The sequence below is a fragment of the Lactobacillus sp. ESL0246 genome, from assembly GCF_003692965.1.
Lineage (GTDB): Bacteria > Bacillota > Bacilli > Lactobacillales > Lactobacillaceae > Lactobacillus.
Genome location: NZ_REHC01000006.1, coordinates 346,028 through 389,396, shown reverse-complemented (window position 1 = coordinate 389,396; position 43,369 = coordinate 346,028). Strand labels below are relative to the sequence as shown.

The 43,369-nt window shown below is 34.0% G+C and carries 43 protein-coding genes and 1 riboswitch (1 of these 44 only partly in view); of the genes, 5 read left to right on the top strand and 38 right to left on the bottom strand.

Features of this window, described 5'->3' with window-relative positions:
- Positions 1-136: 136 nt before the first annotated feature.
- Genes F5ESL0246_RS03670 through F5ESL0246_RS03655 form a run of 4 tightly spaced genes read right to left on the bottom strand, consistent with a single transcriptional unit; the run spans position 137 to position 2,869 of the window.
- Entirely contained in the window at positions 137-892 is a 756-nt protein-coding gene (locus tag F5ESL0246_RS03670; protein ID WP_122018161.1) for a ribonuclease HII, read from the bottom strand.
- On the bottom strand, positions 889-1,728 hold the full coding sequence (gene ylqF, locus F5ESL0246_RS03665) for a ribosome biogenesis GTPase YlqF (RefSeq protein ID WP_122018160.1): 840 nt from the start codon (positions 1,726-1,728) through the stop codon (positions 889-891). Before ylqF ends, F5ESL0246_RS03670 begins: the two co-directional genes overlap by 4 nt.
- 45 nt (positions 1,729-1,773) lie before the next feature.
- Positions 1,774-2,004, bottom strand: coding sequence for a YozE family protein (locus tag F5ESL0246_RS03660; RefSeq protein WP_122018159.1), 231 nt, complete (start codon positions 2,002-2,004; stop codon positions 1,774-1,776).
- 4 nt (positions 2,005-2,008) lie between these two features.
- Positions 2,009-2,869, bottom strand: a complete 861-nt coding sequence (locus tag F5ESL0246_RS03655; RefSeq protein ID WP_233551582.1) for a DegV family protein — start codon at positions 2,867-2,869, stop codon at positions 2,009-2,011.
- A gap of 120 nt (positions 2,870-2,989) precedes the next feature.
- On the opposite strand from F5ESL0246_RS03655, the gene F5ESL0246_RS03650 reads away from it, so the two are divergent.
- Positions 2,990-3,655 carry a hemolysin III family protein gene (locus F5ESL0246_RS03650; RefSeq protein WP_122018157.1) on the top strand — a complete coding sequence of 222 codons (666 nt, stop codon included), beginning with the start codon at positions 2,990-2,992 and terminating at the stop codon, positions 3,653-3,655.
- Here the strand turns inward: F5ESL0246_RS03650 and F5ESL0246_RS03645 are convergent.
- The gene (locus F5ESL0246_RS03645; RefSeq protein WP_122018156.1) at positions 3,652-4,851 is read right to left on the bottom strand and encodes a CCA tRNA nucleotidyltransferase; all 1,200 of its coding nucleotides are present in this window, start codon (positions 4,849-4,851) and stop codon (positions 3,652-3,654) included. The genes F5ESL0246_RS03650 and F5ESL0246_RS03645 overlap by 4 nt on opposite strands.
- A 621-nt stretch (positions 4,852-5,472) precedes the next feature.
- On the opposite strand from F5ESL0246_RS03645, the gene F5ESL0246_RS08355 reads away from it, so the two are divergent.
- Positions 5,473-5,712: a hypothetical protein gene (locus tag F5ESL0246_RS08355; RefSeq protein WP_233551581.1), complete on the top strand. Its 240-nt coding sequence runs from the start codon at positions 5,473-5,475 to the stop codon at positions 5,710-5,712.
- Positions 5,713-6,297: 585 nt separating this feature from the next.
- On the opposite strand, the gene F5ESL0246_RS03635 is transcribed toward F5ESL0246_RS08355, so the two are convergent.
- The 16 genes from F5ESL0246_RS03635 to F5ESL0246_RS03560 all read right to left on the bottom strand — a co-directional run bounded on the left by F5ESL0246_RS03635 (position 6,298) and on the right by F5ESL0246_RS03560 (position 23,363).
- Positions 6,298-7,554, bottom strand: a complete 1,257-nt coding sequence (locus tag F5ESL0246_RS03635) for a lipopolysaccharide assembly protein LapB (RefSeq protein WP_122018155.1) — start codon at positions 7,552-7,554, stop codon at positions 6,298-6,300.
- Between the two features lie 88 nt (positions 7,555-7,642).
- Positions 7,643-7,918 (bottom strand): HU family DNA-binding protein, encoded by a 276-nt coding sequence (locus F5ESL0246_RS03630; protein WP_122018154.1) that lies wholly within the window; start codon positions 7,916-7,918, stop codon positions 7,643-7,645.
- Positions 7,919-8,103: 185 nt separating this feature from the next.
- Positions 8,104-9,414 carry a ribosome biogenesis GTPase Der gene (gene der, locus F5ESL0246_RS03625; RefSeq protein WP_122018153.1) on the bottom strand — a complete coding sequence of 437 codons (1,311 nt, stop codon included), beginning with the start codon at positions 9,412-9,414 and terminating at the stop codon, positions 8,104-8,106.
- A gap of 67 nt (positions 9,415-9,481) precedes the next feature.
- Positions 9,482-10,687 carry a 30S ribosomal protein S1 gene (gene rpsA / locus F5ESL0246_RS03620; RefSeq protein WP_122018152.1) on the bottom strand — a complete coding sequence of 402 codons (1,206 nt, stop codon included), beginning with the start codon at positions 10,685-10,687 and terminating at the stop codon, positions 9,482-9,484.
- 52 nt (positions 10,688-10,739) lie between these two features.
- The gene (cmk, locus tag F5ESL0246_RS03615; protein WP_122018151.1) at positions 10,740-11,423 is read right to left on the bottom strand and encodes a (d)CMP kinase; all 684 of its coding nucleotides are present in this window, start codon (positions 11,421-11,423) and stop codon (positions 10,740-10,742) included.
- 44 nt (positions 11,424-11,467) lie between these two features.
- Positions 11,468-11,944: a LysM domain-containing protein gene (locus tag F5ESL0246_RS03610; protein ID WP_122018150.1), complete on the bottom strand. Its 477-nt coding sequence runs from the start codon at positions 11,942-11,944 to the stop codon at positions 11,468-11,470.
- Between the two features lie 100 nt (positions 11,945-12,044).
- Positions 12,045-12,731: an ECF transporter S component gene (locus F5ESL0246_RS03605; RefSeq protein WP_199688555.1), complete on the bottom strand. Its 687-nt coding sequence runs from the start codon at positions 12,729-12,731 to the stop codon at positions 12,045-12,047.
- Between the two features lie 92 nt (positions 12,732-12,823).
- A riboswitch (FMN riboswitch) is annotated at positions 12,824-12,939 on the bottom strand.
- 28 nt (positions 12,940-12,967) lie between these two features.
- Positions 12,968-13,687 (bottom strand): pseudouridine synthase, encoded by a 720-nt coding sequence (locus F5ESL0246_RS03600; RefSeq protein WP_122018149.1) that lies wholly within the window; start codon positions 13,685-13,687, stop codon positions 12,968-12,970.
- A complete protein-coding gene (gene scpB, locus F5ESL0246_RS03595) occupies positions 13,687-14,298 on the bottom strand; it encodes an SMC-Scp complex subunit ScpB (RefSeq protein ID WP_122018148.1) in 612 nt (203 codons plus the stop codon). The genes F5ESL0246_RS03600 and scpB overlap by 1 nt, the downstream gene beginning before the upstream one ends.
- Position 14,299: 1 nt before the next feature.
- Positions 14,300-15,025 (bottom strand): ScpA family protein, encoded by a 726-nt coding sequence (locus tag F5ESL0246_RS03590; RefSeq protein WP_122018147.1) that lies wholly within the window; start codon positions 15,023-15,025, stop codon positions 14,300-14,302.
- Between the two features lie 6 nt (positions 15,026-15,031).
- Positions 15,032-15,379 carry a reductase gene (locus F5ESL0246_RS03585; protein WP_122018146.1) on the bottom strand — a complete coding sequence of 116 codons (348 nt, stop codon included), beginning with the start codon at positions 15,377-15,379 and terminating at the stop codon, positions 15,032-15,034.
- A 10-nt stretch (positions 15,380-15,389) separates the two neighbouring features.
- Positions 15,390-16,289: a site-specific tyrosine recombinase XerD gene (xerD, locus tag F5ESL0246_RS03580; protein ID WP_122018145.1), complete on the bottom strand. Its 900-nt coding sequence runs from the start codon at positions 16,287-16,289 to the stop codon at positions 15,390-15,392.
- On the bottom strand, positions 16,282-17,169 hold the full coding sequence (locus tag F5ESL0246_RS03575; protein ID WP_122018144.1) for a S1 RNA-binding domain-containing protein: 888 nt from the start codon (positions 17,167-17,169) through the stop codon (positions 16,282-16,284). Before F5ESL0246_RS03575 ends, xerD begins: the two co-directional genes overlap by 8 nt.
- Positions 17,170-17,338: 169 nt before the next feature.
- Positions 17,339-19,108 (bottom strand): pyruvate kinase, encoded by a 1,770-nt coding sequence (pyk, locus tag F5ESL0246_RS03570; RefSeq protein WP_122018143.1) that lies wholly within the window; start codon positions 19,106-19,108, stop codon positions 17,339-17,341.
- Between the two features lie 24 nt (positions 19,109-19,132).
- On the bottom strand, positions 19,133-20,092 hold the full coding sequence (pfkA, locus tag F5ESL0246_RS03565; protein ID WP_122018142.1) for a 6-phosphofructokinase: 960 nt from the start codon (positions 20,090-20,092) through the stop codon (positions 19,133-19,135).
- A 145-nt stretch (positions 20,093-20,237) separates the two neighbouring features.
- On the bottom strand, positions 20,238-23,363 hold the full coding sequence (locus F5ESL0246_RS03560) for a DNA polymerase III subunit alpha (RefSeq protein ID WP_122018141.1): 3,126 nt from the start codon (positions 23,361-23,363) through the stop codon (positions 20,238-20,240).
- 104 nt (positions 23,364-23,467) lie between these two features.
- On the opposite strand from F5ESL0246_RS03560, the gene F5ESL0246_RS03555 reads away from it, so the two are divergent.
- Positions 23,468-23,674 carry a DUF2929 family protein gene (locus F5ESL0246_RS03555; RefSeq protein ID WP_122018140.1) on the top strand — a complete coding sequence of 69 codons (207 nt, stop codon included), beginning with the start codon at positions 23,468-23,470 and terminating at the stop codon, positions 23,672-23,674.
- A gap of 87 nt (positions 23,675-23,761) precedes the next feature.
- On the opposite strand, the gene F5ESL0246_RS03550 is transcribed toward F5ESL0246_RS03555, so the two are convergent.
- From F5ESL0246_RS03550 to uvrC, 8 genes are all read right to left on the bottom strand, one after another.
- Entirely contained in the window at positions 23,762-25,309 is a 1,548-nt protein-coding gene (locus F5ESL0246_RS03550) for a bifunctional UDP-sugar hydrolase/5'-nucleotidase (RefSeq protein WP_122018139.1), read from the bottom strand.
- Positions 25,310-25,370: 61 nt separating this feature from the next.
- On the bottom strand, positions 25,371-25,562 hold the full coding sequence (rpmF, locus tag F5ESL0246_RS03545) for a 50S ribosomal protein L32 (protein ID WP_122018138.1): 192 nt from the start codon (positions 25,560-25,562) through the stop codon (positions 25,371-25,373).
- 110 nt (positions 25,563-25,672) lie between these two features.
- Positions 25,673-25,894 carry a lipopolysaccharide assembly protein LapA domain-containing protein gene (locus tag F5ESL0246_RS03540; protein WP_122018137.1) on the bottom strand — a complete coding sequence of 74 codons (222 nt, stop codon included), beginning with the start codon at positions 25,892-25,894 and terminating at the stop codon, positions 25,673-25,675.
- A gap of 9 nt (positions 25,895-25,903) precedes the next feature.
- On the bottom strand, positions 25,904-26,698 hold the full coding sequence (locus F5ESL0246_RS03535; protein ID WP_122018136.1) for an SDR family oxidoreductase: 795 nt from the start codon (positions 26,696-26,698) through the stop codon (positions 25,904-25,906).
- A complete protein-coding gene (gene rnz / locus F5ESL0246_RS03530; protein WP_122018135.1) occupies positions 26,691-27,632 on the bottom strand; it encodes a ribonuclease Z in 942 nt (313 codons plus the stop codon). Before rnz ends, F5ESL0246_RS03535 begins: the two co-directional genes overlap by 8 nt.
- A 12-nt stretch (positions 27,633-27,644) precedes the next feature.
- Positions 27,645-29,564, bottom strand: coding sequence for an acyltransferase family protein (locus F5ESL0246_RS03525; protein WP_122018134.1), 1,920 nt, complete (start codon positions 29,562-29,564; stop codon positions 27,645-27,647).
- Between the two features lie 24 nt (positions 29,565-29,588).
- On the bottom strand, positions 29,589-30,896 hold the full coding sequence (gene obgE, locus F5ESL0246_RS03520; protein WP_122018133.1) for a GTPase ObgE: 1,308 nt from the start codon (positions 30,894-30,896) through the stop codon (positions 29,589-29,591).
- A gap of 78 nt (positions 30,897-30,974) precedes the next feature.
- A complete protein-coding gene (gene uvrC, locus F5ESL0246_RS03515) occupies positions 30,975-32,777 on the bottom strand; it encodes an excinuclease ABC subunit UvrC (RefSeq protein ID WP_122018132.1) in 1,803 nt (600 codons plus the stop codon).
- A 175-nt stretch (positions 32,778-32,952) separates the two neighbouring features.
- Between uvrC and F5ESL0246_RS08425 the strand changes: the two genes are divergently transcribed.
- On the top strand, positions 32,953-33,072 hold the full coding sequence (locus F5ESL0246_RS08425) for an SPJ_0845 family protein (RefSeq protein WP_369916844.1): 120 nt from the start codon (positions 32,953-32,955) through the stop codon (positions 33,070-33,072).
- Positions 33,073-33,204: 132 nt separating this feature from the next.
- Here F5ESL0246_RS08425 and yihA read toward each other — a convergent pair whose 3' ends face one another.
- The 7 genes from yihA to rpsO form a co-directional block, all read right to left on the bottom strand.
- The gene (yihA, locus tag F5ESL0246_RS03510; RefSeq protein WP_122018131.1) at positions 33,205-33,789 is read right to left on the bottom strand and encodes a ribosome biogenesis GTP-binding protein YihA/YsxC; all 585 of its coding nucleotides are present in this window, start codon (positions 33,787-33,789) and stop codon (positions 33,205-33,207) included.
- Positions 33,779-35,059 carry an ATP-dependent Clp protease ATP-binding subunit ClpX gene (gene clpX / locus F5ESL0246_RS03505; RefSeq protein ID WP_122018130.1) on the bottom strand — a complete coding sequence of 427 codons (1,281 nt, stop codon included), beginning with the start codon at positions 35,057-35,059 and terminating at the stop codon, positions 33,779-33,781. Before clpX ends, yihA begins: the two co-directional genes overlap by 11 nt.
- Positions 35,060-35,180: 121 nt before the next feature.
- Entirely contained in the window at positions 35,181-36,479 is a 1,299-nt protein-coding gene (gene tig, locus F5ESL0246_RS03500) for a trigger factor (RefSeq protein ID WP_122018129.1), read from the bottom strand.
- Between the two features lie 145 nt (positions 36,480-36,624).
- Positions 36,625-37,815 (bottom strand): elongation factor Tu, encoded by a 1,191-nt coding sequence (gene tuf / locus F5ESL0246_RS03495; RefSeq protein WP_122018128.1) that lies wholly within the window; start codon positions 37,813-37,815, stop codon positions 36,625-36,627.
- Between the two features lie 183 nt (positions 37,816-37,998).
- Positions 37,999-38,832 carry a tetratricopeptide repeat protein gene (locus F5ESL0246_RS03490; protein ID WP_122018127.1) on the bottom strand — a complete coding sequence of 278 codons (834 nt, stop codon included), beginning with the start codon at positions 38,830-38,832 and terminating at the stop codon, positions 37,999-38,001.
- A 2-nt stretch (positions 38,833-38,834) separates the two neighbouring features.
- The gene (locus tag F5ESL0246_RS03485) at positions 38,835-40,616 is read right to left on the bottom strand and encodes a ribonuclease J (RefSeq protein WP_122018126.1); all 1,782 of its coding nucleotides are present in this window, start codon (positions 40,614-40,616) and stop codon (positions 38,835-38,837) included.
- 169 nt (positions 40,617-40,785) lie between these two features.
- Positions 40,786-41,055: a 30S ribosomal protein S15 gene (gene rpsO / locus F5ESL0246_RS03480; RefSeq protein ID WP_122018125.1), complete on the bottom strand. Its 270-nt coding sequence runs from the start codon at positions 41,053-41,055 to the stop codon at positions 40,786-40,788.
- A gap of 201 nt (positions 41,056-41,256) precedes the next feature.
- On the opposite strand from rpsO, the gene rpsT reads away from it, so the two are divergent.
- Positions 41,257-41,508 (top strand): 30S ribosomal protein S20, encoded by a 252-nt coding sequence (gene rpsT, locus F5ESL0246_RS03475; RefSeq protein ID WP_122018124.1) that lies wholly within the window; start codon positions 41,257-41,259, stop codon positions 41,506-41,508.
- A gap of 52 nt (positions 41,509-41,560) precedes the next feature.
- Here the strand turns inward: rpsT and holA are convergent, their stop codons facing one another.
- Both holA and F5ESL0246_RS03465 read right to left on the bottom strand, forming a co-directional pair.
- Positions 41,561-42,547, bottom strand: a complete 987-nt coding sequence (gene holA / locus F5ESL0246_RS03470; RefSeq protein WP_122018123.1) for a DNA polymerase III subunit delta — start codon at positions 42,545-42,547, stop codon at positions 41,561-41,563.
- Positions 42,548-42,755: 208 nt separating this feature from the next.
- Positions 42,756-43,369, bottom strand: the 3' end of a protein-coding gene (locus F5ESL0246_RS03465; protein WP_122018122.1) for a DNA internalization-related competence protein ComEC/Rec2. It continues 1,678 nt past the right edge of the window; only the last 614 of its 2,292 coding nucleotides appear in the window; the start codon falls outside the window, past its right edge; it ends in the stop codon at positions 42,756-42,758.

The window sequence follows — 43,369 nt, the reverse complement described above, 5'->3', positions numbered from 1 at the left end:
TACGGCATTGAGGAATGGTGCAATAACCTGCCGCGCAAAATCTTAGCCTACCACACTCCCGATGAATTATATGAGAAAAGATTAGATTGCATCTATCAAATCAAGTAGGGTGTTCAACTTAAAATTGCAATTTTCGTTATTTAAAAAAGTTATTCACAGGGGCGAAAGTTTTACGATGGATTGGTGTCGGTCCATATTTTTTTAGAGCAGCTATATGTTCCTTAGTACCATACCCCACGTTAAGTTCAAAATGATATTCGGGATAAATTAAGGCATAATCAGCCATTATCCTATCCCGAAAAACCTTAGCAATGATTGAAGCTGCAGCAATGGAATTAGACTTTGCATCTCCTTTTATTAATCGCTTTTGTGGTATATCAATTGGTACCGTCATTGCATCAACAAGAAGAGCATCTGGTTTACAATTAAGACCAGCCACTGCATCAGCCATTGCTAATCGATCTGCCTCATAAATATTGATTTGATCAATTACTTGAGAATCTCTAATCCCAATTGCTACACTAATCGCCTTTTGTAAAATTTTAGGGTAAAGCAGTTCACGTTTTTGTACACTCAATTTTTTAGAGTCATTAACATCAATTATATCAAAATTGGCATCAATTACTACTGCTGCAGTTACAACAGGACCAGCAAGTGGACCGCGACCAACTTCATCAACCCCTGCAACAGTTCGGCCTTTAGCCCAAAATTCTCGTTCATACATAAATCGATTGGCGAAAGCTGCTCGCTTTTCTGCTAATCGTCTTTGACGATTTTGGTAACTTACAACAAGTTTTTGGACGCCAACTCTAGGATCAGATGCTAATTTTGCTAAAGTAGCATCACTAACTTTTTTAGAGGCTAGCAATTGTTTGATTTCATTAATGGTCATATTCGATCCAATGTTATCCTTCCTACTTTACCTTTTCGCAATCTTTGAAGAAGATAAAGAGAAAAGCGATCATAATCATCACGCATCCCATATTGGCTTGTAAGCGCTAACAACAAATCGGTATCATTAATCTTTTCTACTTCTTCTTTAGATGATCGAGCAAACTTAACTAAGCAATTAAAATAATAATCACGTAAAGATCCTAGTAAAAAGAGGGCAACATCATCAGCATTAAAAATACTATCTTTAATTGCACCAAAAGCTGCTAGTTTGTAACCAACCTCTTGATCTTCAAATTTGGGCCACAAAATGCCTGGGGTATCTAAAATTTGAATATTTGCTTGCGCTTTAAGCCATGTCTGTCCCTTAGTTACTCCAGGCTTATCGCCAACAACAGCAACATTATGACCAACCAAGCGGTTAATAATCGTAGATTTACCGCAATTAGGAATCCCCGCTAATGCAATTCTAATTACAGGATTATACGCACCTTTTGCCTCAAGCTTAGTGATTTTTGATTGTGCTGTCTTTTTGATCATTCGAATTAATGCCTGCATATTATTGCTATGAAGTGCATCCATTGCCATAACAACTTTGCCTTTACCAGAAAGCTTTTTCTGCCATAATTTAGTCATTACTGGATCAGCCAAATCTGCTTTATTTAGAATAATTAGATGTGGTTTATTACCCACTAATTCCTCAATCATCGGATTTCTAGAAGACTGAGGAATCCTTGAATCCAAAACTTCTACTATGACATCAATCAAGTCCATCTTGTCTTCAAGCTGATTGCGCGCTTTATTCATATGGCCCGGATACCATTGGATTTTAGTCATTTTTCCTCTTCTTTATACTATAAAAAAGCTCCAAAGAGCTCTTGATTAATACGACATTTTATCACGATACATCTGATAGGCATCATCAAAGATACTCATACTCGATAGATATCCCGCATTTAACTCAAGATAATTAGACAATTTTTCATAATCTTGCTCTTGTTTAGGAAAAGTTTGATCATTTTGAGCATTATTTGCAAACTGTGCAATCTCGCTACTTGAATTATTATTTCGTTGTGTCATCAAATAACGATAAAAACTTTCTCGATATACCACTTAGTTACTCCGTATAATATAAAATTGCATAAGCATCCATCCCTGCATGTGTAGCAATAATTGGACTGGTTTCCCGAACTAAGACATCAATCTGGGAATTAATATCTTTAATTTTTTGAGCAAAGTCAAGTAACTTTTGGGGCACACCATCAATTGAAACATAAGATATGCCAACCTCTTTGATTTTATCCTTGTTTGCCTCAATATCATCTAAAACTCGTTGATCAAATGCCATAGTAAATTTCTTGCCACGCCCCTTTTTAGCGACCTTCAGTTTACCATTAGGCATTTGTAGCTCAATTCTAATATTAAGTAAATTAGCAATTTTACCAGAAATCGGTCCCAGACGTCCGCCTTTAATAACATTTTCTAAATTAACAATCATCATTCGCAAACGTTGTGTCTTCTTTATTTTTTCAAGATGCTCTAAAATTTGATCAACTGATTTTCCCGTTTCAGCATCACGTGCTGCTACCAATGCTTGAAAACCTTCTGCACGATCTGTTAATTCTGAATCCACAATATGAACCATCGCCGTTTTCTTAGCAATTTCAGCTGCTTGTCTGGCGGCATCAACTGTCCCACTTAAGACTTTGGCTAAGAAAATACCAATAACCTCACTACCATCAGCCGTTAAGTCGTTAATTGCATCTACCAGTCGGCCAATGGATGGTTGACTGGTTTTAGGAAGTTCTTCAGCTTCATTCATCTTATCAACAAATTGTTGCCTTGTGATTTCAACTCCATCAAGATATGTTTTTCCACCAACTGTCACTGACAACGGCACAATAGTAATATGATATTTTTCAATTTCTTCTGGTGTTAGCTGCGCAGAAGAATCCGTCAAAATTTTAATTTTCGACAACGTCCTCGCCCTCAATTCTGAATGCTGCTTACATTTATGATAAAATATTATCTGTATCAATTATAAGTTATTATAGCAAAAAAACTAGCAAAAAAAAGAAAGCGAACAAACTGATTCAAAATGAAATTAAAAGAAATTTGGCAAGAACCAAAAGAAAGAGCGAAACGTTACTACATTTTAGATAACATCCTTAGCGCAGTCACACACGGAATTGGTTTTTGTTTAGCGCTTGCTGGCTTTGATTTATTAATTATTAAAGCAGTCTCTACACATAGCACATTGAGAATTGTAACTTTTAGCATTTATGGTATCTGCTTACTTTTGTTATATTTGTTTTCTACTCTTTTCCATAGTTTGATTTTTACTAAAGCCCGTAACATTTTTCAAATCTTTGATCATTCTTCGATTTTTCTATTGATTGCTGGAACATATACACCATATTCACTCGTTGCAATTGGTGGACTTCGAGGTTGGTTAATGTTTAGTTTTGTTTGGTTATTAGCAATTTTTGGAATTCTTTACTATATTTTTAATCGTGGCAGACATGTAATTCTAGACACAATTGTATACGTAGGTATGGGATGGCTAGTCATTTCTGTTGCACATCCATTATATATACGCCTAAGTTCTACTGGATTTTGGTTGCTAGTTAGTGGGGGAATTGCTTATACCGTTGGGGCCTTATTTTACACAATGAAACAAATTCCATACATTCATGTTATTTGGCATCTTTTCGTTATTTTGGGTTCAACTCTAATGTATATTTCAGTACTATTCTATGTCTAATTTAAACTCGTCAGATAAGTTCTAACCGCTTCTTCGGAATTTTCTAAATTACCGTCAATTACCTTATGTTTAATTTCATTTAATACTTCCCCTAGTCTAGGACCAGGCTTAAAGCCTTCTTTAATTAAGAACCTACCATCGACTGCTAACTCAGATGAAGATTTAATAGGTAATGCCATATAGCGATCCACTAAGACCTCAGAGTTTATTGGCTGACCCAAAATGTGAGCAACATCAATTGTATTAAATAGAACATCTTTTCCCGCTTCAAATAATTCAAAATCTGTGGGTGAGTGTTCAGAAATTAGGTCAAATAAAGAAACAATTTTTTCAACTTTAATTGTCATTGCATTAGAATTTTTCCAATTATGCATAAATTTAGATATTTGGTCATTTTGAATTTTTAGTAAAATGATAATAACTCCCCAAAAACTTGTTTCCAAAGTTGGATTAAATTTTAAATTAGGATAAATTGCTAATAAATTTCCTTTTTGCGCCAAGTCGGGAATTGCTTCGTTTAATTCCGTCTCAATAAAGCTTCGAAAAGCTTCTCGAGAATTTTGCCCTAGGCCCATTTTGACAAATTCATCTCGCACTCTTTCTATCGAAATTTTGCTTAAAAGATGATGCAAATCTTTTATTGCTTCTTCTGTACAACTTTCCAAATTGAAATTCAGTTGACTCATAAAACGAACTGCACGCATCATTCTTAAGGCATCTTCATGGAACCTTTCTAACGGATCGCCAACCGCTTTAATTATATGTTTTTGCAAATCGCCTAAGCCATCAAAAAGATCGATAATTTGACCATGAGAATCCATCGCTAATGCATTAATAGTAAAATCACGTCGTTTAAGATCTTCATTCAAATTTTTAACAAATGTTACATGGTCAGGTCTTCGAAAGTCTTGATACCCTGACTCTGTTCTAAAGGTGGTAATTTCATAACCAATGCCATGATAAAGAACAGTAACGGTTCCATGCTGAATACCAGTGTCAATTGTTTTGGAAAAAAGATTTTTTACTTCTTCTGGATAAGCACTGGTTGCAATATCAATATCATGAATGTGTCTTTTGAGTAATAAATCTCTAATTGCTCCTCCCACAAAATATGCTTCAAAACCAGCTGCTTCTAATTTTTCCAGTATTGGTAATGCAGCAATAAATATTGATGGTAAATTATCTATTTTTATCATTTTAATCAACTCATTTGTTTTATAATCACGTTATTTTTGTTATGTTTAAATTATTAAATTTTTAAAGAAAGACCTAAAATTATGCCAAAAATATACTAAAACAACTATTCTTAAACTAGTTATTAATTCTAATAGGGTGCATATTTATGGCTTTAGTTTAGACATAATCTCCGATCCTAGTAAGTCTTGCTGTTAGCGTAAATTCGCTTTTGCTTAGACATTTTTGGGGAGCTAACTTGGTATTATCTTTCCTATATTAAAATATTCCACTAATTATATTAGGCTGTTGGTATATGGATAAAATATCTTTTGCTTATACAGTCTAGGGAATTATGTGACTCCTTTTTTCTCTGATTTTAGTACTCAGTATCTATTATATCTCAATTAAACTTAGAACACGACCATTTTCTTAACACCCTACTAGCCTGGAACGTTGTGGACGTGGACTTGTTTTTCGGTAGACATTACATACTGATCTTATTGCGCGCGTTTTTTAAATGAATTTTGACTTTTCTTTTGGAAAAGTATTGTTATTCTTTCTGTAATGTCATAATTATATTATGTTCGCTATCATATTTAGATATTAAATACATTATGTACATCATTTTTCTCACTTAAGTAATGGATACTGTCCAACAGGAAACGTATTTCGCTAGAGGAATGGTCATTATTTCTGAAAAACATCAGGAAATAGCTAATAAGATTGATTTAAAAATTAATCGTGATTTTACTTACCTAAATGTACACAGTGACTATAGTTTAAAAAAGACCTGTCAATTATTTAATTATCTTGTTGTCTCACCGAGAAAAATTTCAACAGTTAGACAACTAATTGCCGCTGAAGACACCAGGAATTCATAAATGTTTTTGAAGTACATGAGGTTTGGAATAGGACCTTTACATTTAAGCAAAATCAACATCACTTTTTTATTCGTAAATAACAATTTAACAAAAATAACTGTGCACGTCAAAGACTAGCACAGCTATTTTTTTACTTCTATATTTTAGAGAACTATTCAAAGATAAATTGAAAACAATTAAGATTATCTATCAACAATCTTTTGCTCAATATCTGGGTATTCAATTAAAAAATCCCTAAGTAGAGTCCTTTATCAAACTAATTAAAGGAGATTTTTAGCATATTTATTCTTACTCAAAAATCATCATATAAATTTTAAATATATCCATGACATATAAGTAAATATGTTATATCATTCCAAAATTATACTATTAGCCGCAACACAATTTTTTGATATTTTTTATTTATACTCAACGATAAAGCCAAATTAGATCTATAGTAGTAATAACTTTATTCGCTACGAATTAAACATTTCTATTAAAGCTATCACCATTATTTTTAAATTTTATAATACAAATAAAATAATGAAATAGCTATTATTTTGATTAGATACCTGCCCGAAAATTAGTTTCTTTTATTAATTATCATCAATTTTGCAAGTTATCGTACATATCTTGCAGTTCGGAATCTTCTGGTTCTAATTTTAAATACTTTTCTAGTAACTGCTTAACTATGTCATCAGAATGAGCTTCTGTATTAAAAAATCGTATCATTTGCTTTAAGAAGATTGCATTATCTGAAAATTCTGGATACGCTAACCAAAATTCACTTTTCGCCTTTTGCTCTTGCTCTAACCTTTGATAAGATATTGCAAGATTCCAACGAATCTGAGGTTCAATTTCATCTTCATCGAATTTACTGAACAAAGCTAAATTATCCTGATCTTTATTTTCGCGAAGATATAAATTAGATAGTTGTAGCCGTAAATCAATATTATCTGGTAAAAAATTCACACCTTTTATCAATAAATCTTCTGCTGTTTTTAAATCATTGAGTCTAATTGCAGCTAGTGCACCTTTTTCATACAAAACGGCATCCAATTCATTATAAGCGATACCAGCTTGTGCCGAACGTAAAACTTGCTCCGTATCATTTTTATGCTCATAAGCCGAGACTAACAAACGGTATGCATTAGCATAATCTGGACTTTGATCAAGAACTTCATCTAAGTATTTTATTGCCTGATCATCATTTTTAACAGCTAACATCACCAATGCAGCCTGATATTTACTATCAATATCTAAAATATCACCACCATTTTTTTTAATTACTGTAGCAGCTTCTTCATAACGTCCTAATTTTGCTAAAGTTTGGAATAAACGATCACTTAAATTAACTTCACTAAAATTTTTTTGTCGTTTTAATAAATCTTGATATAATTCAAGTGCTTCTTCATATTTTCCATTAAAATAATCGAGTTCTGCAAGACCAAATTTAACAACATCTTCATCAGGTGCCAATTTTAAGGCTTTTTTTAATTTCTGATATGCAGTTTCAAATAGACCATTAGTTTGATAATAGTCTGCCTGAACTAATAAACTATCCAGATATACAGATGAATCTTCAGAAATATTATATAAAAGCGTTAGACCATCATCATCTTTACCATCATTCAATAAAATTTCAGCTAAATAAATTTTAAATAAATCTTCCTTAGGGAAGCGAGCAATTAAACTACGATAAACTTCTTTAGCAGAATCAGTAAACCCTAATCCAGTTAAATTTTCCGCCAATGAAGCTAAAACCTCTGGATCATCATTATCTAATGCTTTTTTTAGTAAGATTTTTTCTTGAGAAAAATCCTGATTTTCAAGTGAATCAAGCATCTGTTTCGAATAAGTCATTTTAAACCTTCATTTAATAAAACAATTTATATTTTAGTTTGGTCAAAAAAAAGGTGGCCATTATTTTTTGCCACCATTTTTTATAAAACTACTTAACAGCGTCTTTAAGTGCTTTCCCCGGTCTAAACGCAGGAACTACACTAGCTGGGATCGCTATTTCATCACCAGTTTGTGGATTTCGACCCTTACGAGCTGCCCGTTTTCTTACTTCAAAAGTACCAAAACCAATTAATTGAACTTTTTCATTTTTAGTAAGATCCTTTTGGATTGAACTGAAAATTGCGTCTACAGTTGCAGCAACCTTTTTCTTAGTTAAACCAGTTTTTGAAGCAATTTCAGTAACTAATACCGCCTTGTTTGCCATCTGGAATTCACCTCCCAAAATAATTTCAAATAAAATATGAAATTATTAATTTATTTCTCAAATAAGAAACAAGGAATAAATGATTATGACCAACCAATATTCCTTGTTTCAAAATATCATAAAAAGCCTTGTACAACAAGCAATTTGACTAAAAAAATCATTTTTTCACATTTGCTAAATACAAACTATTTTCTCTTACGCGGAATAATTTTAAGTGGTGTTCCTATAAAATTGAAATTTTCTCGTAATTGATTAATCAAAAAACGTTGATAAGAAAAATGTAACAATTCAGGGTCATTAACAAAAACAACAAATGTTGGTGGATTAACAGATACTTGTGTCATATAATACAAGCGTAATCGCTTGCCCTTAATCATTGGAGTTGGGGCTAACTTACTTGCCTCAAGAAGAAGATCATTTAACACACTCGACTGAATACGCTGAGTTTGATTTTGATAAACTTCTTTAACAAGTTGTGGGATTTGCTCAAGATTTTGTCCTGTCTTTGCGGAAACAAATAAAATTGGAGCATAATCCAGGTACTGAAATTCTTCACGAATTGTTTGAATAAATTCCTTGCCGCTATTACTATCTTTTTTCGGTAGATCCCACTTATTAACAACGATGATAATGCCGCGTCCTGCTTCATGTGCGTATCCAGCTACATGCTTATCCTGTTCACGAATACCTGTACTTGCATCTAAAACCAGACAAACTACATTTGAATGCTCTACAGCACTTTCTGCACGCATTACCGAATATTTTTCGGTTTTTTCGTAAACTTTACCACGTTTTCTGATACCAGCTGTATCAACGATTCGAAATTTAGTTCCATCTTCACCAACAAAAGGAGTATCGACGGCATCACGTGTTGTCCCCTCTTCATTATTAACAATTACTCGCTTTTCTCCAAGTAATCGATTCACAATTGAGGATTTACCGACATTTGGACGTCCAATCACACTAAAGGAAATTTGTTCTTCATTTTTTTTATCTAAATTAGTCGGTAATTCACTAACAATACGATCCAGCAAATCGCCAATACCCGTGCCGTGAACACTAGAAACAGGTATTGGCGTACCTAATCCCAAGCTGTAAAAGTCGTAAATATCCATTCTTTGCTCAGGATTATCAGCCTTATTAACAGCCAAAATCACTGGCTTTTTAGTTTGATATAGCATATGTGCAATTCTTTCATCTAAATCAGTCAGGTGATTAGTTACACTGGTCAAAATTATAATTACATCAGCTTCTTCAATTGCAATTTCTGCTTGAGCCCGTATCTCATCCTCAATTCGTCCATCTTCCCAGGTGATGCCACCTGTATCAATCAAATCAAATTTATGTCCAAGCCATTCTGCCTGAGCATAATTTCGATCACGAGTAACCCCCGGTTTATCCTCAACAATTGCTAGACGTTCATTGATAATCCGGTTGAAAAGTGTTGATTTACCAACGTTCGGTTGTCCTACAATTGCAACTACAGGTAAAACCATAAATTTTCAGCCTCCCTAAAATATAAAAAAAGCTGACTTATTGGTCAAGCCAGCCTTTTTATTACAATTAATGACGATCTTTTAATTGGTCACCGATAATATCACCTAAAGCAAAGCCACTATCATCGTTGTTCATGTACTTATTGTTCATTGAACCTCTGTTATATGAACTATGCGATTGGGAACCTTCATTATCAGAACTCTTAGGATCAGCCGCTTTCATTGAAAGTGAAATTCGACGCTCACCTGGATCAATACTCAAAACTTTAACTTTAACAGTTTGACCAACTTTCAATACATCACTTGGTTTGTCAACGTGTTTGTATGAAATTTCAGAAACATGAACTAGACCTTGAATGCCATCAGCCACTTCAACAAAAGCTCCGAAGTTAGTTAAAGATTTAACTTCGCCCTCAAAGATGTCACCTTCATGAAGTTCTGCTGTTGCTTGTTCAAATGGGGAAGGTTCAGTTTGCTTAATTGAAAGGGAGATGCGATGTCTATCATCATCAATACCAATTACTTTTACCTTAACATCTTGACCAGATTTTAATACATCACTAGGTTTATCAACGTGCTTATATGAAATTTCAGAAATGTGAACCAAACCGTCAACACCACCTACATCAACAAAAGCACCAAAGTTAGTTAAACGAGAAACCTTACCTTCAACTACGTCACCAACAACTAATTGTGAAGCAACATTTTCAAAGGCTTCTTCGCGCTCTTCTTCGATTAAGTCCTTGTGTGATAAAATTAAGCGATTTTTACTTGGATCAATCTCAGTAATCTTAAGCTTCATTGTTTTACCAATATATGGCTTAAGATCTGAAACATATCGATTTGAAATAAGTGATGCAGGTAAGAAACCTCTCGTTCCTACATCAACTAATAATCCACCACGTACTGATGATGTAATAGTGCCTTCGATTGGAGTACCAGCTTCAAAGTCCTTTTGTAATTCATCGTAGGCTTCTCTTTCCTTTAAACGAGTTACAGAGAAGAAGAATTCACCATTTTCCTTATCGCCGCCAGCTTTTCTTAAAACTAAAGCCTTGAAATTATCACCAGGCTTAACAGCGTCACGAAGGTCGACGTTGCGATCTGAAGTAAATTCACGACGTGGAATAACTCCCTCGACACCAGCATTTACAACACCAACATCGATTTGACCTTCTTCAACGTCTAAAACTTCAACATCTACAATATCTCCGACCTCAACTCCTTGCATTTGCTTTAATGCATCTAAAAATTGATTACTATTTTCTGACATTATTTACCTCCCGATATCATAACCTCATTTTAAATGAAAGTTAGATATTTTTCTACTGTTTTAACACCTTTTTTTGACTTTTTTTAATTTCTGCCAAAATAGAATTAACAACTTCATTAATTGTCATCTTAGTTGTATCAATTTCGACGGCTTCAGAAGCCTTTTTCAATGGTGACACTTCTCGGTGAGAATCTTTGTAATCTCGTGCGACTATATCAGACTCAATTTCTTTTAGTGTTTTTTCACTTTTTATTCCACGTTGTTTTAAATCGAGCATCCTTCTTTGTGCACGAGACCGAGCAGTTGCTACAAGAAATATCTTAACTTGTGCATTAGGAAGAACAGTAGTAGCAATATCCCTTCCATCCATTACAATATCCATTTTTCCGGCCATTTGGCGCTGTAAATCCACCATTTTACTTCGAACACCAGCTAAAGCAGACACTTGAGAAACATTTTTCGAAATTTCAGGAGTCCGAATTTTGCGCGAAACATCCTGACCGCCAACATAAACTTTTTGCTCACCACCAACAGATTTAAGTTCAATTCCACACCGATCAATTGCAACTAAAATTTGATGCTCATCAGCATAATCAATTCCCTCTTCTTGTGCGATCACAGTACAAGCACGATACATCGCACCTGTATCAATGTATATATATCCTAATTTCTGCGCAACAATTTTTGCTACAGTACTTTTACCAGCTGATGCTGGTCCATCAATTGCTATCTGCATTCCAATTAAAAAGGGGCAACATTGTCCCTATCCTTTCTATACCATTACTTTAATATCAAGGTTTGCCCTGCTTCAATTTGTCTATTTTCATCAAGATTATTAAGTGCGACTATATCGCTAACAGTCAAATTAAATTTTTCAGCAATACTAGTCAGCGAATCACCATTTGCTACAATATATTGCTTAGGAACCCTTTCTTGAAATTTATTCTTAGCTGGTTCTTTAGTTTTTGGTTTATTTTGCACCTTAGCGTGCAACTTTACCTTAGATTTAGACTTTGGGATAATCGGTGACTTTTTTACTCTTATTTGCTTTTTACTAGATTTCTTTACTTCAACTGCCTGGTTATCTGTCTTGTTTGCTGAAGCCAAATGATAAACAATAGGTACAAGAGCAACAAGTATGATCATTAAAAATGACATTATTGCTTTCCAGATTTTAGACACAGACTTGTGTGTATTAACTCTAGATTCTGCTGGACGTAAATAATGTCGATATGGTTCTACTGGTTTTTGGTTCATTTTAAAACCCCCTTGCTTAACTTGTATAATTTTAGCATATTTAATATGAAATTTGGATAAAAAAAAACGACCGGATCTGGTCGTTTTATAAAATTAAATTTTATTGATTATTTTTTTTGAAGTATTTACGAACAAAAGGTTTAATAGTCTTCAAAATTGTTTCAAATAGTAAGAAAACAACTACACCATTAATTAATCCTTTTAGTAAGTTAAAAGGTACAATTATGCCAAAAATATAGGCACTCATAGATGGAATATGAAGCAACTGTCCCAAGTAAATCTTCTCGGTAAAATTTAACAAACCGCTGTAACCATTTATTGCTGGCAATTTAGGTACAGCTGTCACTGCATAAAGTGGAGTCAAAACTAGTGCATTAAGTATTGATAAAACGACCGTCATTGCTAAAATTCCTAAAACAATTCCAAGAATCGGCTTAAAATGACGCTTAAAAATATTCGTTTCATCAGCATTAAGATTTTTTGTTGAATAATAAAATGGTAAAGCAAACGAAATAGTCGCTAATAAGGCAGCAATTTGACCGACAATGCTTGGGAGTGCAAATCCTTTATAAATTAGATTAATAATCATTCGAATACACGCAATGAAAATTCCTGGACCTGCACCAAATAGAAAAGTTCCAATTGTAATAATTACATCAGAAAAATCGAATTTCAAAAAACTAGCAACTGGCAATGGAAATGCAATTTCCATTACGACAAACGCTATTGCTCCTAGCAATGCATAGGCAATAATATTAGCTAAATTACTTGAATTTTTTCGTTTCAAAAAACTTACCTCCAAAAGTAATAATAAGTCTGTTGCTTCTAGCAACAGACTTATTTAAAAGTAAGCATAAGATTATCCAAGCTTTTAAGTTAGTCTGCCTTCTTTCATCTAGACTTTAACTATCGGTATTCTTAAAGAATTCCACCACTTACGTGGGTCGTGGACTCACACCACCGGTCGGGATTTACACCCTGCCATGAAGACAACAAACTGATATATTTGATTACAATTACATACTAGTCTAAGCGCTTTAATCTGTCAACCTCAGCATGTGTCAATTCACGATATTTTCCTGAAATAAGCGAGTCTAAGGTTAAAAAAGAGTATTTTTCACGCGAAAGTTTTTTAACTTGATGATTCACTGCTTTAAACATTTTTTTAACTTGATGATAGTGTCCCTCATGAATTGTTAATTGAACAAGTTGAAAATTTTTTTTCCTATCACTGCGAATAATTTTAACTTTTGCCGGTGCAGATTTTTTATGATCAAAAATGACACCGTGAGTTAGTCTGGCTATTTCTTCTGGTAACAATTGTCCGTTAATTTTTGCCAAATAGACTTTGGACACTTGGTTGCGGGGATGCATCAGTAAATTAGCTAGTTCTCCATCATTAGTCATAAGCAACAGACCAGAAGTATCATAATCCAAGCGCCCAACTGGATACAATCGATATGGTAGTTCAGAAAAATAGTCAGCTACGGTTTTTCTTCCCTTATCATCACTAACCGTAGAAACTACACCACGAGGTTTATAAAAAAGAAATGTATGCAAGCTTTCACGCTCAATAGGCTCACCATCAACAGAGATATTACTAAATGTTTCAACTTTTGTACCCAATTTAGTAATTACTTTACCATCAACTGTTACCCTACCCTCTTTAATCATTATTTCTGCTTTGCGACGAGAAGCAATCCCTGCCTCCGCAATTACTTTTTGTAAGCGTTGTAAAACCATTATTTTTCTCCTTCGCGTTGATGTTTGAATAAATTCTTATCTACCTGCCCTTTCGCTGATAACAGATCTATTTCCCCCTCGACATTAATGATGTCATCTTCAAAATCCTCAATTAAAGGCAAATCTGCCAAGCTTTGATAACCGAAATATTGTAAAAAATATTCACTAGTAATATATAAATTCGGATGTCCTGGGACATCTTTTTTACCTTCAATTTTTATCAAACCGCGCCAAAGTAATGTCTGTAGTGCGCCAGAAGAGTTAACTCCTCTTATTGTATCAATCTCAACTCGCGTTATTGGTTGCTTATAAGCAATAATTGAAAGTATCTCCAAAGCTGATTGGCTCAGTGTTTTGGTAAGATTTTTTTGAAAAAAACCGGTCACAATTTCACTAACTTCTGGACGAGTTGTTAATTTATAGCTATGATCAAGATGAACCACTTGCAAACCCGTATCTGCATTTTGCTTAAGTTTTTCCTTTAATTTTTTGCTAAGCTCCCTTAAGACAGAAGAATCAATTTGTAATAATTCACACAAATTATTACTTTCCAATCCGCTATCACCAGCAAGATACAGTAACGCTTCTAACTGCGCCATTTTACTTACCATTTTAACCAATTCTTTCTATTTCCAAATCTCCAAATGCATGTGATTGTCGAACCTTGATTTGTTGCTGTTTACATAGCTCTAATAAAGCCAAAAAAAGACCAATAACATCTGATAAACTGTTCAGTTGGTCACTACATGAAAAAAAGCTAATTGTTTTTTCAGTAGCAAGCTTACACTCTAAAAAATCAGTCATTTCAGTAATTGATGTTTCATTAGATGCAATAGAAACATTATCTAAATGGCTAATTTTTAAACGTTGTAAAACCACAATAAATGTATTGACCAATTGCGAAGAGGTAATTTTGCCCAGCGGCAATGGATCTATCTTTTTAGTTTGTGGCACACTTTCTTCTTTTGCCGCCGTAATTGGAACTTCTTCATTTCTCTTTTTAAAATACAACGAAACTTTTTTGAAAACAGAATATTGCACCAATTGTTGAACTAATTCATCACGTGGATCTTCTTCAAGTTCTTGATTATCAGTAAAATCATTCTTTGGTAATAGGGATTGTGACTTAATCCTTAGTAGCATTGAGGACATTACAAAATATTCACCAGCAACTTTTAAATTCAAGCGCTGCATTTCATGCAAATAAGCTAAGTATTGACTAGTGATTTGCGCAATAGGAATATCATAAATATCAATTTTCTGAGATTTAATTAAGTGAAGAAGTAAATCAAGTGGTCCTTCGAAATTAGGCAATTCTAAAGTTAAATTATTAGTCATATTCTTTCATTTTGTCAAATATTTAATTAAATAAATCCATTCAGGCACAGCTGTAATTTTTTTATTAGGATTACTACTAGCTAACTCTTGAATAGCCCGAGATTCATATTTAGATTGACGATAATCTGGCGCAAGTGAGATATAGCGAATTATAATAAAATGATCATCATTTTGAGTACCGATTACGCCGATAAAATTAGCTTCTTTTTCTCGATATAAATATAGTTGAAACTCTGAGCTAGCCTTGTTCAGTTTAATTTCTTCTTTTAAATTATCAAGATTTTTAAATTCAGGCAAATAGGATAATAATCCCATTGCAACTTTTTCTTGATCTTTTTTACATTCAATTAGCAAAATAAATCACCTATGTTCGCGGATGCGTCCTAGTATAAACTTCTAAGATATGCTTTTGAGTTAAGTTTGTATATATTTGCGTCGTGCTAATATCTGTATGCCCAAGAATTTCTTGCACTACACGTAAATCTGCACCATTTTCAAGTAGATGAGTCGCAAATGTATGGCGTAGTGTATGAGGTGTAACATTTTTAGAAATTCCAGCCAATTGACAATAACGTTTGATAATTTGCCAAACCGCCTGTCTTGTTAGTTGTCCGCCACGATTATTAAGAAAAATATAATCACTATTTTTCCCAACTTTCAGAAGTAATGTATCTCGTACTTTTTGCTGATAGTTTTCAATCCATGAAATTGCTACCGAACTAATTGGAATGAGCCGCTCCTTATTTCCCTTTCCAAATACTTTTAATAATCTCAAATCAGCATGTAAATCATCAAATTTAAGATTAATCAATTCACTTACTCTAATTCCAGTTGCGTACAGTGTCTCAAGTAACGCTCGGTCACGTAATCCCAATTTTGTTTTAATATTGGGTTGAGCCAAAAGATCATTTACTTCTTTAACACTCAAAGCTACAGGTAAAACATGCCGTTTCTTAGGTGAATCAATTTCTTGCATCGGATTAAGTTTCTGAATATTCTGACGTACAAGCCATTGATAAAACTTTCGCAAACTTGAAATCATTCTACTAATTGAAGTGGTCGCTTTTTTTTGATCTTGTAATTCAGCCAAAAAAGCATCAATATCAACAGTTTTAGTTGGCCATGACGTAATATTTTCTTTTTTCAAAAAGGCTAAAAAACTAATTAAATCTTGTCGATATGCCAAAATGGTGTTATCACTTAAACCACGTTCAATTTGACTATAACGTAAATAATCCTCAACTTCTTCTAGTAAATCATTCATTTTCTTTAACTTCAGGATCATTAATCAATGTAATTGACCCGGCATCCTTATCTTCAGTAATATATTTTGCCTTTAGCAAACGACCTATAGCTCGCTTAAATGAGGATTTAGAAATACCAAAATAATTTTTAATTTCTTGCGCATCGGATTTATCATAAAAGGGCAAAGTTTTTGTATTCTTACGGCGTAAACTCATTAAGATCATTTGAGCATCATCATCAATCTCTTCAAAAGCTCGTGGCAAGCTACTTAAATTCAAGCGACCATACTGACTAATACCAATTACTCGCCCCTTAAACTGCTCGCCTAAACGGAGTGGTCGTACCATTTGAGATGCATGAACAAATCCAAGATAATACTCACTAGTAATGACAAATGCTCCAATTTCACGACTAGCATAAACCGTACCAAAAATATCCTTATTTTTCATTTTATCAGGAAAATGGGCTGCCAATTGTTCAAAAATACTTTCATCTGCCAATTTTGCCCAGATACGATCTTTGCTGTCAGTTTCAAGATGAACCAAAAGTTGGTCATCAATTCTCGGCCAGCGCTCTTTATCAAATGGTAGATCATCAACTGAAACAACAACTTCTTTATCAGGTAGTCCAATATCCACAAAAACACCCAAATCATACTTAATATCAGTTACTTTGCTCCAACCATATTGATCAGCTTGAGCAAAAGGTAAAAATTGTGTCATTTCACGATGATGTTGCTTATCATCATATAAAAAACCTTGTACTTGACTACCTAAACGTGGAGTTTCCTCTTGAGTAATCTCCTTACATTTCAATTCGTAAGTAACTCCATCTACTTGAACATAAAATGCATCATCATTTTGATCAATTATTTTCCCTGTTGCAATTGTGCCAAGCATAGTTTCAATCTCCTAAATCAAATAAATTTTCTTTTAACAAGTATAACATTTTAACTAATTAAATTAACATAAGTCAACTAAATTTCATCTTTGATGTACTTTTATGAATAAATACTGAGCAAAATAAATAGCCAGTTTGAAAACTGGCTATTTATTAATTTGCTAATTGTTATAAATTAGAAACTTCACCTTGGTAAATTGCACCACGCCGAGCATCAATCGTAATAGTCGATTCATTAGCAATTTTATCAGTTGCATCTGTAACACCAACTACAACTGGAATACCTAGTGATAATCCTACTACAGCTGCATGTGAAGTTAAACCTGAAGACTCAACAACTAAACCTGAAGCCTTTTTAATTGCAGGTAAGTAATCAGGATCGGTAGTTTTTGCAACTAAAATATCACCCTCTTGAACCTTACTGTTTGCTTCATCGGCACTTCTAACAACCACAGTTTTACCAACAACAGAACCGTTACCAACGCCTAAGCCCTGAGCCAACTTGTTACCAATGATTTGTAACTTCATCAAGTTGGTTGTACCAGAGTCACCAACTGGTACTCCAGCAACAATAATTACTAAATCACCATCTTTGACATAGCCCTGTTCTTTAGCAACTTTAGCTGCTACTTCAAACATATCATCAGTTGATGCAGGCTTTTCAGTAATCATGGGTTGAACGCCCCAAGTAATTCCAAGTGAATGTTGAATCTTTTCATCAAATGTTAAAGCCAAAATGTTGGCATTTGGACGGTACTTAGAAATCATTCTTGCAGTATAACCAGAGTTAGTAGCAGTAATGATAGTTTTTACACCTAATTCTTGAGCAGTACGAACAACTGATTCCCCAATTGCTTCAGTAACATTTGAACCCTTGTATTCTTCAAATCTTTGAAGAGCCAAAGTATTACGTTTAAGCATTTCATCTTCGGTTCTTTCATCAATTTCTGCCATGGCTTTTACCGCATTAATTGGATAAAGACCGTTAGCTGATTCTCCAGATAGCATTGTTGCATCAGTTCCATCCAATACAGCATTCGCAACATCAGATACTTCAGCACGAGTTGGGCGAGGATTTTCCTGCATTGAATCCAGCATTTGAGTAGCAGTGATTACTGGCTTACCTAGGGCATTAGCTTTCTTAATTAAATCTTTTTGAACAAATGGGACATCAATAAATGGAATTTCAACTCCCATGTCACCACGTGCAACCATTAATCCATCAGAAACTTGTAAAATTTCATCAGCGTTATCAATACCCTCTTGAGATTCTATTTTGGGATAAATCTTAACATAATCACACCCAGCGTCTTCGCATAACTTACGAATATCTAAAATATCTTGGGCTTTGCGAGCAAATGAAGCAAAAATAAAGTTAATTCCATGTTCTAAACCAAATTTGATATCACTGGTATCCTTTTCAGTAATTCCTGGAAGACGAATTTCAACGCCAGGTGCATTAACACCTTTCTTTGATCCAATAACACCTGTATTTTGAGCCTCACAAATCAACTCTTTGTGTTCGTCGTCTTTTTCTTTAATTAATAAATCAACTAAGCCATCATCAATTAAAACGTGACCACCAACATGGGTATCATCATAAAGACCAGCATAGGTAACGTGAATTTTTTCCTTGTTACCAGTTTCAGAATCGTCCATAGAAACTCTTATTACATCACCTGTATTAAGAGTAAATTTACCACCATCTTGATCAGTAGTTCTAATTTCCGCACCCTTAGTATCAAGAGCTATTCCCAGAACCAAACCGGTCTCCTTTTCAACTTGACGAACCATATTCATCCGTGAAAGATGTTCTGCATGGTCGCCATGTGAAAAATTAAAACGAAATACATTTGCACCAGCTTTGGCTAAAGCTGTAATAGTTTCAATATCATTTGAAGCTGGTCCTAATGTACTAACAAGTTTAGTTTTCTTCATTTATAACAATCTCCTCAAAATTGACTATTTAGTCATTTCATCATTTATATCTACTAACATTTCATCGCTGTGATGCTTTTCATCAAACAAATCCAGAATATCATGTGTTTCTAGTTGACCATTCTCCACACCGACAGCTAAACCGCCTTTACCATCAAGAAGCAACTTAACAGCATAATTTCCCATCTTTGTAGCATTGATCCTATCTAAAACAGTTGGTGATCCACCACGTTGCATATGCCCCAAGACATTAGCTCTAGCATCAAAATCACCATATTTCAGAAGCTCCGTTCTGAAATCTTCAGCATTCATTACACCTTCAGCTAATACTATAATTCCGTTATCCTTACCATTTGCAAAACCACGCTTCAAAGTTTCAGCAATCTCTTTAACGTCATATGACCGTTCAGGAACTACAATAGCATCTGCACCACTTGCTAAACCAACTCGCATAGCAATGTCGCCACAACCACGACCCATTACATTAACAATAAATACACGGTGATGACTACTAGCCGTATCGCGAATCTTATCAATTGCTTGTAATGCCGTATTGCAAGCAGTATCCAGTCCAATTGTATATTCAGTATACGGAATATCATTATCAATTGTACCTGGAAGACCGATAGAATTAATTCCCATCCGAGTTAAAGCAAGAGCACCATGATAAGAACCATCACCACCAATTACAATAACAGTATCAATATCGTGCTTCTTTAATTGCTCAACACCTTTTTCTTGCACCTCTTTTTGTGCAAATTCAGGGTATCGGGCACTATAAAGAAAAGTTCCACCTAGATTAACCATGTGATCAACATTTTCAGCAGTCAAAGTAATAAAGTCTCCTGCCACTAACCCGGCAAAGCCATAACGAATACCAACAACGCCAAGTCCATTATGAATTGCAGTCTTCGTAACAGCTCTAATAGCTGCATTCATACCAGGAGCGTCGCCACCGCTCGTTAAAATACCAATTCGTTTCATGAATTCACCTCATCAACTTTTTATTGTGTAATTTCTCACATCCTCTAAATTCTAACATTCTTTCAAGAAAAAATCTCATAAAAAATAATATATTTGCTTATTTTAGCAGTCTTTAATTATGATAGCGTTAACAAATGCTTACAGCTTAATTTTTAAAGTTAATCAGCCTAAGATTATTTAAAACATATTGCTTTTGACTATTATCAAAGCGATCATTTTGCACTTTAACACTAAGTAAGTAGATATCTCCCACCTTTAAAATCGCTTGTATCTTTTCATAAACATTTGGAAAGATCACAATATCCTGCCTACTAGTTAAATCAACAAACTCAGTAAAAGCCATCGTTTTGCTCGCTTTAGTTTTAATCAGTTTTAAGGAAGTCAATTTCCCCACTGCAATCCCTCTATCATTAATATCAAATTGATTTAGTGATTTAGCTTTAAACTTAGTTGCATATCTTTGAACTGCCACTAAAGGTGAAGTCATAGTAGAAAAGCCCATAGCTTCTTCTTCCATCGCAGCTTTTTCCTGATTGGTTGGAGGTGAAACATGTTTAATTGGCACCCCACCTAAACTTTCAGAAAGTGCTAAATTATGGCCTGTCAATTCGATATTTTCAATAATTTCTTGACTATTTTCTAACAATTCATTGCGATTAGGATTGATACTATCAAAACATCCCGCCTTAATCAGTAATCTGATTACTTTGGGCTGAATATATTTTGAATCAACTTGTCGTAAAAAATCTCCAAGTGAAACAAACTTTTTTTGTTGCCGGATAAAAACTATCTGTTCCAGAAAATCAGACCGAATATTTTTAATTGTCCGTAAACCGACTAAAATTTGTCCATCAACTACCCTATATTCTAAGTCACTTTTATTGATATCAGGTGGAAGAATTTTTACCCCTACATTTTGAGCACGCATAATTAAATCATTAGTCTTGTGACGATTGGCACTATTTGAGTTAAGCAATGCAGCAAAAAATTGGGCTGGGTAGTGAACCTGTAGATAGGCCAACCAAAATGCAATTTTAGTATATGCAACTGCATGTGATCGATTAAAGCCGTAATTAGCAAATTGTTCAATATAATCATAAACTCGCTCGGCCTTTTCTTTTGATCTTCCCTTTTTTACTGCTCCGGCAATAAATTTAAATCTTTGCTTTTCAATGACAGTTTGATTCTTTTTAGACATTGCACGACGAAGAATATCAGCTTCACCTAAAGTAAAACCAGCCATGGTTCTTGCTGTCTGCATAACCTGTTCTTGATAAACCAATATACCATAAGTTGGAGCTAAAATTTCTTTTAAGCTTGGATCGGGATAAGTTACTTTGACTTTGCCTTGCTTACGTGCAATAAACGTTTGAATATTTTTCATTGGACCTGGTCGATATAATGCATTGACAGCTATCAAATCTTCAAAGTTATCAGGTACTAATTGTCGTAATACAGACCTAATTCCACTTGATTCAAATTGAAAAATTAAATCAGTATTACCAGATTGAAACAGCTTTATTGTTTTCGAATCATCAAGAGGAATTTGCCTGACATCAAAATTTTTATTCTGATAACGAATCATGTTTTCAGTATCGCCTAAAATTGTTAGGTTGCGCAATCCTAAGAAATCAATTTTTAATAGTCCTAAAGATTCAACATATTTTTTTGTTTGTTGGGTAACAGGAATGCCAAATTGACCAGCTTGTAGTCCAGATATTGAAGCAATCGAATTATCACTTAATACCAATCCAGCAGCATGAATTGAATAATGCCGTGGTAACCCTTCTAATTCTTTAGCAGTTTGATATAACAGTTTATTTTTACTACTGGCGTTAACTAGCAACTGCATTTCGGTTGAAATTTTATATGATTCACTTAAAGTGATTTTTCCCTTTGAAAAAGGTACACTTTTTGACCATTTATTCATTTCAATTTCGCTCAGACCAAAAACGCGACCGGTGTCTCGAAGTACCTGCTTAGCTGCTAAGGTTCCAAAAGTTAAAATTTGAGCAGCATGATCCATGCCATATTTTTCAAACATATATTGAATTACTTGATCGCGTCGATTGTCGGGAATATCTAAGTCAATATCAGGCATTTCATGACGAGCAGGATTCAAAAAACGTTCAAATAACAAATTATATTTAAGTGGATCAACTTCAGTGATTTGCAATACATACGAAACAAGTGAGCCACAAGCAGAGCCTCGCCCAGGGCCCGTTGTAATTTTAATTCGGTGACAATAATTAATCACATCCCAAACAATCAAGAAATAATCATTAAATCCCATTTGATCAATAATGGTTAGCTCATAATCTAATCGCTTTTGGTATTCGATAGGAATCCGCTGCTTGAATCGATAATGCAATCCTTTTTGTGATAAGTAAACAAGATATTCCTTTGAACTTGGAAATTTATTTTGTTTAAATTTAGGCAAAACTGGCGTTTGAAACTTAATCTTAGCATTACATTTTTCAGCAATTTTCCAAGTATTGTTCAGTGCTTCATCAAGATCCATTTCATGATAGCGGATACGTAGCTCTTCTACATTAGGTAAATAATGTGATCCATTTTGTTCAGATAATTGTTCCACATTTTGAAGAAGATTTCCTTTTTTTATTGCTTGTAATGTGTGCTGTAAGAACTGATCTTGAGGCTTTAAATAGCGTGTATCTTCCACACTGACCAAAGGTAAGTCAAATTGTTTAGCCAATGTTTGAACATAAGCTAGATAATTTTCTTGTCTCTTTGCTGCATAAACACCTAAATAAAGCGAACTCGATTTTGGAATCAAAGACAGCAATTGACGAATAAAATCATGCCCTAATTGCTCATTTTGTTTTTGCAAATTTAGCAGTTCACTTTTTGTATTTGCAGGCACAATTAAAATTAAATTATCAAGATATTTTGTCAATTTAATTAAGGTCAATATTCGATTATTATTTCCATTTTCAGTCAACAAGTTAATTTTACTCGACAAGCGTAAAAGATTACGATAGCCATCATCGTTTTTAGCCAAAACAACTAAATCATAGAGGTTTGTATTATCAATCAAACCATTCAATCTAACTTGCATACCTAATATCGGTTTAATCCCTACTTCTTGAGCTATTTCATAAAAGTTCACCAATCCATAGGTAACATTGATATCCGTAAGACTAACAGCTTCGTATCCCTGAGCTTTAGCTGCTAAAAGTAACTCTTTAATTTTAATTGGACTTTCTAAAAGTGTAAAAGCACTAATATTTTGCAATGAAGCAATTTTCATCTTGAAGCCGCCTTTCTATATAATTAGTATAACAAAAGATTGGTTTTAAATTTGAAAACCTGATTAATCTCTGTTAAAATTCATTTATGAAAGAGGGAACTACTATGGGTCGTTATATCATTACTATCGGCTGGAGTGTTGTCTATATGTTGATTGTGGGGTTCATTGCCGCGCCTTTGACTCAAACTGTCTTTAATCTTAACGATGCTTTAATTGTTGGCTTGATTTTTGGATTGGTATTTGCAGCAATCATACCAACCATCACTGCACATTCAAGTAAAGACAAGAGCAAGTACTCAAAGCTGAAATAGTTCAACTTAAGAAATATTTTATTAATAAAAAAGGTCGACAAACTAATTGTTATCTAAACATTAGTTTGTCGACTTTTTGTTTGGTTTTTATTTAAATAGATAATTAATAGTATTATCTACTTGTATATCACCTTTAGTTAAAAAAGTTTTAAACATTTGCACATAATCTTGATCAAGAGTTAATTCAATCTCATCCATATGATATGCAGGATAGAAACCACCTCCCATAGCTCGGTAATTGTTTACAGCTAAACGATAAACTTGTTCATCCTCAATCGCTTTTCCATTAAGTTCAAACTTAATTAATCTATTACCTACAGCTCGATCAATTTTTGCTACATATTTAACAGGATAAAAAACATCAAAATTAAATAGCTGATCCTGCCATTTAGGTGCAAAACCAACTTCTCCTTGCTCATCTTTCATTAAGAAAGATAAACTATACTCAACAATCTGGCGTAATTGTCTTCCTGTCAGTCTAACTCGACATAGCTGATTAGCATAAGGATAATTAAGTAAAATGTCTCGCATAGTCACTTCCTGTCCAAAACCTTTAGCTGTTTCACTCATGACAGCTGTCGCCGATATATCTGCACTAGTGAAAAAAAGCTGCATTTGCTGTAATAAATTAATAAATGGTGCACCCTTAAGCCTTGCTTGATTAGAATCACCAATTAGAGCCGGTTGTTTTAAATGTGCTAACGGTTGATCGAGCCACAATTGAGCTTTTTGATTAAGTTCAGACGCTAAGTCATTTATTTTAGTATCAGGTGGAAAGTCTTTAGTATCAATTAATTTTGCAGATAAATCCAGAATTTCTTTAGTGGCATCATCAATTTCTAAAATTACTTCACCAATTGCTTCACCACGATAACCTGGCTGAACAATTGCAGTATTATTCATTACCAAATTAATTTTTCGATGCTGATGTCCCGTTAAAAAGACATCAATTTCAGGAATTTCGTTTAAAATTCGATATCCTTCATTTTCCCCAGTAGCTGGCTCAGTTCTCTTACCAGTCCGAGGATTAGCTTCAAAGCCACCATGATAAATCACTGCCAAGACATCGACTTGCGGACGTAAAATTTGCGCATATCTTTTAACTTGCTCAAAAGCAGAAACAAACTTTAGCCCTGTTACATTCTGTGCTGGTTCCCAAGTTGGGATACGCTGCGTAGTAACACCAATCAGCCCGATTCGAACACCAGCTTTATTTATTATACAGTAATTTTTACCCAAAGCTGGCTGATCATCTTTTATATTTAAAACATTTGCATTTAAAAATGGAGCATGGTTTGCAGCAATATAATTACTAAGGTAGTTCAAACCGTAATTAAAATCATGGTTACCTAAGCAACGTGCATCATAGCCAATTTGATTTGTCAGTTCTGTATATGTCTTTAGTGCAGTATATGTTTTATCAAGATGAATATAAGAAGCTAAAGGTGACCCTTGTAAATAGTCACCAGTATCAGTAACCACAACATGATCTTCTCCATACTTCTGTCTTTCATAATTAATAACACTGCTAACTCTGCTCAAACCGAACGGAGCTTCATAGAAAGATTGATTTTGGTAATCAGTTGGTAAAATATAGCCATGGATATCACTTGAATTTAAAAATACAATTTTCATTATTTATCTTTCTTCTGGGAAATTTTTTTGAATAAAAAAAACACCACAACTGGTGTCTTTTTTATTGGTTGTCACTGCTGCTAGTTTCGTTTGCAACTTGACGCCCTTTATAATAACCTTTGGGTGAAACGCGGTGGCTCAAACGGTATTCACCAGTAGTTGCATCATAATGCATTGCCGGAACAGCTAACTTAATATGACCACGACGTGAACGTTTCTTTTGCTTAGAAGTATGTCTCTTAGGAACTGCCATTTAATTGATCTCCTTTATTGTAGAATTACGTTTTCAAAGTATCATCAAGATACTTAAAACGCCTCACGATTGTTAATGATACTATTGTATCTCAAATAAATCAAGTTATATTAGTCATTCTTATCTTGTTTGTGTCCACTTGAGCCACCAATCCAGCCGATCACAATCCCAATAATAATCATTACAACCAAAATAATGATTAACGGCAGTTTTAATTTGAATAAGCCAAAATTGATAGCCACATTATCAGTATTCATTACAACAAATATAACTGCTAATAAAATGAGAATTAAACTGAGTACTAGTTTGATTTGTTTAGCTTTACTTTTCATTATTCTGTACTACTTTCTTGACGCATACTTAAGAGAAAGCTTATCGCCGATTACTGGAAAAATATTATATAGCTTGGACAAAAAAGCTAAACTAATTGGTAAATTTAATTCACGCTTAGCACTTCCAAAATAGTGAACTACCTGCCACGCAACATCATCTGGATCTAACATGTATTTTTCAACATTTTTTACGTAGTTTCCACTTTCATCAGCAATATTAAAAAAGTTAGTATATACGGGGCCTGGGTTAACAGTCATCACTTTGACACCGAATGGTTTTAATTCTAAGCGTAATACATTAGAAAATTGGATAACAGCTGCTTTTGTTGCACTATATGCAGCTGACTTTACCGTCGGAATTTTGCCAGCAATTGAACCAAAGTTAATAATTTGACCAGTTTTTTGATCTATCATGAGTCTACCAATCAAACGCGTAAAGTACATTAACCCTAATACATTAACCTGAAACATTGCAGTTACTTCATGTCGATCCATTTCGACAAAATTGCCAAACTTACCAAATCCTGCACAATTAACTAAATAATCGACATGCTTTGTTATCTTAATAATTTTTTTGAATGTTGCATCAATTTCTTCGCTCACGCCCATATCGGTTACAAAAGTGTGGGCAATTACTCCTGAAAGTTCATGTGCTTCAGCAGCAAGTTTATCAAGCTTATCCTTACGTCTTGCAATTAAAATAACAGTTGCCCCCCGGCCAGCACTTTCAAGAGCAATTGAATGCCCAATACCGCTTGAAGCTCCTGTTATAACAACAACCTTGTTTCTCAATGAATCACTCATTTTTTTCACCTTTCATTGGAATTGATACCCGATCAAAATCATTTGCTAATTTTGTATTGGGAAAAACTTTTTCTGCTTGCTTCACTAACTTTTTGGCTTTTACGCCTAAATATCTGGCTGAAATGTGATCCAAATATAAGCGCTTAACACCATTAGCGCGAGCAATCTTAGCAGCTTCCACAGCTGTGGAGTGATAATATGAATGAGCCAAATCTGCTTCGTTACCAGCAAAAGTGGACTCATGAACCAGAATATCAGCATTTTGAGCCAACTTAGCAATTACTGGTGTCGCACGTGTATCGTAAATAATGGTAACGATTCTTCCTTCTTTATTTGGTCCCAAAAAGTCTTTACCATTTAAAGTAGTACCATCAGCTAAATCTATTGTCTCTCCATTCTTTAGTTTACCAAGTAATGGACCATTAGGTATATTATATTGCATTAATTTATCCATTAAAAGTTCACCTTGACGTGGATTTTCAACTATTCGATAGCCAAAACTTGGAACACGGTGAACTAATTTTTCAGCATAAACTTTAAATCCCTGACCTTCGTATATTAGTCCACCTTCATCTAATACAACAAACTTAATTGGATATGAAACTTTTGTTCGGGAAACTTTCAAGGCTGTTCGCACAAATTGTTCTAATCCCGCTGGTCCATAAATTGTTATTGGACCAACATCACCTTGAAAAGACCTTGTGGCAAGTAATCCGGGTAATCCAAAAATATGATCACCATGATTATGTGAAATGAAGATTTTGGTCACCTTTCGAAGTCTGATATTTGTCCGTAAAATTTGATGTTGCGTTGCTTCACCAACATCAAATAACCATATTTCATTAATTTCATCTAACATTTTTAAAGCAATACTTGAGACATTGCGCTGTTTAGAAGGTTGCCCAGCTCCTGTACCTAAAAATTGTAATTCCATAATTTTCCTATTCTAGAATTTAGCGTGCCTGACAATTGTTTTAACTATAAAAGCACTGTAATATTTTGAACCAATTGGTGTCGGATGTGTATTATCATCATAAAACCAATTGGGATGATTTTTGGAGTAATTGTACCAATCAATGATAGTAAGATTATGATACCGTTTAGCAGCTTCAATTAACAATTGATTAACCTGATTTTGCCATGGCTTATCTGGAACATGCGTATTTATCCAAAATACATGACGATTCGAACCAACAAGTTTCATCAATTGATCTAAATCAGATATCGGAAATGAACCATTAGTTCCTAAACCAATTAACACGTTATCTTCTAAGGCATTTTGAGCTTTATAATGATTTAACAAATCCAAAGCAACGTTAGCCTGACGAGAAACAGCCGCATCAATCACTGCCTTTGGCATTAACCGCGTTAAATTATTACTTGAACCAGCCATAACAGAATCACCCACTGCCGTCAATTCAATTTTTTGGGCAAGTTGGAGGTCAATTTGTGAAATATAATATTTCATGTAAGATTTGTTAACAACATGCCTGATAGCGTTTTGTTTCGCTTCATCTATTATTTTAGCTTTTTTACGTGTTTTTTTCTTAGCTTTCTTCAATTTCGCAATTAAAACTTGATTATCTTTTTCTTGTTGTTGCCGATTGCTTTTGATTCTTAAAGCAAGTTGTGACTTGGTAAAATCTTCTGCCTTAACAATTGGTGAAATGGTAATCGCAAAGCTCCCTAAAATTAGAATTAGACTTGCAATTATAGCTTGACTTTTAATTAGATAATTGCTTGTTTGCAAATTGAAAACTTGTTGTAAGTAATTTTTAGTCTTTTCCCAATTGATTTTTCCAAATGGTTTTTCAATCAAGCGATAAGCAATTTCACTAAAAAGCAAAATCAAAATAATTTCGATAACATGATATAAAAGGACATGATCAGCCATATCTGAAATTTTATCTTCAAAAAATATCATTACTGGAAATTGGTAAAGATATATTTCGTAACTACGTGATCCTAACCAGTTAAATATTGGATTAGTTAGCAATTGATTCCAATGACTACCAGGATGTGCTATAACGGCTACCATCAGGACAACCAAAATAGTAAAAAACAGCATCCCCCCATAATAAGGAACGGATCTTTGAGGATTCATTAACGGATTAAAAAAAAGAATTACTATTCCAATTAATGCTATTAAACCTACGCTATCTAACAAATAAATATCACTTGGTCTAATTATTTCTTTTAACTTGTCAATTGGCCATACTACTGCTAAGGAAGCACCTAAACCTAATGCAAAAAAACGCGTATCTGTTCCATAATAAATTCGATTAATATCTATCCCAAGATAGTACATTATGGCCATTTCTATAGCCGAAGCCAACGAAAATGTAAACAAAAGCCAAAACATCTTTTTTCTTTTTTTGCCATATTTTACTAATAAGAAAATTACTAATGGCCACAACAAATAAAATTGACCGTTAATTGACATTGTCCATAAATGAACAAACGGAGATTCATTAGCCGCAAATCTTTCAAAATAACTTTGACCATTTAAGATTTGCCAAAAATTATAAACATTTAATAAATTAGTAAATACTATTTCACTCAGTTTAGCAAGTAAATTTCGTTGAAACAGAAGAATATATGTTGCCGAAAGCCATAGAACAGTAATCAATGGCGGATACAATTTTTTTAGTCGGCTTAAATAAAAGCCCTGATTATCAAAAGTTCCGTTTTCATCATATGCTTTGAGCATTTGACAAGTTACAAGATACCCAGATAACACAAAAAAAATCGGTACCCCAAGATAACCACCAACAAAAGTATCAGGTGCGAGATGATATAAAATCACTCCAACAACTGCTAATGCTCTAAGTCCAGAATATCCTGTAATAAACCGATTTTTTGTCATATTTTCAAACTTTTCTATTTATTTTTATTGAACAAACTCAAAATTAAATGTTCCAATGACTACATCATCACCATCAACAGCTCCTTTTGCACGAAGAGCATCATCGATTCCCATATTTTTTAACTGACGAGCTAGACGAACTACACCATCATGATAATCTAAATTAGTTCGCTTAACTAGACGTTCTAACCGCTCACCTTTAATCTCAAAGACATGATCTTCAAGTTTAATAATTGTAAATTTTTCATTAACAGAATCCTCTTGATACTTATACTCTTTAATTCTGGATTTGTCTTCAAGTTTAAGTAACGCCTGTTCCTTTTCAGTTTGTTCCACTAAAGAAGCAGTATCTTGCATTAACTGCTCTACTCCTTGGTGCGTAACACTTGAAATTGCATAGACCATAGAATTAATTCCCATTGTTTTTAACTCTTGCTTAAATTCAGTTAATTTTTCTTCGGCTCCTGGAATATCAAGTTGAGTTGCAACAATTATTTCATGGCGCTTTTCTAAATCTTTATCATAAAGTAATAATTCTTTACGAATTTTTTGATAATCTTCAATTGCCCGGCGACCGTTAGCAGGATCCATTGATACTAAATGTAAAATTACTTTTGTTCTTTCAATATGACGTAAAAACTGGATCCCTAGACCTACACCTTGACTTGCACCTTCAATTAAACCCGGTAAATCAGCCATTGAAAAATCACGTCCATCAGGAAGAATAACCATTCCCAAATTAGGTGTTAACGTAGTAAATGAATAAGCAGCTATCTTAGGTTTGGCTTTAGTTACAACTGATAAAAGCGTTGATTTACCTACCGAAGGAAACCCAACCAAACCAACATCAGCTAATACTTTAAGCTCCAATCGCAATACTCGATCTTCACCAGGCTCCCCATTTTCAGCAATTTCGGGGGCGGTATTGACGCTGTTAGCAAAATGAATATTACCACGACCCCCACGACCGCCATGAGCGACAATTAACTCTTGCTTATTTTGGGTTAAATCACCCAACTCTTCATTGGTTTCAAAATCATATACAGTTGTTCCCACAGGTACTCGTAAATAGAGGTTTTTAGCACCACGACCGTATTGGGATTTAATTCTGCCATTTTCGCCACTCTCGGCCTTAAATTTACGACGATAGCGAAAGTCCATCAGAGTTCTCAAACCGCTATCGGCTACAAAAATAATACTACCTCCACGACCGCCATCTCCACCAGCTGGTCCACCGTTAGGAACATATTTTTCATGGCGGAAAGCAACGATGCCATCTCCACCCTTACCGGCTTGAACTTCAATCTTAGTTTGATCGACAAATGTAGGCATTTATATTCTCCTTCCGTCTGCTTTAACCTTAAATACTATACCACAAAAATCCAACCCGAACGTGATAAAATTTTCTGGTTATAACATTAACTTAATTGTTTGTGCTTGAGGCAAAGTCAGTCCCACAGCACGTAAATCATTAATTGATGCCTCTTTTATTTTTTTTAATGAACCAAACTGACGTAATAGTTTATTTCTACTTTTAGGTCCTATCCCTTTAATGGAATCAAGTTTACTTGACAATGCATTTTTAGTATGGGTTTTTCGATGAAATGTAATGGCAAAGCGATGAACTTCATCTTGAATTCTTGTCATTAAATAAAAGCCCTGTGATTTTGGATCAAGTGGTATTAATTTCATCGCTACCCCATTTATGGGATCTCCATAAAGCAAGTGATTTGTTCGGTGTTTATTATCTTTAACCATACCTGCTACTGGAATAGATAAATTTAACTCATTGCGCAAAATATCTTCACAAGCATCTATTTGAATTTGTCCCCCATCCATTAAAATTAAATCAGGCATGGGTTTATGTTCCCGCAACAAACGACTATATCGTCTGCGGACAACTTCTCGAGTATTACGCACCTCATCGCCACCATTTTGATGTTCAACCTCTCCTTTTAACTTATATTTACGGTAAGCATTTTTATCTGGTTTGCCATCTTTGAAAACAACAAGTGCGGAAACAGGATCTGCTCCTTGAATATGAGAATGATCAAAACTTTCAATAATATGGCCATATGGTAATCCTAATGAAGCAAAAATTTCAGCCTGCGCTCCCTTAGTTTTTCGATTATCTAGTTCAAGCAAGCGAAATTTATCATCTAATTTCAATTGGGCATTTTCTTTAGCCATTTTTAACAGCGATAATTTTTGGCCTCTTTTAGGTGTTCTTACCGAAACACTGAGCACCTCACTTAAAGCTTCATTATCAATACCATTAGGAACCAAAACTTCTTTTGGCAAAACACGATTTTTCTGACCATAAAATTGTACTATAAATGAGGTAAATGTATCTTCTGGATCATCTGTATCTGTTAATGGATACATTCTAGTCTCTCGCCGGAGCAACTTTGCCTGTCGAAAAAAGAAAATTTGAACAGAAATCCAAGATTTATCGACATAAAAATTAAAAATATCACGTTGTGTACTATCGTTTGAAATTATTTTCTGCTTTTCAACTGTTTCTTGAATATACTTTAATTGATCTCGAATTTCTGCCGCTCTTTCAAATTCCAAATTTTCTGATGCTTTAATCATCTTGTTAGTTAAATCTTGCTTAACAGCTGTGATATCACCATTTAAAAAACTTTTGATTTTTTTGATTTGAAATTTATACTGCTCTTCAGGAACTTTTTTAAAACATGCACCTAAACATTGACCCATGTGATAGTATAGACACGGCCGTCCTTGTTTACCATTACAACGCCGTAAAGGAAATACTTTTTGAATAAAACGAAGAGTAGCTTGCGCAGCATATACATTTGGATAGGGACCAAAATAATACCCACTATCCTTACGAACAATACTCGTTAATTTGGTTTGCGGATCACGCTCATTTGTAATTTCAATATAAGGGTAGCCAGTTCCTTGTTTAAGTTGAACATTATAATATGGTTGGTATTTTTTAATCAAAGTAACTTCAAGTAAAAAAGCTTCCTTATCTGTGGAAACCGTAATGATATCATAATCTACAATTTCTTGAACTAATTCCGCACGCCGCCCAATCTGCCTACTTTTAAAATATGAACGTACACGATTTTTAAGATTCTTTGATTTGCCAACGTAGATTACTTTTCCATTAATATCTTTCATTAAGTAACAACCTGGTTTATCAGGCAACAATTTCAACTTATTTTCAATCAATCTAGTTGCCAAAAAATCACTCCCTCTTAAAATTTGCTTTATCAATTTTAACATATGCTACATCTATTTATTTAATTGGCGCTTATTTATATTGAAACAGCTTTTACTTACTTTACATAAATTTTATTATTTCTGCTAGCCTCTTGCTATTTTTTTGATTATAATATTTAAAACGAAAGGAAGATGAATGATGGGTTTAACTTTTAAAAAACAAGATGACTTAGAAAAATTATTTGACAAATTTGCTACTGTTCCTGAAAAAAGAAAAAAGCACCTAGAAAAAGAAAAGGATAAAAAGACCAAATAAAATAACATATCTTTTAAAGATATACCATCTAAAATATTATTTAGACATAAGAAAACCCCCGAATTGGAATCTTTGTCCAATTCCGGGGGTTAACTTCATTCATATTTCAGGTTTTTATTTACATGTTTTATTTTATAAATTTTGTTCAATCCAAGACCAAACTTCATTAACATTCCGTTTTTGAATTGCACTATAGGTGAGAACACTAACTTTATCGTAAGATAAGTCTAACTTCTTTTTTAAATTAACTAAAACTTTATTCTCTTGGCTCTTTTTAACCTTATCTATTTTAGTACATACAATTAAAATTGGTAAGTCAAGAGTTAGTGCATATTCATACATTAACACATCATTTTGAGTTGGATCATGTCGGGAATCAATCAAAATGATTAAGCCTTTTAAATTTTCACGAGTCTCAAGGTATTCTTGAATCATCTCACCAAACTTTTGGCGTTGTATTTGAGATACTTTCGCATAACCATAACCGGGAACATCAACCAGATAAAAATTTTGATTAATAATATAGAAATTTAATGTTTGTGTTTTCCCAGGTCGTGATGAAGTGCGAGCTAAATTTTTACGACTAAGTAATGAATTAATTAAACTAGATTTTCCCACATTAGACCGTCCAGCTAAAGCAATTTCTGGTAAGTGATCCTGAGGATATTGTTTTTCATTAACTGCACTAATTGCATAATCGCTACTTTTAATTATCATTTGCTACCTTTATCTCTTCATTACTTGACTTGTCATCATGAGGATTCTTTCTAGTGACCACCGGTTCCTTTTGCTTGATTATCACATCTTTAGTAACTTTAACTTTTTCAATAGTGGAATCACTAGGTGTTTTATACATGATACTCATCATTGAATTTTCAATAATTGTTCTGAGACCACGAGCACCCATATTACGTTCAATTGCTAAATCTGCAATTGCATCTAAAGCATCCTTAGAAAATTCAAGTTCAACTTGATCAAGTGATAACAACTTTTTATATTGTTTTACCAAAGCATTTTTAGGTTCAGTCAATATTCTAACTAAATCTTCATTTCGCAGTTTATCAAGTGTTGCAACAATTGGAATACGACCAATAAATTCCGGAATCAATCCAAATTTGACTAAATCACCAGTAGTTAAATGTTTCGTCCAAGAATCATCTTGAACCCTACTTAATTCGTTCTCAGCACTAAATCCGATAACTTTTTTGCCCAAACGATTTTTAACAATTTGCTCGATACCATCAAAAGCACCACCAACAATAAATAAAATATTAGTCGTATCAATCTGAATTAATTCTTGTTGTGGATGTTTTCTACCACCCTGTGGCGGAACAGAAGCAATTGTACCTTCTAGGATCTTTAACAGCGACTGCTGTACACCTTCTCCAGATACATCTCGAGTAATTGAAACATTTTCCGACTTTTTAGAAATTTTATCAATCTCATCAATATAAACAATTCCTTTTTCAGCACGCTCTATATCGTAATCAGCATTCTGCAAAAGCTTAAGTAAAATATTTTCAACATCTTCACCAACATATCCAGCCTCTGTTAAAGTGGTGGCATCTGCTATTGCAAATGGAACATTGAGAATTCGAGCTAAAGTTTGAGCCAAATAAGTTTTACCTGATCCCGTAGGCCCAATTAAAGCAATATTTGATTTTTGTAATTCAGTTGAGGAATCAATATCCATTTGACTAATTCGTTTGTAATGGTTATAAACAGCAACCGATAATACTTTTTTTGCGCTATCTTGACCAATTACATATTGATCAAGTTTTTGCTTTATTTCCATTGGCTTAGGCAAGTCTTTGGCTTTTTTTAATGAATCGGATCGCAATTCATCATCAATGATTTTTTTTGATAAGTCAACACATTCATTACAAATATAAACCCCATTACCAGCGATCATTTTTTTGACCTGATCTTGTGTCTTATCACAAAACGAGCATTTAATTTCTTCTTGATTAGTAAACTGTGATGCCATTCTTTTCCTCCTCATATCTACCAGTCTAAGAATATCATAACTTAAGAGTTGTAATTGAATTATTTGCTTAAAAAAAGCAAAAAGGTAGTTATACAACCACCTTTTTACTTTTTTCTAAATCTTATTTAATTTTTGATTTAGCAACTTGTTTTGCATTATCAGCTACAAGATCAATGGCCTTACGAACATTAATATCATGTGAAATCATTTCATTAGTTAAAGTATTACGAACTGTTTTTTCATCCATGTTATAGTCATTGGCAAGGTTCTTAATTTCTTGGTTTATTTCTTCTTCAGAAGACTTAATACCCTCTTTTTTGACAATTGCTTCAAGAACTAAATTAGTTTTAACTCTTTCAACAGCATCCTTAGAAAATTGCGCACGCAATTGATCTTCAGTAGTATTTGTTAGCTTGTAATAAACATCTGGACTAATCCCTTGACGCTGCATATTGCCAAGATATTGATTCATTTGGGTATTAACATCCTCTTGAATCATTGCATCTGGAATTTCATCAATCTTTGCATTAGCAACAGCACCTTCAATGGCAGCCTGTTCAATAGCGGCTTGGCTTTCTTCTTCTTTTTTAGCTTTCAGATCTTTTTTAATCTTTTCCTTTAAGTCATCCAAAGTTTCAACAGAATCATCAACATCTTTGGCAAATTCATCATCTAATTCAGGTAATTGCTTTGACTTAACTTCATGAAGCTTAGTTGCAAAATGAGCTTCCTTACCAGCTAATTCTTTGGCACCATAATCTTCAGGAAAAGTAACAACAACATCAACGTCATCTCCGGCTTTGTGACCAATTAATTGATCTTCAAAACCAGGAATAAACGTATTTGAACCTAATTCAAGAGCATAATCATCAGCTGTGCCACCCTCAAATGTCTTATCATCAATAGTTCCTTTGTAGTCGATTGTTACTGTATCACCCTTTTCAGCTGTATCTTCCTTAAGAACAAGTTCAGCATTCTTTTGTCGGTCTTTTTCAAGTTCAGCATCAACATCCTTAGCATAAACGCGTGTGTTTTGCTTTGGAACTTCAATTCCTTTGTAGTCTCCTAATTCAACTTTAGGTTGAATACTTACTACGGCCTTCATTGTCCAAACCTTACCCTTATCCATTGATACAGGTACAATTTGAGGTTGACCAACAGCCTTAATATCAGCTTCCTTAACAGCATCAGAATATGCTGCAGGTAGTGCAATGTTTAAAGCATCCTCATATAAAGCTTCTTCACCATAATACTGATCAAAAATAACTCGCGAAACATGTCCCTTTCTAAAACCAGGTACACGCAAATTCTTCTTCACTCTTTTAAAAGCTTGATCTAATCCACGTTTAACCTCTTCTTGGGAAATATCAAAAGTTAATTCACCGGTAGTTTTACCAGTTTTATTCCATGTTACAGACATTAATTAAATACCTCCAATGTCAAGTTTATCTACATCGTTGCATACTAAATTATCTTACATTAAACGCTCGTAAAAAACAAATTTAGGCAAAAAAAGATGTACTTCTATGAAAAAGTACATCTTTTTTAAACTGTCTTTTTACGAACTAGTCAAGAATTTCAGTAACTTGACCAGCACCAACAGTACGACCACCTTCACGGATAGTGAATTTAGTACCCTTTTCAATGGCAGCTGGCTTAATTAAGTTAACAGTAAATTCCGTATTATCGCCAGGCATAACCATTTCGGTACCTTCTGGCAACTCAATTTCGCCAGTGATATCAGTAGTGTGGAAATAGAATTGTGGACGGTAGTCTGAGAAGAATGGAGTATGACGTCCGCCTTCTTCTTTCTTCAAGACATAAACTTGACCCTTGAATTCATTATGAGTTTGAATTGATCCAGGTGCGGCCAAAACTTGTCCACGAACAACTTGATCACGGTCAATACCACGAAGCAATACACCAACGTTATCGCCGGCTTCACCTAGGTCTAAAGTTTTATGGAACATTTCCAAACCAGTAACAACTGACTTGATAACCTTTTCTACTAAACCAACGATCTCAACTTCATCACCAATCTTAACAGTACCACGATCAATACGACCTGAAGCAACAGTACCACGACCAGTAATAGTGAAGACATCTTCAACAGGCATTAAGAATGGCTTATCAGTTTGACGTTCTGGAGTTGGAATATATTCGTCGACAGTGTCCATCAACTTCATGATAACTTCTTCTTGTTCCTTGTCACCTTGTAATGCTTTTAAAGCTGAACCACGGATAACTGGAATATCATCACCTGGGTAATCATACTCAGATAACAAGTCACGAACTTCCATTTCAACTAAGTCAATTAATTCTGGATCGTCAACTAAGTCAGTCTTGTTCAAGAAGACAACAATGTAGTTAACACCAACTTGACGAGCAAGTAAAATGTGTTCACGAGTTTGTGGCATAGGACCATCAGTTGCAGCAACAACTAAGATAGCTCCATCCATTTGAGCAGCACCAGTGATCATGTTTTTGATGTAGTCAGCGTGTCCTGGGGCGTCCATGTGAGCATAGTGACGTTTTTCAGTTTCATACTCTACGTGAGCGGTATTAATAGTAATACCACGCTCTTTTTCTTCTGGAGCAGCATCAATTTCTGAATAATCCTCAGCTTTTGCTAAACCCTTTTCTGATAAAACTTTAGTAATAGCCGCTGTCAAAGTGGTCTTACCATGGTCAACGTGACCGATAGTACCAATGTTTACGTGTGGCTTCGTTCTAACGTAATGTTCTTTTTCTGCCATTAAAATGACCCTCCTGTAAATTTGCAAGAAGTCCGTTGAGTAAGTAACGGATAGTTCTCTGTTGAATATTGTACTACTTTCATTGGCAAATGCCTAGTATTTTAATGCATAGAGCCATGCCTAATGAAAACGTCCTTTGCTATTATACTAAATGCCTTAAAAAAGTAAAGCCTTTTGCTTAAATTATTTTGGCAAATTAAGTTCAATAGCTTCAAACAGCTTTTGACGGCTTCTTCCATCATGATTCTCAATGTATGACACAAGATCACTGGTAAAGCTATCAGGATCGTCTACGTACATATTTATCATAGGGTAAAGATTGCCTAAAATCAAGTTAACTTCGGCTAAAATTGTAGGTAATTGATTGGGACGATGGTAATATCGTGAGCCTATTCCTGATACAACTTCACGATAAATTGGATCCTTTTCTAATAGACTTACACTTCTGGGAACAAATTCTTCGATTTTTCCTAAAACTAATACTCTAAAGTGGTCATCAAGTCCTAGACGGATTAAATCTTCACATATAGAAATACGTACTGCAAAATTTAAACTTGGATCAATAAGCAAACTTTGAGAAAACTGTTTAAAATTGTTTAAGTCAAGCTTGAATAACTGTTGATAATCATTCAATGTAGGTTGTCTCTTCTCTTTAAAATCAACCATAATCCTTTGTTGTTTGCTTTGTTTGACAGGTTCGACCAATATCTTTATTTCATTTTTACTAAGATTACTAATCTCAAGTGCTTCAATTACATAATGAGTAGTTTGTAAAATTTTACTATATTCTGCAAAGATTTCCTGGTTAGAAAAAAGATCAGATTCTTCTTTAATTAATGAATAAGCAAAATCAGCCTGTCCATTTTTTAGATATAGTTCACAAAGCTGAAGAGTTGCGGCTTTGCTGGAACCAATTCTTAGAGCTTCCTCAGCATTTTCAATTGCTTGCGATAAATTTCCCGTTTTCTCATTTTTTCGTGCTAATTCAAGTAAATTTTTTTGGCTTAATGACATCATAATTAATCTTTCTTGACAATTCTTTGCCCCGTCTTTTGGACATCAACTGGTCGATGCGTATTACCATTATCCGTCTCATTTTTGTTGTTGCGTTTTTGCATTGCACGGTGTCGATTTTGGTTAACCTCCATTACCACAGGTAAAACTACTGGTCTTCGATTTGTCTTTTTATACAAAAACTTTTCAAGATCATTTCTAACATCTTGCTTAATTTCAGTCCAATCAAATTTTTTGTGTTCAAAGTTGTTATTAATTGTCTCTTTAATTAGTTCAATACTATCATGCATCAGCTGCCGATTAGCCTTGATATAAACAAATCCACGACTAGTAACTTGAGGTTGCGCAATAATTTTCTTTTTTCTTCGATCAATGGTTACAACAGCAATAAAAATCCCATCATCAGATAGAACTTCGCGATCCCGCAAAACAATATTGCCAACATCACCAATTCCAGACCCATCAATCATTGTATCTTCACCGGGAACCGGATCAGTTAGATAAAAATGATTTTGATTGAAATCATAATTAAAACAATCACCATTTTTAGAAATAAAGATATTTTCTTTCTTCATTCCCACTTGAATTGCTAAATCACGATGAACTTCAAGCAAACGATATTCACCAATTACTGGAAATAAAAACTTAGGCTTTAATATCCCAAGAAGTAGTTGTAAATCCGGACCAGTTGCATGACCGCTTGTATGCTTAGCTCGACCAAGTTCAATAACTGTTCCACCGGCATGATAAACCATATCGCTAGTTTGAGCCAATATCGTCTCAACTGCATGCGATGGTGTAGTAGCAATAAACACAAGATCACCTTCATGAATAGTAATCATACTATGCTTCTTCTTAGCCATCTTTTGCAAAGAATTTAATGGTTCACCCATTTGCCCCGTTTCAAGAATGACAGTTTGCTTATCAGGTGTGCTTTTTAAATCTTTCACACGCATTAATAATCCCTTAGGTACTTTTAAATACCCGAGTCCCATCGCTGTACGAACTATTTTAGCAACATCACGTCCAGTCAATAAAACACGCTTACCAGTTTTATGAGCTGCATTTAAAACTTCTTGAATACGAATTAGATTAGATGCCTTGGCAGCAACAATGACACGTCCTTTGGCATTACGAAAAACATTTGTTACATAGTCACCAATTTCTTGTTCAGAAACATTTGAAAATGATGCTTCAGCATTAGATGAATCACTTAAAAGTGCCAAAACATTTTTTTGGGAAATTTCGGCTAATCTATCTAAATTGGTCCGATATTTAGGCGATGCCGTGGGATCAAATTTGAAATCACCAGTATAAACGATTTCACCTGCTGACGTGTGCACATCAACTCCTAGCGAATCCGGAATTGAATGGGTTGTTTGAAAAAACGAAATATTAGAATTTTTAAACTCAATTTCTGTATCAGCATCAATAACATGAAACAGACTATTCTTAATTCGCTTATTTTCACGCTTGACCTTTATTTTGGCTAGTTCAATTGTTAATTGTGATCCAAAAACAGGGATATCATACTCACGTAAAATATACGGCAGTGCACCAATTGAATCAGCGTGTCCATGTGTTAAAAAGATGCCAACTACTTGGTCGCCATATTGCTCAAAAAAATCAAGATCTGGAATGACCACATCGATTCCAAATAAGGTGCTATCGGGATACTTAAGTCCAGCATCTAAAACATAAATTTCATCATTAACCTGAATGGCGAACATATCCTTGCCTTGCTCACGAACACCACTCAAAATCATTATTTTAATTTGTTCAGTCATCATATTTCCTTTTCTATTACATGTAAAAAGCCATTATTTTTATTCAGTTGTCATTTATGGATCGCTTTGATCACAACGTAAAAGATATCTTTTTTATTTTAGCATAAAAAAGTAGATGACAAAAACAAAAAGCCAGCCCACATGGGACTGACTTTTAAATATTTTGCAACTAGCGACGCAAACCTAATTTCTTAATTAACTCGCGATAACGATTAATGTCGTTTTCTTGCAAGTAACGAAGCAAGTTACGCCGATGACCAATTTTCTTTAACAAACCAACATATGAATGGTGATCGTGTGAATGATTACGCATATGCTCAGTTAAATTGTTAATATCTGTAGTTAATATTGCAACTTGCACTTCTGTTGAACCAGTATCTCCTTCATGAGTTGCAAATTTTTTGATAATTTCATCTTTTTCTGCTTTTGAAATTGCCATAAATATTTTTCACCTTTCACTAAATAATTGCCGTTAACAACGTTAACCGTCAGGTGTGAGCGTGCAAACAGCGTTAACGGTTCACAACAATAGTATAATACAGATTATTTTTTTAAAATGCAAGTATAAATTAGCTTGCATCTAGAATTATTCTTCAGTATAATTTACTAAGTGAATTTACTAGTAATGGAGGTGAATTTTATGCCACAAATCAAATCAGCTATTAAGCGTGTCAAAACACAAGGTGATGCGAGAAAGCGCAACGCCGCTCAAATGAATCAGTTGAGAACTGCTATTAAGAAGTTTAAGACTGCTCAAGCAGCAGATGCCGAAAACGCCTCCGAATTACATATTGCTGCTGCCCGTGCTTTGGACAAAGCTGCGTCAAAGGGTCTTATTCATAAGAACAAGGCTAGTCGTGATAAGAGTCGTTTAGCTAAATTAGCAAAATAAATTTTTATTGACAATAGTAAAAAAACAAGAATGAATATTCATTCTTGTTTTTTTATACACTTAAAATAAACAGTTTTAGAAAATCACTTTCTCGATAACGACCGTTTTTATAATTAAAGTCTAATTCAATTGCTCTTTTTAGTAAGATTTCCAATTTAGAAATAGTCAATTGATTCCTCAAGGCTACTTTAACTCTATAAGGGTGAATACCTAATAATTTAGCTATTTCAGATTCACTTCTGCCACGCTTCTTTAAAATTTTAACTACTAAAATTAATTCTAGTTGATTCTCAAAAACCGCAAGCAACTGAATGGGATTGCTTCCCTCACGTAACTGGTTCTCTAATCGCTCAATTGCTTCTCGGTAATCATGATTTAATGCTGTTTCCATAATAGAAAAAACATTTTGTGCTAATGACAAATCAATATTTTTTTCAATTTCTTCTATAGTAATTTTGCCATCATTTGCAAGTGCTTTCAATTTATTAAAATTACTTAAAGTAGTATCTAAAACTTGATCACTTCGTTCTAGCAATAAATGTAACGCTGAGGTGGAAATTTGGTAGCCTTCCGATTTGATCATTGCCTGAATTGTTTTACTAACTTCGTAATTTTTAATTTTGGTATCAACTACGTTAAAATTATTTAAAATGGTTTTCGTTAATTTTTTACGCCGATCAAGCTTGTCATACGAAGCAACTAGTACAACAATATCGTCAAGTTGATCAATATTAGCAAAAATTTGCTGCAACTGTTCTAACTGTCTTTTAAATTTTTGAGGAACTTTTGCCGTTAAAAAGAAAGGATTTTTTACTGTAATTATTTTTTTTTGACTGAACAAGCTTGATTCGGTTAACTCAGCTATAAGTTCATCCAGACTGTCTATTTCACAATCAATCGTTAGCTTATCAAAGCTAGAAAAAATCTCCTCATGCGTAAAAAAGCGCGCTAAATAATCGTTTAAAAAATTATCATCACCTGTAATTAAAGTTTGTTGCTTATTTTTGTTTGAATTTTTAAATATAGAAAGTAAAGACATTAATACTCACCATTAATAAGAACCCTATAATTGTTACAAATCTAGCTAATCGTACCACATTTTACCATCAAAGCCTATGACTATTCCCAGCTGAATATAGCTAAAGATTATTTGCCTTTCTACTATATATTTTATGCAATTGATAGTAGCATTTCATTGTTTTGATAATTCGCGCAGAACCTTAATCAACAACTAGTATAACAAAGTTTTACTTTTCTTTTTCTGCTTTTAAGAAGAAAATAAACCTTGATTTAGTAAATTTTCCATAATTCCACGTAATCATTCCACAATCTTGTGTTGACGCCCATGGAATTCCTTGTCTTTTAAGAGTAGTCAAAGTTTCTGAGTGAGGATGATTAAAGCGGTTATTTCGTCCAGCTGAAATAAAAACAACTTCTGGTGCTAATTTGTGCAAAAATTCAGGGTTAGATGATGTCCTGCTTCCGTGATGTCCTAGTTTAAAATAATTTGCCTGCAAGTTATATTTAGCCATTATTTCTTGTTCGCCTTCTTGACCCAAGTCTCCCGTAAACAACCAGCTCTTATTAGCCAATTTAAAAGTCAATGATAAACAATCTTTATTCTCTCCTATACCTGGTTTAAAAGGATAAACAACATTAAATTTAATTTGTGGTTCATTAATTTGCTGACCTGCCAGCAATTGTACTATTTGTCTCTGCTCTACTCGACCAGCAATTCGTCTGCAAAAGGAAGGATTATTAAGAATTCCTTGTGCTACATATAATTTTTGCACAGGAATTTGACTAAGAAGTGGACCAAGATCACCAACATGATCAGCATCTTGATGTGTAACAAAAATCC

Coding starts and splice junctions, on each gene's coding strand:
- F5ESL0246_RS03575 (WP_122018144.1), bottom strand. CDS start 17,169: ATGCTTGGCACAATTGCAACAGGGAAAATAATTGATCAAAATGATGAT.
- F5ESL0246_RS03630 (WP_122018154.1), bottom strand. CDS start 7,918: ATGGCAAACAAGGCGGTATTAGTTACTGAAATTGCTTCAAAAACTGGT.
- clpX (WP_122018130.1), bottom strand. CDS start 35,059: ATGGCATCACAGTTTACTAATCAAGAAGAAATTAAATGCTCGTTTTGT.
- ylqF (WP_122018160.1), bottom strand. CDS start 1,728: ATGACTAAAATCCAATGGTATCCGGGCCATATGAATAAAGCGCGCAAT.
- rpsO (WP_122018125.1), bottom strand. CDS start 41,055: ATGGCAATTTCAAAAGCAGAAAAAGATGAAATTATCAAAAAATTTGCA.
- F5ESL0246_RS03485 (WP_122018126.1), bottom strand. CDS start 40,616: ATGACTGAACAAATTAAAATAATGATTTTGAGTGGTGTTCGTGAGCAA.
- F5ESL0246_RS03560 (WP_122018141.1), bottom strand. CDS start 23,363: ATGAAAATTGCTTCATTGCAAAATATTAGTGCTTTTACACTTTTAGAA.
- F5ESL0246_RS03600 (WP_122018149.1), bottom strand. CDS start 13,687: ATGGTTTTACAACGCTTACAAAAAGTAATTGCGGAGGCAGGGATTGCT.
- rnz (WP_122018135.1), bottom strand. CDS start 27,632: ATGGAATTACAATTTTTAGGTACAGGAGCTGGGCAACCTTCTAAACAG.
- holA (WP_122018123.1), bottom strand. CDS start 42,547: ATGTCTTTACTTTCTATATTTAAAAATTCAAACAAAAATAAGCAACAA.
- F5ESL0246_RS03650 (WP_122018157.1), top strand. CDS start 2,990: ATGAAATTAAAAGAAATTTGGCAAGAACCAAAAGAAAGAGCGAAACGT.
- F5ESL0246_RS03590 (WP_122018147.1), bottom strand. CDS start 15,025: ATGACTAATAATTTAACTTTAGAATTGCCTAATTTCGAAGGACCACTT.
- rpmF (WP_122018138.1), bottom strand. CDS start 25,562: ATGGCAGTTCCTAAGAGACATACTTCTAAGCAAAAGAAACGTTCACGT.
- scpB (WP_122018148.1), bottom strand. CDS start 14,298: ATGGTAAGTAAAATGGCGCAGTTAGAAGCGTTACTGTATCTTGCTGGT.
- F5ESL0246_RS03525 (WP_122018134.1), bottom strand. CDS start 29,564: ATGACAAAAAATCGGTTTATTACAGGATATTCTGGACTTAGAGCATTA.
- cmk (WP_122018151.1), bottom strand. CDS start 11,423: ATGCAGATAGCAATTGATGGACCAGCATCAGCTGGTAAAAGTACTGTA.
- F5ESL0246_RS03635 (WP_122018155.1), bottom strand. CDS start 7,554: ATGACTTATTCGAAACAGATGCTTGATTCACTTGAAAATCAGGATTTT.
- F5ESL0246_RS03645 (WP_122018156.1), bottom strand. CDS start 4,851: ATGATAAAAATAGATAATTTACCATCAATATTTATTGCTGCATTACCA.
- obgE (WP_122018133.1), bottom strand. CDS start 30,896: ATGCCTACATTTGTCGATCAAACTAAGATTGAAGTTCAAGCCGGTAAG.
- tuf (WP_122018128.1), bottom strand. CDS start 37,815: ATGGCAGAAAAAGAACATTACGTTAGAACGAAGCCACACGTAAACATT.
- tig (WP_122018129.1), bottom strand. CDS start 36,479: ATGTCTGTAACATGGAATAAAACTGGTAAAACTACCGGTGAATTAACT.
- yihA (WP_122018131.1), bottom strand. CDS start 33,789: ATGATAATTAAAAGTAGCGATTATGCAATTAGTGCAGTTAATGAAAAA.
- F5ESL0246_RS03670 (WP_122018161.1), bottom strand. CDS start 892: ATGACCATTAATGAAATCAAACAATTGCTAGCCTCTAAAAAAGTTAGT.
- der (WP_122018153.1), bottom strand. CDS start 9,414: ATGGTTTTACCTGTAGTTGCAATTGTAGGACAACCGAACGTTGGTAAA.
- F5ESL0246_RS03550 (WP_122018139.1), bottom strand. CDS start 25,309: ATGAAAATTGTATTTTTAAATTCAAGTGATATCCATGGCTATATTTTA.
- pyk (WP_122018143.1), bottom strand. CDS start 19,108: ATGAAGAAAACTAAACTTGTTAGTACATTAGGACCAGCTTCAAATGAT.
- F5ESL0246_RS03555 (WP_122018140.1), top strand. CDS start 23,468: ATGGGTCGTTATATCATTACTATCGGCTGGAGTGTTGTCTATATGTTG.
- F5ESL0246_RS08425 (WP_369916844.1), top strand. CDS start 32,953: ATGATGGGTTTAACTTTTAAAAAACAAGATGACTTAGAAAAATTATTT.
- F5ESL0246_RS03490 (WP_122018127.1), bottom strand. CDS start 38,832: ATGATGTCATTAAGCCAAAAAAATTTACTTGAATTAGCACGAAAAAAT.
- F5ESL0246_RS08355 (WP_233551581.1), top strand. CDS start 5,473: ATGGATACTGTCCAACAGGAAACGTATTTCGCTAGAGGAATGGTCATT.
- rpsT (WP_122018124.1), top strand. CDS start 41,257: ATGCCACAAATCAAATCAGCTATTAAGCGTGTCAAAACACAAGGTGAT.
- rpsA (WP_122018152.1), bottom strand. CDS start 10,687: ATGTCAGAAAATAGTAATCAATTTTTAGATGCATTAAAGCAAATGCAA.
- pfkA (WP_122018142.1), bottom strand. CDS start 20,092: ATGAAACGAATTGGTATTTTAACGAGCGGTGGCGACGCTCCTGGTATG.
- F5ESL0246_RS03540 (WP_122018137.1), bottom strand. CDS start 25,894: ATGAAAAGTAAAGCTAAACAAATCAAACTAGTACTCAGTTTAATTCTC.
- F5ESL0246_RS03535 (WP_122018136.1), bottom strand. CDS start 26,698: ATGAGTGATTCATTGAGAAACAAGGTTGTTGTTATAACAGGAGCTTCA.
- xerD (WP_122018145.1), bottom strand. CDS start 16,289: ATGAATGATTTACTAGAAGAAGTTGAGGATTATTTACGTTATAGTCAA.
- F5ESL0246_RS03610 (WP_122018150.1), bottom strand. CDS start 11,944: ATGAACCAAAAACCAGTAGAACCATATCGACATTATTTACGTCCAGCA.